The 55144-nt window shown below is 71.2% G+C and carries 54 protein-coding genes and 3 pseudogenes (2 of these 57 cut by a window edge); 26 read left to right on the top strand and 31 right to left on the bottom strand.

Annotated features, from left to right (window positions below):
• Nucleotides 1-1540, top strand: the 3' portion of a protein-coding gene (locus AC07EJ_RS37865; RefSeq protein ID WP_478885956.1) for a DUF885 domain-containing protein. The gene continues 164 nt to the left of window position 1, outside the view; only the last 1540 of its 1704 coding nucleotides appear in the window; its start codon lies off the left edge, out of view; it ends in the stop codon at nt 1538-1540.
• 59 nt (nt 1541-1599) lie between these two features.
• Here AC07EJ_RS37865 and AC07EJ_RS37860 read toward each other — a convergent pair whose 3' ends face one another.
• On the bottom strand, nt 1600-2085 hold the full coding sequence (locus tag AC07EJ_RS37860) for a rhodanese-like domain-containing protein (RefSeq protein WP_389476892.1): 486 nt from the start codon (nt 2083-2085) through the stop codon (nt 1600-1602).
• A 146-nt stretch (nt 2086-2231) separates the two neighbouring features.
• Between AC07EJ_RS37860 and AC07EJ_RS37855 the strand changes: the two genes are divergently transcribed.
• A complete protein-coding gene (locus AC07EJ_RS37855; RefSeq protein WP_389476894.1) occupies nt 2232-2687 on the top strand; it encodes an Lrp/AsnC family transcriptional regulator in 456 nt (151 codons plus the stop codon).
• Between the two features lie 19 nt (nt 2688-2706).
• On the opposite strand, the gene AC07EJ_RS37850 is transcribed toward AC07EJ_RS37855, so the two are convergent.
• From AC07EJ_RS37850 to AC07EJ_RS37840, 3 genes are all read right to left on the bottom strand, one after another.
• On the bottom strand, nt 2707-5703 hold the full coding sequence (locus tag AC07EJ_RS37850; RefSeq protein ID WP_478885955.1) for an AAA family ATPase: 2997 nt from the start codon (nt 5701-5703) through the stop codon (nt 2707-2709).
• On the bottom strand, nt 5700-6863 hold the full coding sequence (locus AC07EJ_RS37845; RefSeq protein ID WP_478885954.1) for an exonuclease SbcCD subunit D: 1164 nt from the start codon (nt 6861-6863) through the stop codon (nt 5700-5702). The genes AC07EJ_RS37850 and AC07EJ_RS37845 overlap by 4 nt, the downstream gene beginning before the upstream one ends.
• 95 nt (nt 6864-6958) lie before the next feature.
• Nucleotides 6959-7585 carry a YigZ family protein gene (locus tag AC07EJ_RS37840; protein WP_478885953.1) on the bottom strand — a complete coding sequence of 209 codons (627 nt, stop codon included), beginning with the start codon at nt 7583-7585 and terminating at the stop codon, nt 6959-6961.
• Nucleotides 7586-7757: 172 nt separating this feature from the next.
• Here AC07EJ_RS37840 and AC07EJ_RS37835 point away from each other — a divergent pair, with 172 nt between their 5' ends.
• The 3 genes from AC07EJ_RS37835 (at nt 7758) to AC07EJ_RS37825 (ending at nt 10726) form a co-directional block, all read left to right on the top strand.
• Nucleotides 7758-9734, top strand: coding sequence for an APC family permease (locus AC07EJ_RS37835; protein ID WP_478885952.1), 1977 nt, complete (start codon nt 7758-7760; stop codon nt 9732-9734).
• A 75-nt stretch (nt 9735-9809) separates the two neighbouring features.
• Entirely contained in the window at nt 9810-10238 is a 429-nt protein-coding gene (locus AC07EJ_RS37830) for a BlaI/MecI/CopY family transcriptional regulator (RefSeq protein WP_478885951.1), read from the top strand.
• Nucleotides 10239-10318: 80 nt separating this feature from the next.
• The gene (locus AC07EJ_RS37825) at nt 10319-10726 is read left to right on the top strand and encodes a CoA-binding protein (protein WP_389476906.1); all 408 of its coding nucleotides are present in this window, start codon (nt 10319-10321) and stop codon (nt 10724-10726) included.
• A 38-nt stretch (nt 10727-10764) separates the two neighbouring features.
• On the opposite strand, the gene AC07EJ_RS37820 is transcribed toward AC07EJ_RS37825, so the two are convergent.
• From AC07EJ_RS37820 to AC07EJ_RS37805, 4 genes are all read right to left on the bottom strand, one after another.
• Nucleotides 10765-11535, bottom strand: a complete 771-nt coding sequence (locus AC07EJ_RS37820; protein ID WP_389476908.1) for a cupin domain-containing protein — start codon at nt 11533-11535, stop codon at nt 10765-10767.
• 87 nt (nt 11536-11622) lie between these two features.
• Nucleotides 11623-12474 (bottom strand): hypothetical protein, encoded by an 852-nt coding sequence (locus AC07EJ_RS37815; RefSeq protein ID WP_389476910.1) that lies wholly within the window; start codon nt 12472-12474, stop codon nt 11623-11625.
• A gap of 99 nt (nt 12475-12573) precedes the next feature.
• Nucleotides 12574-13131 carry a YbaK/EbsC family protein gene (locus AC07EJ_RS37810; RefSeq protein WP_478885950.1) on the bottom strand — a complete coding sequence of 186 codons (558 nt, stop codon included), beginning with the start codon at nt 13129-13131 and terminating at the stop codon, nt 12574-12576.
• A 43-nt stretch (nt 13132-13174) separates the two neighbouring features.
• Nucleotides 13175-13747, bottom strand: a complete 573-nt coding sequence (locus AC07EJ_RS37805; protein ID WP_389476914.1) for a helix-turn-helix domain-containing protein — start codon at nt 13745-13747, stop codon at nt 13175-13177.
• Nucleotides 13748-13850: 103 nt separating this feature from the next.
• Here AC07EJ_RS37805 and AC07EJ_RS37800 point away from each other — a divergent pair, with 103 nt between their 5' ends.
• Nucleotides 13851-14717, top strand: a complete 867-nt coding sequence (locus tag AC07EJ_RS37800) for an EamA family transporter (protein WP_393584356.1) — start codon at nt 13851-13853, stop codon at nt 14715-14717.
• A gap of 72 nt (nt 14718-14789) precedes the next feature.
• Here the strand turns inward: AC07EJ_RS37800 and AC07EJ_RS37795 are convergent, their stop codons facing one another.
• Nucleotides 14790-15602: an acyltransferase gene (locus tag AC07EJ_RS37795; RefSeq protein ID WP_389476918.1), complete on the bottom strand. Its 813-nt coding sequence runs from the start codon at nt 15600-15602 to the stop codon at nt 14790-14792.
• 144 nt (nt 15603-15746) lie between these two features.
• Between AC07EJ_RS37795 and AC07EJ_RS37790 the strand changes: the two genes are divergently transcribed.
• Nucleotides 15747-16280 carry a gamma carbonic anhydrase family protein gene (locus AC07EJ_RS37790; protein WP_389476920.1) on the top strand — a complete coding sequence of 178 codons (534 nt, stop codon included), beginning with the start codon at nt 15747-15749 and terminating at the stop codon, nt 16278-16280.
• Between the two features lie 44 nt (nt 16281-16324).
• Here AC07EJ_RS37790 and AC07EJ_RS37785 read toward each other — a convergent pair whose 3' ends face one another.
• The 3 genes from AC07EJ_RS37785 to AC07EJ_RS37775 form a co-directional block, all read right to left on the bottom strand.
• Nucleotides 16325-16960, bottom strand: coding sequence for a DedA family protein (locus AC07EJ_RS37785; RefSeq protein WP_389476922.1), 636 nt, complete (start codon nt 16958-16960; stop codon nt 16325-16327).
• Between the two features lie 439 nt (nt 16961-17399).
• Nucleotides 17400-17843, bottom strand: a complete 444-nt coding sequence (locus AC07EJ_RS37780; RefSeq protein ID WP_478885949.1) for a VOC family protein — start codon at nt 17841-17843, stop codon at nt 17400-17402.
• A gap of 100 nt (nt 17844-17943) precedes the next feature.
• Nucleotides 17944-18639: an NAD(P)H-dependent flavin oxidoreductase gene (locus AC07EJ_RS37775; RefSeq protein WP_478885960.1), complete on the bottom strand. Its 696-nt coding sequence runs from the start codon at nt 18637-18639 to the stop codon at nt 17944-17946.
• A gap of 560 nt (nt 18640-19199) precedes the next feature.
• Here AC07EJ_RS37775 and AC07EJ_RS37770 point away from each other — a divergent pair.
• Nucleotides 19200-19412: a hypothetical protein gene (locus tag AC07EJ_RS37770; RefSeq protein ID WP_389476926.1), complete on the top strand. Its 213-nt coding sequence runs from the start codon at nt 19200-19202 to the stop codon at nt 19410-19412.
• Nucleotides 19413-19931: 519 nt separating this feature from the next.
• Here AC07EJ_RS37770 and AC07EJ_RS37765 read toward each other — a convergent pair.
• A pseudogene (locus AC07EJ_RS37765) lies at nt 19932-20065 on the bottom strand (IS5/IS1182 family transposase); the annotation flags it as partial.
• A gap of 276 nt (nt 20066-20341) precedes the next feature.
• On the bottom strand, nt 20342-20779 hold the full coding sequence (locus AC07EJ_RS37760) for a DUF4442 domain-containing protein (protein WP_116500096.1): 438 nt from the start codon (nt 20777-20779) through the stop codon (nt 20342-20344).
• 87 nt (nt 20780-20866) lie between these two features.
• On the opposite strand from AC07EJ_RS37760, the gene AC07EJ_RS37755 reads away from it, so the two are divergent.
• The 3 genes from AC07EJ_RS37755 (at nt 20867) to AC07EJ_RS37745 (ending at nt 24424) form a co-directional block, all read left to right on the top strand.
• On the top strand, nt 20867-21823 hold the full coding sequence (locus AC07EJ_RS37755; RefSeq protein ID WP_389476928.1) for a DUF8017 domain-containing protein: 957 nt from the start codon (nt 20867-20869) through the stop codon (nt 21821-21823).
• A gap of 95 nt (nt 21824-21918) precedes the next feature.
• On the top strand, nt 21919-22956 hold the full coding sequence (locus AC07EJ_RS37750; protein WP_389476930.1) for a DUF8017 domain-containing protein: 1038 nt from the start codon (nt 21919-21921) through the stop codon (nt 22954-22956).
• Between the two features lie 163 nt (nt 22957-23119).
• A complete protein-coding gene (locus AC07EJ_RS37745) occupies nt 23120-24424 on the top strand; it encodes an MFS transporter (protein ID WP_478885948.1) in 1305 nt (434 codons plus the stop codon).
• On the opposite strand, the gene AC07EJ_RS37740 is transcribed toward AC07EJ_RS37745, so the two are convergent.
• The 4 genes from AC07EJ_RS37740 to AC07EJ_RS37725 form a co-directional block, all read right to left on the bottom strand.
• Nucleotides 24386-25231 carry a spermidine synthase gene (locus AC07EJ_RS37740; protein ID WP_389486755.1) on the bottom strand — a complete coding sequence of 282 codons (846 nt, stop codon included), beginning with the start codon at nt 25229-25231 and terminating at the stop codon, nt 24386-24388. The genes AC07EJ_RS37745 and AC07EJ_RS37740 overlap by 39 nt on opposite strands.
• Nucleotides 25232-25315: 84 nt before the next feature.
• The gene (locus tag AC07EJ_RS37735) at nt 25316-26155 is read right to left on the bottom strand and encodes a patatin-like phospholipase family protein (protein ID WP_478885947.1); all 840 of its coding nucleotides are present in this window, start codon (nt 26153-26155) and stop codon (nt 25316-25318) included.
• 88 nt (nt 26156-26243) lie between these two features.
• Nucleotides 26244-27422 (bottom strand): elongation factor Tu, encoded by a 1179-nt coding sequence (gene tuf, locus AC07EJ_RS37730; protein ID WP_389486751.1) that lies wholly within the window; start codon nt 27420-27422, stop codon nt 26244-26246.
• Nucleotides 27423-27737: 315 nt separating this feature from the next.
• Complete coding sequence (locus AC07EJ_RS37725; protein ID WP_478885946.1) at nt 27738-28442, bottom strand: DNA alkylation repair protein; 705 nt, start codon at nt 28440-28442, stop codon at nt 27738-27740.
• 50 nt (nt 28443-28492) lie between these two features.
• Between AC07EJ_RS37725 and AC07EJ_RS37720 the strand changes: the two genes are divergently transcribed.
• Nucleotides 28493-29218 carry a TVP38/TMEM64 family protein gene (locus AC07EJ_RS37720; protein WP_389486747.1) on the top strand — a complete coding sequence of 242 codons (726 nt, stop codon included), beginning with the start codon at nt 28493-28495 and terminating at the stop codon, nt 29216-29218.
• A 49-nt stretch (nt 29219-29267) separates the two neighbouring features.
• Here AC07EJ_RS37720 and AC07EJ_RS37715 read toward each other — a convergent pair whose 3' ends face one another.
• Nucleotides 29268-30437: a thiolase family protein gene (locus AC07EJ_RS37715; RefSeq protein ID WP_389486745.1), complete on the bottom strand. Its 1170-nt coding sequence runs from the start codon at nt 30435-30437 to the stop codon at nt 29268-29270.
• A gap of 119 nt (nt 30438-30556) precedes the next feature.
• On the opposite strand from AC07EJ_RS37715, the gene AC07EJ_RS37710 reads away from it, so the two are divergent.
• Together AC07EJ_RS37710 and AC07EJ_RS37705 are read left to right on the top strand one after the other, a co-directional pair.
• Nucleotides 30557-31027: a winged helix-turn-helix transcriptional regulator gene (locus tag AC07EJ_RS37710; RefSeq protein ID WP_389486743.1), complete on the top strand. Its 471-nt coding sequence runs from the start codon at nt 30557-30559 to the stop codon at nt 31025-31027.
• A 195-nt stretch (nt 31028-31222) separates the two neighbouring features.
• On the top strand, nt 31223-32098 hold the full coding sequence (locus tag AC07EJ_RS37705; RefSeq protein ID WP_389486741.1) for an undecaprenyl-diphosphate phosphatase: 876 nt from the start codon (nt 31223-31225) through the stop codon (nt 32096-32098).
• Between the two features lie 37 nt (nt 32099-32135).
• Here the strand turns inward: AC07EJ_RS37705 and AC07EJ_RS37700 are convergent, their stop codons facing one another.
• The gene (locus tag AC07EJ_RS37700; protein WP_478885945.1) at nt 32136-33764 is read right to left on the bottom strand and encodes a TROVE domain-containing protein; all 1629 of its coding nucleotides are present in this window, start codon (nt 33762-33764) and stop codon (nt 32136-32138) included.
• A gap of 483 nt (nt 33765-34247) precedes the next feature.
• Here AC07EJ_RS37700 and AC07EJ_RS37695 point away from each other — a divergent pair, with 483 nt between their 5' ends.
• On the top strand, nt 34248-34424 hold the full coding sequence (locus AC07EJ_RS37695; RefSeq protein WP_389486739.1) for a hypothetical protein: 177 nt from the start codon (nt 34248-34250) through the stop codon (nt 34422-34424).
• Nucleotides 34425-34474: 50 nt separating this feature from the next.
• Here the strand turns inward: AC07EJ_RS37695 and AC07EJ_RS37690 are convergent, their stop codons facing one another.
• Nucleotides 34475-35113, bottom strand: a complete 639-nt coding sequence (locus AC07EJ_RS37690; RefSeq protein ID WP_389486737.1) for a maleylpyruvate isomerase N-terminal domain-containing protein — start codon at nt 35111-35113, stop codon at nt 34475-34477.
• Nucleotides 35114-35198: 85 nt separating this feature from the next.
• Between AC07EJ_RS37690 and AC07EJ_RS37685 the strand changes: the two genes are divergently transcribed.
• Both AC07EJ_RS37685 and lnt read left to right on the top strand, forming a co-directional pair.
• Complete coding sequence (locus AC07EJ_RS37685) at nt 35199-35696, top strand: nuclear transport factor 2 family protein (protein ID WP_389486735.1); 498 nt, start codon at nt 35199-35201, stop codon at nt 35694-35696.
• 245 nt (nt 35697-35941) lie between these two features.
• Nucleotides 35942-37525: an apolipoprotein N-acyltransferase gene (gene lnt / locus AC07EJ_RS37680; RefSeq protein ID WP_389486767.1), complete on the top strand. Its 1584-nt coding sequence runs from the start codon at nt 35942-35944 to the stop codon at nt 37523-37525.
• On the opposite strand, the gene AC07EJ_RS37675 is transcribed toward lnt, so the two are convergent.
• Nucleotides 37449-38354, bottom strand: coding sequence for a Gfo/Idh/MocA family protein (locus AC07EJ_RS37675; protein ID WP_393584334.1), 906 nt, complete (start codon nt 38352-38354; stop codon nt 37449-37451). The genes lnt and AC07EJ_RS37675 overlap by 77 nt on opposite strands.
• Nucleotides 38355-38391: 37 nt before the next feature.
• On the bottom strand, nt 38392-39654 hold the full coding sequence (locus AC07EJ_RS37670) for an FAD-dependent monooxygenase (protein WP_478885959.1): 1263 nt from the start codon (nt 39652-39654) through the stop codon (nt 38392-38394).
• Nucleotides 39655-39814: 160 nt separating this feature from the next.
• Between AC07EJ_RS37670 and AC07EJ_RS37665 the strand changes: the two genes are divergently transcribed.
• Nucleotides 39815-40456: a TetR/AcrR family transcriptional regulator gene (locus AC07EJ_RS37665; RefSeq protein ID WP_478885944.1), complete on the top strand. Its 642-nt coding sequence runs from the start codon at nt 39815-39817 to the stop codon at nt 40454-40456.
• A gap of 684 nt (nt 40457-41140) precedes the next feature.
• Here the strand turns inward: AC07EJ_RS37665 and AC07EJ_RS37660 are convergent.
• From AC07EJ_RS37660 to AC07EJ_RS37630, 7 genes are all read right to left on the bottom strand, one after another.
• The gene (locus AC07EJ_RS37660) at nt 41141-41692 is read right to left on the bottom strand and encodes a hypothetical protein (protein ID WP_389486729.1); all 552 of its coding nucleotides are present in this window, start codon (nt 41690-41692) and stop codon (nt 41141-41143) included.
• Nucleotides 41693-41917: 225 nt separating this feature from the next.
• Nucleotides 41918-42601: a uracil-DNA glycosylase gene (gene ung / locus AC07EJ_RS37655; RefSeq protein ID WP_389486727.1), complete on the bottom strand. Its 684-nt coding sequence runs from the start codon at nt 42599-42601 to the stop codon at nt 41918-41920.
• A 105-nt stretch (nt 42602-42706) separates the two neighbouring features.
• Nucleotides 42707-44287 (bottom strand): ABC transporter substrate-binding protein, encoded by a 1581-nt coding sequence (locus AC07EJ_RS37650; RefSeq protein ID WP_389486725.1) that lies wholly within the window; start codon nt 44285-44287, stop codon nt 42707-42709.
• Nucleotides 44288-44474: 187 nt separating this feature from the next.
• Nucleotides 44475-45242, bottom strand: coding sequence for an SDR family oxidoreductase (locus tag AC07EJ_RS37645; RefSeq protein WP_100597615.1), 768 nt, complete (start codon nt 45240-45242; stop codon nt 44475-44477).
• Nucleotides 45243-45259: 17 nt separating this feature from the next.
• A complete protein-coding gene (gene fabG, locus AC07EJ_RS37640) occupies nt 45260-46021 on the bottom strand; it encodes a 3-oxoacyl-ACP reductase FabG (RefSeq protein WP_356286572.1) in 762 nt (253 codons plus the stop codon).
• A 159-nt stretch (nt 46022-46180) separates the two neighbouring features.
• Nucleotides 46181-46570 (bottom strand): DUF3037 domain-containing protein, encoded by a 390-nt coding sequence (locus tag AC07EJ_RS37635; RefSeq protein WP_389486722.1) that lies wholly within the window; start codon nt 46568-46570, stop codon nt 46181-46183.
• The gene (locus AC07EJ_RS37630) at nt 46567-47394 is read right to left on the bottom strand and encodes a HipA family kinase (protein ID WP_478885943.1); all 828 of its coding nucleotides are present in this window, start codon (nt 47392-47394) and stop codon (nt 46567-46569) included. Before AC07EJ_RS37630 ends, AC07EJ_RS37635 begins: the two co-directional genes overlap by 4 nt.
• Nucleotides 47395-47509: 115 nt before the next feature.
• On the opposite strand from AC07EJ_RS37630, the pseudogene AC07EJ_RS37625 reads away from it, so the two are divergent.
• The 5 genes and pseudogenes from AC07EJ_RS37625 to AC07EJ_RS37605 form a co-directional block, all read left to right on the top strand.
• Nucleotides 47510-47662 (top strand): annotated as a pseudogene (locus AC07EJ_RS37625) (IS701 family transposase); the annotation flags it as partial.
• 768 nt (nt 47663-48430) lie between these two features.
• A complete protein-coding gene (locus AC07EJ_RS37620; protein ID WP_030647895.1) occupies nt 48431-48634 on the top strand; it encodes a cold-shock protein in 204 nt (67 codons plus the stop codon).
• A 324-nt stretch (nt 48635-48958) separates the two neighbouring features.
• Nucleotides 48959-50470, top strand: a complete 1512-nt coding sequence (locus tag AC07EJ_RS37615) for a DEAD/DEAH box helicase (RefSeq protein WP_478885942.1) — start codon at nt 48959-48961, stop codon at nt 50468-50470.
• A gap of 46 nt (nt 50471-50516) precedes the next feature.
• The gene (locus tag AC07EJ_RS37610; protein WP_478885941.1) at nt 50517-50921 is read left to right on the top strand and encodes a CBS domain-containing protein; all 405 of its coding nucleotides are present in this window, start codon (nt 50517-50519) and stop codon (nt 50919-50921) included.
• 53 nt (nt 50922-50974) lie between these two features.
• Nucleotides 50975-51286 (top strand): SCO5918 family protein, encoded by a 312-nt coding sequence (locus AC07EJ_RS37605; protein ID WP_389486714.1) that lies wholly within the window; start codon nt 50975-50977, stop codon nt 51284-51286.
• Between the two features lie 585 nt (nt 51287-51871).
• Here AC07EJ_RS37605 and AC07EJ_RS37600 read toward each other — a convergent pair.
• Nucleotides 51872-52092 (bottom strand): annotated as a pseudogene (locus AC07EJ_RS37600) (IS110 family transposase); the annotation flags it as partial.
• Nucleotides 52093-52115: 23 nt separating this feature from the next.
• Between AC07EJ_RS37600 and AC07EJ_RS37595 the strand changes: the two are divergent.
• From AC07EJ_RS37595 to AC07EJ_RS37585, 3 genes are all read left to right on the top strand, one after another.
• On the top strand, nt 52116-52721 hold the full coding sequence (locus tag AC07EJ_RS37595; RefSeq protein ID WP_389486712.1) for an Asp23/Gls24 family envelope stress response protein: 606 nt from the start codon (nt 52116-52118) through the stop codon (nt 52719-52721).
• Nucleotides 52722-53043: 322 nt separating this feature from the next.
• Nucleotides 53044-53637, top strand: a complete 594-nt coding sequence (locus tag AC07EJ_RS37590; RefSeq protein ID WP_389486710.1) for a PadR family transcriptional regulator — start codon at nt 53044-53046, stop codon at nt 53635-53637.
• Nucleotides 53634-55144 carry the 5' portion of a sulfatase gene (locus tag AC07EJ_RS37585; protein ID WP_478885940.1) on the top strand. The gene runs 256 nt beyond the window's last position, so only the first 1511 of its 1767 coding nucleotides appear in the window; it begins with the start codon at nt 53634-53636; the stop codon falls past the right edge of the window. Before AC07EJ_RS37590 ends, AC07EJ_RS37585 begins: the two co-directional genes overlap by 4 nt.

The following is a 55144-nucleotide window of genomic DNA, read 5'->3' as shown; positions in this document are numbered from 1 at the left end:
GCAGGCGACGGCCGATCTCGCGCGGGCGACCCTCGCGCGACTCGACGAGGCGGAGCGCAGGCCCGGCGCCGACAGCGCGATCGAGCGCCGCTGCGGCCGGCTCCTGCGGGAGCGCCTCACGGCCGAACTCGCCGTGCACGACGCGGAGGAGAACCTGCGGGCCGTCACCAACCTGGGCGGGCCCGTCCACAACGTGCGGGAGGTGTTCACCCTCACGCCGACCGCGACGGACGCGGACTGGGCGGCCGTCGCCGAGCGGCTGCGCGCCGTGCCGGGGGCACTCGCCGGATACCGCGAGACGCTCTCGCTGGGCCTGGACAAGAAGCTCCACGGGGGACCGCGCCCCACCGCCACGTTCATCGGCCAGCTCACCGAGTGGGCGGGCGAAGGACGCGGCTGGTTCGAGGACTTCACCGCGGACGGGCCCGAGGCGCTGCGCGCCGAGCTGGACGCGGCGGGCAGCGCCGCGACGGCCGCGGTGGTCGAGCTGCGCGACTGGATGCGCGACGTGTACGCGCCCGCGATCGAGGGCTCGCCCGACACGGTGGGCCGCGAGCGGTACGCCCGCTGGTCGCGCTACTACAACGGCACGGACCTCGACCTGGACGAGGCGTACGCGTACGGCTGGGCGGAGTACCACCGCCTGCTCGCCGAGATGAGGACCGAGGCGGAGAAGATCCTGCCCGGCGCCGCGACACCGTGGGTGGCGCTCGCGCACCTCGACGAGCACGGCACGCACATCGAGGGCGTGGAGGAGGTGCAGCGCTGGCTCCAGGGCGTGATGGACGAGGCGATCGAGGCCCTGGACGGCGTGCACTTCGAACTCGCCGAGCGGGTCCGGAAGGTGGAGTCCCGGATCGCCCCGGCCGGCAGCGCCGCGGCCCCCTACTACACGGCGCCGTCCGAGGACTTCACACGGCCGGGGCGCACCTGGCTGCCGACGATGGGCCAGACCCGGTTCCCCGTCTACGACCTGGTCTCCACCTGGTACCACGAGGGCGTGCCCGGTCACCATCTCCAGCTCGCGCAGTGGACGCACGTCGCGGACAGCCTGTCGCGCTACCAGGCGAGCGTCGGCATGGTGAGCGCCAACGCCGAGGGCTGGGCGCTGTACGCGGAGCGCCTGATGGACGAGCTGGGCTTCCTCACGGACGCCGAGCGGCGGCTCGGGTATCTGGACGCGCAGATGATGCGCGCGGCCCGCGTCATCGTCGACATCGGTATGCATCTGGAGCTGGAGATCCCTGCGGACTCGCCGTTCCACCCGGGCGAGCGGTGGACGCCCGACCTCGCGCAGGAGTTCTTCGGGGCGCACAGCAGCCGGCCCGCGGACTTCGTGGAGAGCGAGCTGACCCGCTATCTGTCCATCCCCGGGCAGGCGATCGGCTACAAGCTGGGCGAGCGCGCGTGGCTGCTCGGCCGGGCCAACGCGCAGGCCAGGCACGGGGACGCGTTCGACGCGAAGGCCTGGCACATGGCGGCGCTCTCGCAGGGGTCGCTCGGCCTCGACGACCTGGTCGACGAGCTGTCTCAGCTGTAACTCGGCTCCGGGCGGCGGCACTTGGGGCTGCCGCCCGCGCCGCGTACGTACGGTCGCGCTCAGCAGCCGCAGTCGTCCGAGTCGACCGGCGCCGTCAGCGGGTCGGCTTCGCGCCGCGCGGGCCCCTCCCACGTCTCGTACGCGAAGCCCTCCCGGGCCCAGTATTCGAAGCCGCCGAGCATCTCCTTGACCTGGAACCCGAGTTCGGCGAGGGCGAGGGCCGCGCGCGTGGCGCCGTTGCAGCCCGGGCCCCAGCAGTACGTGACGACGGGCACCGTCTTGGCGAGGAGCTGTTCGGCCTGCTCGGCGATGAGCGCGGTGGGCAGGTGGACGGCGCCGGGTACGTGTCCCTGGTCCCACGACGCGGTGGAGCGGGTGTCGATGACGACGAAGCCCGGGTCGCCGCCGGCCGCGAGCGCCGAGGCCACGTCGGACACGTCGGCGTGGAAGGCGAGGCTCGCGCCGAAGTAGGCGGCGGCCGCGGAGGGGGACGCCGGGGGCACGCGGAGCACGGCGTTGGGGTTGACGGTGGTGGTCGCGGTCATGATGTCGGCCTCCCGGGCGGATCGCTGCGGGCCGCACGACCGTGCCGCCCTCGACCAGAAATCTACGGTCCCTGACGATCTTCCTGAAGTGACGATCCCCGGCATCCCCCTTGATCGGCCGGGGATGTCCCTGCTATTGCTGCCTCATGACCGGTGAATCCCCGTACACCCCCGATGCCACCGACTGGCGCATCCTCGACGTCCTCCAGCGCGAGGGCCGGGCGAGCTACGCCGAGCTCGCGCGCGCCGTCTCCATGTCCGCCAGCGCCGTCACCGAGCGGGTGAAGCGCCTGGAGGAGGCCGGGGTGATCGCGGGCTATGCGGCGGTGGTAGTCCCGGAGCGGATCGGCCTGCCCATCCTGGCGTTCGTACGGCTGCGTTATCCGAACGGGCACTACAAGCCGTTCCACGACCTCGTCGAGGTGACGCCGGAGATCCTTGAGGCGCACCACGTCACCGGCGACGACTGCTTCGTCATCAAGGTCGCCGCGCGCTCGATGCAGCACCTGGAGGAGGTCTCCGGCAGGATCGGCGCGCTCGGTTCGGTGACGACCAGCGTGGTCTACTCGTCCCCGCTGCCCCGGCGCCCGCTCGGCCACTGACCCGCCACCGGGCGCGCACTCAGGACCGCTGCCGTACGACGGACCCCGACCGCCCCTTCACGATCTCCAGCTGCGCGTGCACCCGGCGCCGCAGGTCGGCGACGTGGCTGACGATGCCGACGCTGCGGTCCCGCTCGCGCAGGGAGTCCAGGACGTCGAGCACCTCGTCCAGGGTCTGGTCGTCGAGGCTGCCGAAGCCCTCGTCGATGAACAGGGTGTCGAGACGGACCCCGCCCGCCTCGTCCGTGACGACGTCCGCGAGGCCGAGGGCGAGAGCGAGCGACGCGAAGAACGTCTCCCCGCCGGAGAGCGTCGCGGTGTCCCGCTCGCGCCCCGTCCACGCGTCGACGACGTGCAGGCCGAGGCCCGAACGGCCGCGCCCCGTACGGCCGTCGGAGTGCACCAGCGTGTAGCGGCCGGACGACATGCGGGCCAGTCGCGCGGTCGCGGCGGCCGCGACCTGTTCGAGCCGGGCCGCGAGGACATAGGACTCCAGGCGCATCTTGCGCTCGTTGTCCGCGGACGTGCCGGCGGCGAGCCCTGCCATGCGCGCCACCCGGTCGTACGCGGCGCGCAGCGGAGCGAGCCCCCGGACGGCCGTGGCACAGCGGGCGGAGAGCCGGTCGATCTCGGTGCAGCGGCGGGCCGCGTCGTCGCGCGCGGACGCCGTCTCGCGCACCCGCCGGTCGGCCGCCTCGGCGGCGTGCCGCGCCGCGGCCACATCGGCGGGCGCCTGCCGGGCCGCTGCCGCGGTGTCCCCCTCGGCGAGCACGGCGCGCACCGCGGCCTCCTCGGACTGGCGGGCGTCGAGCCGGTGTTGGAGCTCCCGGTGCCGGTCGTCGTCCAGGAGGGCGGCGCCGGCGGCCTGCGGCGTGTCGAACCCGGCGCGGAACGCCGCGTCGGCGAGTCGCGCGTCGGCGTCCTTGAGCCGCTTGGCACAGTCGTCGGCGCCGCGCGCGGCGTCCGCGGCGGCCGTGAGCTGCGCCGCGAGCCGCTCCAGCTGCGCGGCGCGCGCGCCGACACTGGCCTCCGTCCCCCGCGCCTGTGCCAAGTCGCCCTCCAGGGCGCCCTGTTCACGGTCGAAGCTCTCGCGCAGGGTGGCTCGGGCGACCGCGCGACGTGCGGCTTCCTGCTGTGCGGCGAGTCTGCGGTCGTGCTCGCCCTCGGCCTGACCGAGGGCCTCACGCGCGGCGTGCAGTCCGGAGGCGAGTCCGCGCGCCTCGGCGTGTCGTGCGCGCAACTCGTCGGCGGCCTCGGCGAGTTCCAGGGCGGATGTCTCCCCGGCGGCGGCCGTGGCGGCGGCGAGGGACTCGCGCACCGCGGCGAGACGGCCCTCCTGCGCGGTGCGCGCGTCGTCCGCGCGGCGGTACGCGGCGAGGGCGGACTCCTCGGCGTCGCGGCCGACGTGCTCCGCGGTCTTGCGCATGGGGTCGGGGTGGTCGGTGGATCCGCACACCGCGCAGCTCTCGCCGGGGACGAGCTGCGCGGCCAGCTCGGCCGCGATCCCGTTCAGCCGCTGTTCCTTGAGGCCGAGCCAGTGCTCATGGGCGGCCGCGGCGTCCTCGCGGGCACGCAGTGCGCCGGCCTGGGCCTCGGCGACTTCGCCGGTGAGCTGGTCGCGACGCCGGGAGGCCTCCAACCTCTGCTGTGCAGGCTCCAGTTGACCCGCCAGGTGCTCGGTGCGCGTCGCGGCGTCCTGCGCGGACTCGACGGCTTCCTGGAGCGCGGCCCGGGTGCTCTCCCAGCCGTCGAGCCAGCTCGCCGCTTCCTGGAGCAGTTCGTCGTCGGCCCGCTCCTCGCGGTCGAGTCCTTGCCGCTGCCCGGCGAGTTCTGTCAGGCGCAGCTCGGCGCGCCGGGCGGACTCCAGTCCGCCGAGCTCCTCGGCCGCCTTCCGCGCGGCGGAGGCGAGGCCCGCCGCGCCGGCGCCGTCGAACGACTCGGGCAGCGCGGCACGCGCGCGTGCGTCCTCGCTCGCGGCCCTGGCGTTCTCCCTCTCCGCGGCCTCGCGCAGCTCGAGGGCGGGCGCGACGGCCTCGGCCTTGCGGCCCCGCTCCATGCGCTCCTGGACCCGCCGGTACTCATCGGCCCGCTCGTCGAGCCGGGCGGCCCGCTCCCGGGCCTCCTCGAACCGCCGCTGCAGCCGGTGCACTTCTTCCACGCCGGCCAGCTCGCGCTGCGCCTCGGTGCGGGCCGCATCGGCGGCGGTCAGCGCGAGGTGGGCGACGGTGAGCCGCTCGCGGGCTGTGGAGCGGGCGACGGCGGCCCAGGTGAGGACGGAGTCGGCGAGCCCGGGGTCGCCGGGCGCGGCGTCGGTGGCGGGCAGTTCGACGATGTTCCCGGCGGCCTGCTGCATGCGGTGGGCGTCGGCGAGCAGCTCGGCGTCGGCCGCGCGTACTTCGCTCTCGGCGGCGCGGCGCTGCTCGGCGAGGCGCTGCTCGGCCGCGGCGAAGCGGCGGGTGTCGAAGAGCCGTCCGAGGAGTTTTCCGCGGGCTTCGGCGTCGGCCCGCAGGAACCGCGCGAAGTCCCCCTGCGGCAACAGGACGACCTGGCAGAACTGCTCCTTGCTCATGCCGAGGAGCTGGCTGATCTCTTCGCCGATCTCCTGGTGGGAGCGGCTGAGGTCCTTCCAGGTGCCCGCCGTGGCGTCGTACTCGCGCAGCCAGCTCTGGGCCTTGTCCGTGGTGGTGCCCGTGCCGCGCTTCTTGGGGCGCTCCCACGGGGGCTGCCGGGTCAGCTCCAGGCGGCGCCCCGCGACGGTGAGGTCGAGGGTGACCTCGGTGCGCGTGCCGGGCGCGGCGTGGTCGCTGCGCAGGGACGTGCCCTGGCCGCTGCCCTGCCGGGCGCCGGGTACCGAGCCGTACAGGGCGTAGCAGACCGCGTCGAGGACGGAGGTCTTGCCGGCACCCGTGGGGCCGTGGAGCAGGAAGAGGCCCGCCGAGGACAGGTCGTCGAAGTCGACTTCCTGGCTTTCCCCGAAGGGTCCGAAGGCGGTGATCCGCAGCCGGTGGAGCCTCATCGCGCGACCTCGCGCCGGGTGTCGTCGATCCGTACGGCGTCGAGGGCCTCACACAGGACGGCGCGCTCGGCCTCGTCGGGTCCGGTGCCGCGCACGTGGGTCACGAAGTCCTCCGCGATCTGCTGGTCGTCGCGCCCCTTGAGCCGCTGCGCGTACGAGACGTCGGGGTCCTCGGGGGCACGCTGCGGGTCGAAGGCGAGGCTGAGGGTGTGCGGGAACCGCTCGGTGAGGCGGGCCATGGGGTCGTCGGGCCTGACCGGGTCGGTGAGGGTGGCCTCGACCCACGCCTCCTCGTGCGCGGCGAGGTCCGGGCGCGCGAGGAGATCCGCGAGGTCCCCACGGATCCGCGCGAGCGGCCTGGGCACCGGGCAGTCGACGCGCTCGGCGCCGGCGAACCCGTCCGCGTCCAGGTCGACGAGCCACATGCTCTTTTGGTGGTCGGCCTCGGAGAAGGAGTACGGGAGCGGCGAGCCGGAGTAGCGCACGCGCTCCGAGATGACCTGGCTGCCGTGCAGATGGCCGAGCGCCACGTAGTCGACGCCGTCGAAGACGCCACAGGGGACGGCGGCGACTCCGCCGACGGTGATGTCGCGCTCGCTGTCGCTGGCCTCGCCGCCGGTGACGAAGGCGTGTGCGAGGACGACGGACCGGGTGCCGGGCGGGCGCTCGGCCAGATCGGCCCGCACTCGGTCCATGGCTGCGGCCAGGACGGCCTCGTGGCCCGGCTTCGACACGGCGAACTCGTCCTTCACCAGCGCCGGTTCGAGATAGGGAAGGCCGTAGAAGGCGACGTCACCGGCGGCGTCCGGGATCAGGACGGGGGTCGCGCAGGCGCCGGGGTCGGTGCGCAGGTGGATGCCGGCGCGGCCGATGAGCCCCGCGCCGACGCCGAGGCGGCGCGCCGAGTCGTGGTTCCCGGAGATCATCACCGTGGGGATGCCCTCGTCGGCGAGGCGGTGCAGGGCGTCGTCGAACAGCTCGACCGCGGCGAGAGGCGGCACCGCGCGGTCGTACACGTCACCCGACACGACCACCGCGTCGACGTCCCGCTCACGGACGGTCGCGACGAGGTGACCGATGAACTCGGCCTGGGCGCCGAGCATGTTCACCCGGTGGAACGCCCGGCCGAGATGCCAGTCGGAAGTGTGCAGCAGCCTCATGATCCCCGAGACTAACGGGCGGGTCGGACATCACGGGCGGCTACCGGCGTATCGGTACCCGCTCCGGCGCCGCGTGGCCCGCCCGCCGGTGCTGCTCACGCGTCCCCGTACGCCTCTCCCCCGAGCTCGAACTCCGCGGTGCCGGCGGTGACATCGGCCAGCCACGCACGGAAGGCGTCCACGTCGGCGTCCGGCAGGCCGATCTCGATCACGACCGCCTCCCCGTAATGGACGTCACGCACCTCACGTCCCGTGGACCGCAGATCGTTCTGCACCTTGCCGGCGCGCTGGTGGTCGACGGTGATGGTGGCGAGCCGGAAGCGGCGCCGGGTGAGGGTGCCCAGCGCGTCGAGCGCTTCGCCGACCGCTCCCCCGTAGGCACGGATCAGGCCGCCCGCGCCGAGCTTCACGCCTCCGTAGTAGCGGGTCACGACGGCGACGACGTAGCGCATCTCGCGGCGCGTGAGCATCTGGAGCATGGGGACGCCCGCCGTGCCGCCCGGTTCGCCGTCGTCGCTCGCCTTCTGCACGGAGGCGTCGGCGCCGATGACGTACGCATAGCAGTTGTGGGACGCGGTGGGGTGCTCCTTGCGGATGCGCGCCACGAAGTCCTGGGCCTCGCGCTCGGTGGCCGCGGGCGCGAGCGCGCACAGGAACCGGGAGCGGTTGATCTCGGTCTCGTGCACGCCCTCACGGGCCACGGTGCGGTACTCGTCCTGCATCCGGCCAGCGTATGCCGCGTGCCGGGGTTCGCTCGCCCCCGCCCGTCGCCCGGGTCACGCGGTGGTGAATACTCGCTCGTCGTCGCGGGAAGCCGCGGGGCGTTCGTCCCGCGGCTTCCCGCGCGGATGTACCCCCGGGTCCGTACCGGCACGACAGAAAGCAGTTCCGCCCATGACCGGCACGCAGGCCGAACGCGTCGAAAGCACGGCCGTCCGGCCACCTTCCCCGCGATGGCGGTCCTGGCTCCTCGAAGGTCTGAGCGAGACGACGGCCCGGCATCCGGGACCGCACGGCACGCCACCGGCCGAGCACAAGGGCCACACGTGGTGGCGGGTGATGTGCCTGACGGGCGTGGACTACTTCTCGACCCTCGGCTACCAGCCGGGCATCGCCGCGCTCGCCGCGGGACTTCTTTCCCCGTTGGCCACCCTTGTCCTGATCGCGCTCACGCTCGGCGGCGCGCTGCCGGTCTACCGCCGCGTCGCCAAGGAGTCCCCGCACGGCGAGGGGTCCATCGCGATGCTGGAGCGGCTCCTTCCGTGGTGGGCGGGGAAGCTGTTCGTCCTGGTGCTGCTCGGGTTCGCCGCCACGGACTTCATGATCACGATCACGCTGTCGGCGGCGGACGCCGCGGCGCACGTCGTCGAGAACCCCTTCGCGCCCGCCTCGCTCGACGGCGCGAACACCTGGATCACGCTGTTCCTGGTGGCGGGCCTCGGCGCGGTGTTCCTCAAGGGATTCCGTGAGGCGATACGGGTGGCGGTCGTGCTCGTCGCCCTCTATCTCGTACTGAACGTGGTCGTCCTCATCACCGCCGCGTGGCACGTCCTGACCGAGCCGGTGAAGATCGGCAACTGGTGGGACGCCATGACCGCCGCGCACTCCTCGCCCCTCGCGATGATCGGCGTGGCACTCCTCGTCTTCCCGAAGCTGGCGCTCGGCATGTCCGGCTTCGAGACGGGCGTCGCCGTGATGCCGCAGGTGCGGGGCGACGCCACGGACACGTACGAGCGGCCCGAGGGCCGGGTGCGCGACACCCGCAAGCTGCTCACGACGGCCGCGCTGATCATGAGCGGTTTCCTGCTGCTCTCCAGCCTCGCGACGACGATCCTGATCCCCCAGTCCGCGTTCGAGAGCGGCGGCCCGGCCAACGGGCGAGCCCTCGCGTTCCTCGCGCACCAGTACCTGGGCGAGGGCTTCGGCACGGTGTACGACGTCTCGACCATCGCGATCCTGTGGTTCGCCGGAGCCTCCGCGCTCGCCGGGCTCCTCAACCTCGTGCCGCGCTATCTGCCGCGCTACGGCATGGCCCCGGAGTGGACGCGCGCCGTCCGCCCGCTGGTACTCCTCTTCATGACGATCGCCGTCTTCATCACGCTCTGGTTCAACGCGAACGTGGACGACCAGAGCGGCGCGTACGCGACCGGCGTCCTGGTCCTGATGCTGTCGGCGTCGTTCGCCTCGACGGTCGCGGTGCGCTCGCGCGGGCGCCGGGCCGCGACCGTCGGCTTCGGGGTGATCACCGCCGTGTTCGGGTACACGCTCGTCACGAACGTCATCGAGCGGCCCGACGGCATCAAGATCGCCCTCCTGTTCATCGTCGGGATCCTCCTCACCTCGTTCGCGTCGCGCGTGCACCGCGCGTTCGAACTGCGGGCGGTCGACGTCACGTTCGACGAGACGGCGGCGCGGATCATCGACGAGGCCGCGGGCCACGGTCCGCTGCGCATCATCGCGAACGAGCCCGACGAGCACTCCACGGCCGAGTACCGCGCCAAGGAGTACAGCCAGCGCGAGCAGACCCACATCCCGGACGGGCGGCCCGTCCTGTTCCTGGAGGTCTTCGTCCACGACTCGTCGGACTTCACCGCGCCGGTGGAGGTCCACGGCGACGAGAAGCACGGCGTACGCCGCCTGCGCGTCCAGGGCGCGGGCGTCCCGAACACCATCGCGGCCGTCCTGATGAGCCTGCGGGCCCGCACGGGCGAGCTGCCGCACGCGTATTTCAACTGGACCGAGGGGCACCCCGTCAGCCATCTGCTGCGCTTCCTGGTGTTCGGCGACGGCGAGGTCGCGCCGGTCACCCGCGAGGTGCTGCGCCGCGCCGAGCGCGACCCCGCCCTGCGGCCCCGCGTCCACGTGGGCTGACCTGCGCGCGCATCGCTCCGGACTAGGATGTGGCGCCCACGCGTGGGCTACGGCCGGGACGGAGGGCGACGGGACATGACGCGGGACGGACACGACGGCCGGCGGCCGCGGCGCCGGGGGCAGGGCGAGCTGGAGGCCCAGGTCCTCGCGGCGCTGCGCGAAGCGCCGGGTCCCGTGACGGCGGCCTGGGTCCAGGAGCGGGTCGGCGGCGGCCTCGCCTACACGACCGTGGTGACGATCCTGACGCGGCTCCTCGCGAAGAGCGCGGTGACCCGCGCCCGGGACGGCCGCTCCTTCCTGTGGACACCGGCCGCCGACGGGGCGGCGCTCGCCGCCCTGCGGATGCGCAAGGTGCTCGACGGCGAGACGGACCGCGGGGCGGTCCTCGCCCGGTTCGTCTCCGCCCTGCCGCCGGACGACGGACAGCTGCTGCGGGACCTCCTCGGACAGGCCGACCGACGGGACGCCCGGTCGGACGAAGCCCCGGGCCCACGCGAGGTCTGAAGCGCCACCGACCCGGGGAATCCCGCAGGGCACCGCCCTGTTGACCACGGAGAACGCCCGTCGACCCCAGGAGGCAGCGCATGTACGGCGATCAGGAGACGGTCCGCAGGATCCTCACGGAGCTCGGTGACACCTGGGCGGTCGTGGGCCTCTCCTCGAACAGGGCGCGCGCCGCGTACGGCGTCGCCGAGGTCCTCCAGCGCTTCGGCAAGCGCGTCGTCCCGGTCCACCCGAAGGCCGAGACGGTCCACGGCGAGCAGGGCTACGCGTCCCTCGACGAGATCCCGTTCAAGGTCGACGTGGTCGACGTCTTCGTCAACTCCCACCTCGCGGGCCAGGTCGCGGACGAGGCCCGCGCGATCGGCGCGGAAGCGGTCTGGTTCCAGCTCGGCGTGATCGACGAGGCGGCGTACGACAGCACGCGCGAGGCGGGGCTTGCGATGGTCATGGACAAGTGCCCGGCGATCGAGATTCCCCGCCTGGGCTGACCGCCTCATCCCATCAACTGCCGTGCCAGAAGCGCCAGTTACGGGTCGCACCGCGGCACCGTGGCCCCTGGTAGCTCGTACTCGTCGCGGCGGCCGCACATGCCGTAGCCGCCGCGCCGGGTGGGACCCGTGTCGTACGAGGCCGATCCCGTGAGGTAGGCGGGGTCGCCGGATTCGAGGGCCGCGAGCTGGGCGCCGGTGCGTTCGGCGGTGGCCAGTGCACCGGCCCGCCACAGCTCGCGCCAGGCGGGCACCTTGTCCCGGACGAGGCGGGCGGCGGCGCGCTGGAATTCCAGGTAGGGGCCTGAGCGCCCGGCCAACAGCGCCTCACGCAGGGGCAGATAGCCCTCGACGGCGAGGTCGCGCCGCCGCCGGGCCGCCGCCTCCGCCAGGGGTCCCGTCCGCGCCGGAAGTGTCGCCGCGGCGGCGTACCGCTGCGGGTCGGCGAGCACGTCGGGCGGAAAGGTGAAGACCGCGTCCCCGGCCTCCGGCAGACCGGTGTTCTGCATCAGCACGGTGATGCGCAGGTCGCCGCCCTGCACCATCCGGTGCACGGTGCCCGGCGTGAACCACGCCACCGAGCCTGCCTCCAGAGGGACTTCGCGGTAGCCGCCGGGGCTGAGCGTCTGGACGGCGCCGCGGCCGCCGGTGACGACGTAGGCCTCCGTGCACACGAGGTGCAGATGCGGGGTGCCGCCGCACACGCCGTCCGCGGCCTCCCACTCGTAGGCGTTCAGGTGGGAGAGGCCGACGGCTCCGGGCAGCGGATGCGGGAGGCCGGTCGACGGGAGGGCGGGTTCGGAGAGCATCTGGGGCTCCTCATCCAGGCCGGTCGGTGCGGTGTGACAGGGCGGGGAAAGCGCTTGCTCCGAGGAGGAGCCTAAGCGCACCGGTCCTCACATGCACGCGATCGGCTCGATCGCCCCCGGCCACCGCTCCACACCGTCCCCGGTCCGCACATACGCGTCGGACTTGTCGACGGAGAGCCACAGTTGGCGCCGCCCGTCGCGGTAGCCGGTGTCCGTGGCCCCCTCGGGCAGCCGCGTCCTCGGCGCGTACGAGGAGTGCAGGAGTTCGCGGGGCAGCGCGTGTCCGGGGTCCCGGAGGTACTGGCGGTCCCCGAGGTGGAGGAACTCCGCGGACTGCCAGTCGCAGTGCTCGGGTCCGGTCGCGCTGAAGATCTCGGAGGCGGGGACGGCGCGCCCGTTGCGGTCCGCCCACACCCGGATGTCGAGGTGGGCGCGGTCCCGGCGGGCGAACTCGGACGGATCGCACTGGGCGTACGTCTCCAGACCCCAGCCCGGCCTGCGGGGCAGGTCCTTGGCGACGATCACGGCCACGCGGGTGCGGCCGGCCACGTCGTACGAGTACAGGACGCGGCGGCCCGCCTCGCGCTCGACGCGATAGCCGCGCCGCGGCAGGGACCGGGAGAACTGGTCGGACACCAGCGCGCTCAGGGCCTGGTCGGGCGAGTCCGCGCCGTCCGACGTGCCCCAGCCGTCGTCCCCGGCGCCGCCCTGGTAGGGCCGGCCCGCGCATTCGAGGGCGAGGACGGCGGCGCCCCCGCCCTGGACATTGTCCTCGTCACCGTCGACGTCGGGTGCCTTCGCCTTTAGAGGACCGCGGTAGGGGGCGGCCGGCGAGGAGCCGGTCACCACCAGGCCCTCGGGAACTGCCGTGCTGCAGGCCGCAGTTGACACCAGCGACACCGACGCCGCGGCCAGCACGGCCACCGTCCGGATTCTCATAATTCGCCCCACCCGATTCCCCGACCCGATTCCCGCGCCGCTGCGCGGAGCCGCTCCTCGGACGCGGCGGCCTCCGGGTTCGTTCACCGGCCGGCGGGATCAGTTCACGCCGAGCCCTTCGAGGACCACCGCGCCGGGCAGCTCGAGGAACGCCTTGCCGGGCACGATGAGCTTGCCGCGGCGCGTTCCGCTGCCGATCAGGACGTGCGGCCGGTCGACGACGGCCGCGTCCACGAGGAGCGGCCAGTCGGCGGGCAGCCCGATCGGGGTGATGCCGCCGTACTCCATGCCGGTGGCTCCGGTGGCCGTCTCCATGGGGGCGAACGACGCCTTTCGGGCGCCCAGTTGACGGCGTACGGCTCCGTTGACGTCGACCTTGGCCCCGGAGAGGACCAGGCAGGCGGCGAGTGCCGTCTCGCCGCCGCGCTTTCCGGCGACGACGACGCAGTTCGCCGAGTCCGCGAGCAGCTCGGGGCCGTAGCGCTCGACGAACGTGGCGGTGTCCGCCCACTCGGGCTCGGTGTCGACGTGGATCAGCTGTTCCGCCGGGACCGTGCCGTGCCAGTTGCGTACGGCGTCGGCCACCGGGCCTGTCAGCAGGTCGAGCGCCTCGACAGCGGGGCGGACGTGGTCGAAATCTCCGATGGGTGCGCGCATGGCCGCACGCTAACAGCCGTCCGAGACGGGTGAGCCGGGCGTCTCAGCGTACGGGCGGCACCGACACGGCCATGGTCATCTCCATCGCCTCGGTGCCGTCGTTGCGATAGAAGTGCGAGGCGTCGGCCTCGAACGAGACGCTGGATCCCGCCGGCACGCGGTACTCGGCGCCGTCCACGACCAGGGTCAGCTCCCCGGCCGTCACATGGAGCAGCTCCACGGTCCCCGCGGGGTGCGGGTCGGAGCCACTGCCGTCACCCGGTTCGAGGTGCCAGTCCCACATCTCCAGGGGGCCGGGCGCCTCCGTCCCGGCGAGCAGGCGGTTGTAGCTGCCGCCGTCCGTGCTCCACAGGCGTACGGCCTGCTCGGGCGGGACGATGCGGACCTTCGGGCCCTGTTCGTAGTCGAGCAGGGTGGTGATGCTGATGCCGAGCGCGTCACCGATCTTGACGACGGTGCCGATGCTCGGGTTGGTGCGGGCCTGCTCGATCTGGATGAGCATGCCGCGGCTGACTCCGGCGCGGGTGGCGAGACCGTCGAGGGTGAAGCCCCGCTCGGTGCGCCAGCGCTTGACGTTGCGGCCGAGAGACTGGGTCAGCAGATCGAGGTCCGACACATTCCGTCCAATATTATGGATGACAGCGTTCAATTGATTGAACTAACGTGTGGTGCAACAAAGCATTCACCGATGTTCACCACACTGTACTGCGAGGCCGACCATGACAGCACTCTTCGCCCTGGCCACGAGCCTCATGTGGGGCCTGGCCGACTTCGGCGGAGGGCTCCTCACGCGACGAACGCCCGCGCTCACGGTCGTGGTGGTCTCGCAGGGCATCGCCGTCACCGTGCTCGGCGCGATCGTGGCCGCGACCGGCGCCTGGAGCGAGGCGGGACCGCAGCTGTGGTTCGCCGTCGCGGCGGGTCTCGTCGGGCCGGTCGCCATGCTCGCCTTCTACAAGGCGCTCGCCCTCGGCCCGATGGGCGTCGTCTCGCCCCTCGGCTCGCTCGGCGTCACCGTCCCCGTGGCCGTCGGCCTGGTGCTCGGCGAGCGTCCCGGGCTGCTCCAGTTCGCGGGCATCGGCGTGGCCGTCGCAGGGGTGATCCTGGCCGGCGGGCCGCAGTTCAGGGGCGCGCCCGTGCAGCGCCAGGCGGTCCTGCTCACGCTGCTCGCGGCGTTCGGCTTCGGCGCGGTGATGGCCCTGATCGCGGAGGCCTCGACGACCGTGACGGGGCTGTTCCTGGCGCTCTTCGTGCAGCGGGTGACCAACGTGGCTGCGGGCGGCACGGCCCTGTACGTGTCCGTGCGGCGCGGCGGCCGGGCCCTTCCCGAGGACGGCGGGATGGCGGTGGTCCGGTCGGCGCTCCCGGCACTGGCGTTCGTGGGCCTCGCCGACGTGGCGGCCAACGGTACGTACGCGATGGCCGCGCACCAGGGCCCGGTCACCGTGGCCGCCGTGCTCGCCTCGCTCTACCCCGTCGTCACAGCGCTGGCCGCGCGCGGCTTCCTCGGCGAGCGGCTGCGCGGGGTGCAGGCCGCGGGGGCAGGCCTCGCACTGGTGGGCACGGTGCTGCTGGCGACGGGTTAGGGGGTGTCCGGCGGATCAGGGCCGCGACCCCGGCCATGATCCGCCGGACACCCCTAGGGCCTCTCGTATGGATCAGGCCGGGCTCGCGCCCGGCTGGGCGCCCTCTTCGATCCCTTCGATCCCGGCGCCCCCTTCGATCCCTTCGACGTCTTCGACCCCGTCCAGGTCCGCGAGCGCGAGGAGTTGCTCGGGGGTGATCCCTTCGGGGATCGGGGCGGGGGCCGGCGTGCGCAGCGGCGGCTGCCACCCTTTCTCCTCGTCCCAGCTCCGCACGACCCTGGCGGGGGCGCCGGCCACCACCGCGTGGTCCGGCACCTCGCCGCGCACGACGGCACCGGCGGCCACCACGACGTTCCGGCCGAGCCGCGCCCCCGGCAGGATCACCGCGCCGGTGCCGATCCAGCAGCCGGGCCCGATCTCCACCGGCTCCATCCGCGGCCACTGCTTGCCGATGGGCTGATGCGGGTCGTCGTACGAGTGGTTGGTCGAGGTCACGTAGACGTACGGCCCGAAGTAGCAGTCGCTGCCGATCGTGACCGTCGTGTCGGCGATGACGTGGCTGCCGCGGCCGAGGACGACGCCGTCCCCGATGCGCAGGATCGGCTCGGCCCCGAGGTCGAGGTCGGGCATCAGGCCGGCGGTGAGAGTGACCTGTTCGGCGATGATGCAGTGCGCGCCGAGATGGATCCACGGCTCGCCGAAGACCGTGCCCTGCGGGAAGGCCAGCTTGGTGCCGTGGCCGAGGGACCCGAATCGGTAGCGGCCGGGATGCGCCGCGGTCACCGCGCCCGCGCGCTGCGCCAGGCGCCAGCCCGCCTGCACCGCGCGATGGGCCAGGCGTCCGGTGAAGTCGCGGGATGAGAACGCGTTCCAGTTCTTCGGCACAGCCTCACGTTACTCAGCCGTACGCCACCGTGCAGAGCCCTGGCCTGTGATCTTCGCCCCACGCAGCACCTGCTCAGGGCCGTCCCGTACGGTTCGCTCTGGCGCGACACAGTCGGTGCGGAAGACGGAAGAGGAGACACAGCGATGGGCCAGCAGGCACTCATCACCGGGATCGGCGGCAAGGATCCGGAGCTTGACGATGAGGCGTTCGCCGCGCCGACCTCCGTCGTGATCGGCGAGGTCACCCTGCACGCCGGGGCGAGTGTCTGGTACGGCGCGGTGCTGCGCGCGGACTGCGGCCCGATCGTGCTCGGCGCCGACAGCAACATCCAGGACAACTGCACGGTGCACGTCGACCCCGGCTTCCCGGTGACGGTCGGCGAGCGGGTCTCGGTGGGACACAACGCGGTCCTGCACGGCTGCACCGTCGAGGACGACTGCCTCGTCGGCATGGGCGCCACGGTCCTCAACGGCGCGGTGATCGGCGCAGGTTCCCTGGTCGCCGCGCAGGCCCTCGTCCCGCAGGGGATGCAGGTCCCGCCGGGCTCACTGGTGGCCGGCGTGCCCGCCAAGGTGAAGCGGCCGCTGACCGAGGAGGAGCGGGCCGGCATCACCCTGAACGGCACGCTCTACGTGGAACTGGCGAAGGCCCACCGCGCGGCGCACGCGGACGACTGACAGTTGAGGAGTGTCGCCTGACAGTGACCGTCAGGCGACAACGGTCACTCGGCGGCCGGGACCGGCTGCGCCTCGGCCGCCGCCTTCTTCGCCTTGCGCCTGACGATCAGCATGGAGGCCAGGCCGATCAGCACGGCCGCGCCGAGCCCGTAGTACGAGAACCGCTTGAGCCAGTCCTCTGCGACCACGCCGATGTAGTAGATGACGGCGGTCGTGCCGCCGGCCCAGATGACACCGCCGAGGAAGTTCGCGGTGAGGAACTTCCAGTACGGCATGTGCAGCACGCCCGCGAGCGGGCCCGCGAAGATGCGCAGCAGGGCGACGAAGCGGCCGAAGAAGACCGCCCACATGCCCCACTTCTCGAAGGAGCGCTCGGCGGTCGCGACGTGCGCCTCGCCGAAGTGGCGCGGGAACTTGTTGCCCAGCCAGGCCAGCAGGGGGCGTCCGCCCTTGCGGCCGATGGCGTAGCCGATGGAGTCGCCGATGACGGCTCCCGCGCTGGCGCAGGCGCCCAGGACGATCGGGTTGATGTCACCGTTCTGGGAGGACAGCAGGGCCGCCGAGACGAGGACGATCTCGCCCGGCAGCGGGATGCCCAGGCTCTCGAGGCCGATGACCCCGGCCACCAGTGCGTAGACGGCGACCGCCGGTACCGTGTCGAGCCACTCCTGGACGTGCAACGCCGATTCCTCCCGTGTTGGTGGGCGTGTGCCCGGCGTGCGCTCCTCCGGGTGCCCACGCCGGGCAGCCTACCCGTTCAGGGGAAACGGAGATGTCCGGCTCAGTCGTTGGGGCGCAGGGTCCAGACGACGGTCTTTTGAACTCCAGAGTTCGCGGACCAGCAGCAACGCCGGCTTCCCGGCGTGCCTGCCCCAGCATCTCGACGGCACGCCCTGGCTCGTACTCAATGTTCGCCCCCTCGGCTGCCGCGCGTTGGCCGGCTTCCATGGCGAGGATGCATGCGCGGCAGGCGCGGATCGGTTCGCGCGGAGCGGGCGCGTCGCGGGCTTCCGAGGCGACCGCCCCCCGTGAGCCGAAGAACGATGGTTGACACCTGCGGTCCTTGGTTGCCTGGCCTGTGTGGGATGGCACAGCACGTTGGTTGTCGCCGAGCTCTGGTCAGTTGATGTCGAACTCGTTCCCTTCGGGGTCCCGCATTCCGACCGCGTAGTGATTGATTCCTTCCTTGTGCATGACAACCGTGATGAGGGCGCCCAAGCCCGTCAGGCGGTCGGCTTCGGCATCCACTCGCTTCTTCCGCGTCTCGATCGGGTCTGTCCGGTCGCCGCTGGCGTGGATGTCGATGTGCAGCCGGTTCTTCACGGCCTTCGCGTCCGGGACCACATGGAACCAGATGGCCGGCCCACCGCCCTGCGGGTCGCTGATCCGGTCCGCGCCGCCGGTCAACGCTTCTTCGGGCAGCCCCAGGTCACGGTAGTAGTCGTCCCATGTGGCGAAACCGGATGGGGGCGGTGCGAGTTCATAGCCCAGTGCGGCGGCCCAGAAGTGGGCCTGGCGGTCAGGGTCGGCGCAGTCGATCACCAGCTGGTAGTGAACGGACATCGGGATTCCTTTCTCAGCCGCACAACTCAACCCGCCATCCTGCCCGTTACGAGACAAGAGCCGCGGCCCTGGAGAGCCGCCCTCGCGTTCACACTCTCAGTCAGCGCAGCAGGGACCGAGGCCGCGAGGCCAGGATTGCCTTGGCCTCGTCACTGATCGTCCGAACCACGTCCGCAGCGGGGCGGACGGCGTCGACGAAGGTCGCCGACTGGCCGTAGAGGATCTCGCTCGTGTCGAGGTCGGGTGGGGCCTCGAAGGGGTTGGCGTCCTCCGCGGGCGCTAACTCCTCTTTGCGGTCCTGCAGCGTGGCCTCACGTCCTGACCACTCGTCGGTGAACCGATTGCGGCGGACGCGTGTGCCGATGGTCGCCGGCCAGGGCAGCCCCGACGCGATGTCGTAGGCCCGCGTCCATACGGTGTCGCCGCCATCGCTCTCGACGATCAGGCGCTTGTGGACGTCGTGTACCTCGACCGCCTCCGGCGTGGCGAGAAATGCCGTCCCCAGCCAGGCGCCGTCCGCACCGACGGTGAGGACCGCCGCGAGTGTTCGGCCGTCGGCAACGCCTCCTGCGGCCAGTACCGGTACATCGGGATAACGCCTTACGATCCCGGCCAGGAACGGCAGCAGGCCCATCGTCCCGGTGTGGCCGCCAGCCTCGTTGCCCTGCGCCACGAGGACATCGGTGCCCGCGGCGACGGCCGTCTCCGCGTCATCGTAGGTCTGGACTTGGCACATCACCCGGGCTCCCGCGTCCTTGGCTCGAGCAAGCCACGGCTGGGGGTTGGCGAACGACAGCGCGATGATCTCTGGCCGCTCCTCCAGTGCGGCGTCGAAATGCGGCTCACTGAAGGGGAGGAACGGCGTGATGAAGCCGACCCCGAACGGTCGGTCCGTCGTGGCGCGAATGGTCGCGATCTGCGCGCGGATCCAGTCAGGTCCCTTCCAGGGATGCGTACCCCCGAAGGAGCCGAGCCCGCGGCGGCGGAAACAGCGGCGGCGAGTGTCCAGCCGCTGTGCAAGCTCATAGGAGCCGCCATCACCGGGTAATTGATTCCGAACATTTCGGTGAATCTCGTACGCAGCACGGGATTACGTTAACGAAAGTAGCGAACCCGACCAACTAGCAATACAGCGGGCGGCCCGCCGGCTTCGCCCGCAGGGCTCACTGAAACTCCCCACTCCCTTGAAAACCAGACCGATTGCGGCGGCGAGTAGACATGGTCAATCTCAAGAATCGCCATCAATCGAGCCCGGCCGGAAGGACGGAAGGGAGACGGGCGGGGCTCTGCGGAAATCCTCCGAGTCCGACGCCCGTACCGCATGCACGCTCCGGCCATTCGGGTGACCATGGACATATGGCCATGGCGCCGATCATCGTGCACCCGCCGCTCGGCACGGGCGGCCGGCGGGTAACCGCGCGCGGACAGATCCTCGGCCTCGCCTACTCGGATGGGGACGTCATCGAGTTCCTGCGCCGCGCCGGCCTGCCGGACGCGGAGGACCTGCTCGAGGATCCGTCGTGGGTGAAGTGGCACGGCGGCCGGGCGCACCACTACGAAGCGGCGTGAACCACCTTCGCCGCCGGCCACCCATCGGGGGTACTGACGATGGGCGGTCGCGATCCCTTGATCGGCTCGCGCAAGTTCGGCGGAAAGGTCTTCGGTTTGCCGGCCTCCCTGGTAGCGACAGGCATCGACTTCTACTACACCCCGCCAGGTACGAACAAGGAGCCGGGTGATACCGATGTGGAGGCCCCCGCAGAACCCGCAAAGGTGAGGTACCAGTGACGCACTCCGCCGGGCCGCCTCCGCGCGGTCGACGCCGCCCGGACCTGCGGCATTGGTTGAAACCCAGGAGCTCACGGACGCTCGTCCTCGGAGCGTGCATGGCCGTCGGCGGACTCGCCGGCGGGGTGCGTTCTGCGACCGGTGGGAAAGGGCTGGGGACAGCCGCGGTCATATTCGGCGTGGGGGTTCTCGGTGTCGCCATCGTCGTGAGCTACTTCGCCAACCGCCAGGACCGCTGAGGCACCCAGCAGGACATGTGGACCTGCCTTCCAGGCAGACAGATGCGCCCCACTCCCCCGCGTGCATCTTGGAACCCGGCTTGCCCCGGTCCACGAGGCTCGGACCTGTGTGTCGGCCCCCTTTGTTGCCCGCACGTGCGCGGAGTCCAGCACGGCACGGGAGACATCGACGAGGCCGGCATCGTCCAGCCGGGGCACCGTCGGCTTCGACACCCCAGAACAGGGCGGCAACGCCCGCCAGGCGCAACCGCTGACCAGTACGTAGATGATCGCGGCGGTGTCGAAGTGGCTTGGGCATGCAGATCCGTCGGTCACGCTGAAGATCTACGCGCACATAATGCCCGAGGCGGACGGCCGGGGCAGGGCTGCGATGAATGCTCGATTCGCGGGAGACTCGTAAAAGATCTCCCTGGCGGCTCCCTGGCTGCAAAATACTTGCGCCAGAGAGCAGCGTTCACCCAGGTAGTTCCGTCAGCCGTTGGGGCGCAGGGTCCAGACGACGGTCATTTCGCCCGTCACCGCACCGTCGGCGCGCTGGATCGCGACCGTCACCGGGAACTCGGGGCGCTCCCCCGCGTCGAGCTCGGCGACCACGTCGGCGGCCGGACGGCCGAGCGTGGCCGTCGCCGTGACGGGGCCCATGGCGAGCTTCTTGTACGCGATGTCGGCGCGTACCGCGAGCGGCACCGCCCGCGACAGCTGGTCCCCGAAGGCGGCGAGGACGATCGCGCCGCTCGCGGACTCGCCGAGCGTGAACATCGCTCCGGCGTGCGGTCCGCCGACGTGGTTGTGGTACTCACTCTGGTCCGGCAGGGCCACTACGGCCTTCTCCGGCGTGGTCTCGAGGAATTCGATGTTCAGGGTCCGGGCCATCGGCACGGTGGCGGCGAGCATCTCGCCGATCGACATCTGGTCAGCGCTCATGGTCCGAGATGTTACCCACGAGTAGCGACCTTGGCCATCCTCGGCCCGGAGGTGGCTCTATCGTTGCTCGCCATGTGGCCAGGAGAGCAGGGTCCCGGGGGCGAGCAGAACCCGCAGGGCCGCCAACCGAATCCGTACCAGCAGCCGAACCCGTATCCGCAGCAGTCCGGACAGCAGGTCTGGAACGCGCCGACGATTCCCGCCGGTTCACCGCAGCCGTCGCCCGAACCGCCGAAGCGGGGACGGACGGCTCTCATCGCCGTCGTGGCCGCGGCCGTGGTCGTCGTCGCGTCCGTGGTGACCGGGGTGGTCGTCCTCGGCGGCGACAAGGACAAGAAGGACGACAAGGCCGGACCCGGCCCCACCAATCCCTCGGCAGCCGCGTCGAGCGCGACCGGCAACCCGCGCGCGGGCGGCGCGGTGGAGCCCACCGTGCACGGCTGGAAGACCGTGGTGAACAGCGACCACGGTCTGGCGTTCGACGTTCCCGCCACGTGGCTGGTGAAGTCGAACGGCTGGGTCAACTGGGTCTCCAAGGACGGCGACCCGGCGGAGAAGCCTCTCATCGCCATGAGGAACCCGGCGTTCCTCAACGAGAAGTGGTGCGTGTCCGACGACGACAAGGACGGCAACGAGGAGGAGAGCTCCCTCGGCGCGACCGGGTCGCGGGGCAACAACGGGGCCAAGAGCACGCAGGACGCCGCCACCGCGGACGCCACGATGTGGGTCTACGGCGCGTACGCGCAGCCCGACAAGAAGAGCATCACCACGAAGCCGGCGGAGCCGTACACCACTGCGTCCGGTCTCACCGGCAGTCTGGTGACCGCCTCTTCGACGGGCGTGACGCAGAAGAAGCACGGCAAGTGCTCCTCCGACGGCAAGGCCGCCGTGTTCGCCTTCAAGGACGCCGACGGCGACTTCGCGTCCTGGTCGTTCGTCGGGCCCACGGGCGTCAAGGACGAGGTGCCCGACGCAACGGTCAGGAAGATCGTCAGCACGGTGCGGCTCGTGGACGTCAGCGACTCCTGACACGCGGCGCGGTGTCGAGGCCGCCGGCGAACCGTTGCACGTCCGGTACAGGGCGACGGTGCCGACGGCTGCCGGGACCTCTATTGTTGTGCGCCATGTGGCCAGGACAGCAGCCGCCCGGGGGCGAGCAGAACCCGCAGGACCAGAATCCGTACCAGCAGCCGGGGTACCAGCAACAGCCCAACCCCTATCAGCAGCCGGGCTACCAGCAGCAGCCCAACCCGTACCAGCAGCAGCCCGGGCAGCAGCCTCCCGGGCAGTGGGGCGCCCCGACGGTCCCGCTCGGCGCTCCCCAGCCGCCGAGCGGCAACGGCGGCGGCAACAAGACGAAGATCACCGCGATCGTCGCGGCCGCGGCCGTCGTGGTCGCCGCCGGCGTGACCGCGTTCCTCGTGATCGGGGGCGACAAGGAGGACAAGGCGGACTCGAAGCCGTCCAAGCCCCCCAAGAAGTCCGCCTCCCAGGACCCCAGCGCCGACGCGAGCGAAACCGTGAACCCGCGCGACCCGTCGAACGCGCCGAAGGCGACCATTCCGGGCTGGCAGGTCGTCGTGAACCCCAAGTACGGGACCGCGTTCGACGTACCGGCGGACTGGGTCGTCAAGTCGGACGGCGTGATCACCGGCTTCGAGGACGCGAAGGACGAGACCGGCAAGCCCCTCATCACGATGTCCGCACCCGCCTTCCTCAAGGAGAAGTGGTGCACGTCCGACGACGACAAGGACGGCAACGTGGATGACAGCGCCCTGGCAGGTGCGGGCACCAAGGGGCAGAACGGCGCCAAGAACACCCAGGACGTCGCGCGCAACGACTCGGCGTGGTGGGTGTTCGGCGGCTACACCGACCAGAAGAACTCCTCGAAGAAGCTCCTGACGATCGGTAAGCCGAAGGACTTCACGACCGCCTCCGGCGTCAAGGGCAGCGTGGCGACGACCAAGTCGTCCGGCGTGCCGAAGACGGGCAAGTGCGACACGGACGGCAAGGCCACCGTGTTCGCCTTCAAGAACTCCCAGGGCGACTTCGTCTCCTGGACGTTCTACGGCGCCACGGGCGTGAAGGACGAGGTCCCGGAGGCCACGGTGCAGAAGATCCTCAGCACCGTCCGCCTCCAGGGCGAGCCCAGCGTGGACTGAGCCGTACCGCTGCACAGCGTCCGGCCTGCCCTTCACCGGGCAGGCCGGACGCTGTGCAGCGGCGTCGGTAGTTGTGGACGTGGTCGGCCGCGCCCCCTGCCGCCGGGCCACTCAGGTAACAATCGGTTTGGCAAGTCGCGTCAGCTGCGGCGATAGTCCCTCAGTGACCTCTCCTGCCGCCTCCCCGCTCAGACCCCGCCGACCCGCGTGGGCGGGCCGCAACTACAGCCTGCTGGCGTTGGCGGCGTTCGTGACGACCCTCGGCAGCAACGGCGCGCTGATCGCGTCCGCGTTCGCGGTGCTCGAGACGGGGGGCGACGGCGGGGACGTCGGCCTCGTCGCCGCGTCACGCACCCTGACGCTCGTGCTGTTCCTGCTCGTCGGCGGAGCCGTCGCCGACCGGCTGCCGCGCCACCACGTGATGGTCGCGGCCAACGCGCTCAACTTCCTCTCCCAGGGCGCCTTCGCGCTGCTCGTCCTGACGGGCAGGCCAGAGCTGTGGCAGATGATGCTGCTCAGCGCGCTGGGCGGCACCGGGCAGGCCTTCTTCAACCCCGCGGCCGAAGGCATGCTGATGTCGTCGGTCACCAAGGATCAGGCCGGCCGCGCCTTCGCCCTCTTCCGCATGGCGATGTCGGGCGCGGCCGTGGGCGGCGCGGCGCTCGGCGGTGCGATGGTCGCGGCCGTCGGACCCGGCTGGGTGCTCGCCGTGGACGCGGTCGCGTTCGCGGTGGCGGGGGCCCTGCGCTCGTTCCTCGACGTCAGCCACATCGCGCCGCGTGAGCCCGGCGGCGGCCTCCTCGCCGATATGCGGGACGGCTGGCAGGAGTTCGTCAGCCGGCCGTGGCTGTGGGGGATCGTGGCCCAGTTCTCCGTCGTGGTCGCGGTGGTCGGCGCCGCCGACGCGGTCTTCGGCCCGCTCGTCGCGCGCGACTCCCTCGGCGGACCCGGACCCTGGGGCCTGGCCCTCGGCGCCTTCGGCGTCGGGACCGTCTCCGGGGCGTTCCTGATGATGCGGTGGAGGCCACGGCGGCTGCTGCTCGCCGGGACCCTGTGCGTGTTCCCGCTGGCACTGCCCTCGGCGGCGCTCGCGGTTCCTGTACCGCTCGGCGTGCTGATCTGCGTGATGTTCGTGAGCGGCGTGACGATCGAGGTGTTCAGCGTCTCCTGGATGACGGCGCTGCACCAGGAGATCCCGGAGGACAAGCTCTCCCGGGTCTCCGCGTACGACTGGTTCGGCTCCGTCGCGATGGTGCCGGTCGCCACGGCACTCGCGGGCCCCGCGGAGGCGGCCTTCGGCCTGGCGCCCGCTCTGTGGGGCTGCGCGGCGCTCGTCGTCGTGGCCACGGGCGCGGTCCTGTTCGTGCCGGAGGTACGCCGGCTGACGCGCCGCCCCGACGCCGCCGAACAGCTCGCGCCGGAACTCGTCTCAGCCGATGCCGAAGGAGCCGCCGGGCGGCTGGGGTGACGGCACCGCGTCCTCGTCCCGTACGGGCTTCGCGCCGCCGGTGAAGCGGCGCAGCTGAGCGCCGTGCTCGACGCGGGCCGGGAACACGTCGGCAGCGGCGCGCCGGGCGAGCGCCTCGATGTCGAGCTCTTCGTGGGAGGCCACGAGGACCGTGTTCCCGAAGCGCCTGCCGCGCAGCACGGCGGGCTCAGCGATCAGCGCGAGATGCTCGAACACCGCGGAGAACGTGGCGAGTTGGGAGCGGAGGAAGTGGAAAGGCGCGCCGTCCGCGAGGTTCGCCGCGTAGACGCCCGTGGGGCGCAGGACCCGCTCGGCGGCCTCGGCGTAGGCCACGGTGGTCAGGTGGGCCGGGACGCGGGAGCCGCCGAAGACGTCCGCCACCAGCACGTCGGCGCTGTCCGCGTCGGCCGACTCGAGCCAGGCGCGGGCGTCGGCCCCGTGGACGGTGATCCCGGCGCCGTCGGGGACGGGCAGGTGTTCGGCGACCAGGGCGAGCAGCCCGCTGTCGGCCTCGATCACGTCCTGACGTGAGCCCGGCCGCGTCGCCGCCGCATAGCGCGGCAGGGTGAGCGCGCCACCGCCCAGGTGCAGCACGTCGAGCGGCTTCCCGGCTTCGGCCACGCAGTCGAGGACGTGGCCGAGCCGACGCGCGTACTCGAATTCGAGGTGCTCGGGCGCGTCCAGATCAACGTACGACTGCGGAGCCCCGTCGACCGTGAGCAGCCAGGCCCTGCGCCGGTCCACGTCGGGCATCAACTTGGCGGTGCCGTGATCGACGGTCCTGGTCACGGGTATCGGCTCGTCCACGCGTCCATTGTGCCGGGTGGTGGGGGTGGGGAGTGCCGGGCAGCGAGGACATCCGGTGCCGTGCGGCAGTCGGCGGAGCGTTTCTCAGCCCCACACCTCCGCCACACCCTCCACGTGTGCCGCCGCCTGTTCCCGGCCCGCGCGGGCCGACGGTGCGCGGTGGGACGGGTCGAGGCTGTTGTGGCCCATCGCCTTCCTCGTGGTGCGGTTCGGGGTAATGAGGGTGACCCTCGCCCCGCCCGCGCTGAGGCGTTCCGCCTGGGCGCGGGCCGATTCGAGGGTGCCGCCACCCGTGCCGATCGGGGCGATGATCACGATGCGGTCGTGGCCTTCGGCAAGGTGCGCGTTGGCCGGGGAGCGGACGCCGCCGTCGATCCAGCGGCCATCCTCGATCGTGACCGGCGGCCAGACGCCCGGCACGGCGCAGCTGGCCGCGACGGCGTCGACCAGGCCGATGCCGCTGGCTCGGTCGAGGACGCGGAACTCGCCGGTCGTCGCCCGTACCGCCGTCACCAGGAGCGGCCGCTCGGGCCAGCTGTGGGAGACGAGCCGCCCCGCGATGACCTCGCGGCGCGTCGCCTCGTCCGGGGTGTCGGCGGCCAGCGCGATGTGCCCCACCTTGCGGCCGAAGTCCTCCGGCGTACGGGAGGAGAGCGCCGCGCGGGCGTGACGGAGGGTGGCGGCGGGACCCAGGTGCCCGGCGATCTCCCCTACGGGCGCGGCGAGTTGGCGTTCGTACAGCTCGGCGGGGGTCAGGCGGCCGGAGGTGAGCTGGGCGCCGACGACGGAGCCCGCGGAGGTGCCGATCACGGTGTCGGCGTCCCACAGATCGGCGCCGGCCTCGGCGAGTCCGTACAGGATTCCGGAGATCCAGCCGATGCCCGAGAGGCCGCCACCCCCGAGTACGAGTGCCCTGCACGCCACTTGAGACCTCCTTGCCGACCCCGGCGTCCAGTGTGGCCGACATGCGACCGCCCGCCTCCCGCGGGGTGCGGGAGGCGGGCGGTGCGGCTCAGCCGACGGAGCTGACGGTGCCCGCGCCGACCGTGCGCCCGCCCTCGCGGATCGCGAAGCCGAGGCCCGCCTCCAGGGGCATGTCACGGCCGAGCTCGACCGTCATCGTGACGGTGTCCCCGGGCCGGGCTACGGCGCTCTCGCCGAGGTCGACGTCACCGACGACGTCCGCGGTCCGCAGGTAGAACTGCGGGCGGTAGCCGGTGGCGACCGGTGTCGTACGGCCGCCCTCGGCCGCCGAGAGGACGTACACCTGGGCCGTGAAGCGGCGGGTTGGGACGACGCTGCCCGGCGCCGCGACGACGTCGCCGCGGCGGACCGCGTCGCGGGGCACTCCGCGCAGCAGCAGCGCCACGTTGTCCCCGGCCTGCGCCTCCTCCATGGGCTTGCCGAAGGTCTCCAGACCGGTGACCACGGTCGCCGTCGCGTCGGTGTCCGCCCCGAAGATCTCGACGCGGTCGCCGACCCGCACGCTGCCGCGCTCGACGGCCCCGGTGACGACCGTGCCGCGCCCGGTGATGGTGAGCACGTTCTCCACCGGCAACAGGAACGGCGCGTCCACGTACCGCTCGGGCATGGGCACATACGTGTCCACGGCGTCGAGCAGCGCGTCGATCGCCCCGGTCCAACGGGGGTCGCCCTCAAGGGCCTTGAGCCCGGAGACCCGCACCACGGGGACGGAGTCGCCGCCGTACCCGTGCGCGGAGAGCAGTTCGCGGACCTCGAGCTCGACGAGGTCGGTGAGCTCCTCGTCGCCCGCGTCCGCCTTGTTGAGCGCGACGACGATGTGGTCGACGCCGACCTGGCGGGCGAGCAGGACGTGCTCGGCGGTCTGCGGCATGATCCCGTCGAGCGCGGAGACGACGAGGATCGCCCCGTCGAGCTGCGCGGCCCCGGTGACCATGTTCTTGACGTAGTCGGCGTGGCCGGGCATGTCGACGTGCGCGTAGTGGCGGGTGTCGGTCTCGTACTCGACGTGCGCGATGTTGATGGTGATGCCGCGGGCGGCCTCCTCCGGGGCGCGGTCGATGCGGTCGAAGGGCACGAACGTGCCGGCGCCGCGCTCGGCGAGGACCTTGGTGATGGCAGCGGTGAGGGTCGTCTTGCCGTGGTCGACGTGACCCATGGTGCCGATGTTGAGGTGCGGCTTGGTGCGCACGTATGCCGTCTTGGGCATGACTGGGCGGTTCCTCCCGGAACGTGTTCCTCAGCGGAACAGGGTGTGATGGCCTCCTTGATGAGGCGGGGACCCCGGAGTCCTGCCGACCCTCCCCCTGCGGGGTCCGCCGGAATGTCCGGAGAGGGTCAGCTTCGGGCGCCGTCTGCTGCGGCGGCCAGGAAGACGGCAGCCTTCGCAGCGTCCGCGACTGCGGACGTGGCTGCGGGGAAGGCGTACCGGAACATGACGCCGATCATGGCCTACGGAACGGCGCAGGTCGAATGGTTTTCCGGCGGGCGGCGCGGCCCGGTCTCCCGTGGGGCGTAAGGGAGTTCAGGGGCCGATGCTCTTCAGGGCCTCGCGCACCGACAGAGGCGCGAGGCGGCCCCTATGGGCGGCGACGAAGGAACGTACAGCATCGGGGTCGGTCTTCGCGTACTCACGCAGGCACCAGCCGATGGCCTTGCGGATGAAGAAGTCGGGGTGCGGCGCCTGGCGCAGGCAGTAGCCGAAGAGTCTGTCCGTGTCGGTCGTCTCCTTGCGGCGGAGCTGGTGCAGGAGCGCGGTGCGGGCGATCCACAGGTCGTCGTCCTCGATCCACGCGTCCATGTCCTTCGCCAGGTGCGGGTCGGCCGCGACGAGCGCGCCGACGACGTGCGCGGCGAACAGGTCGACGGTGTCCCACCACGGGACCGTCGACACGAGGTGCCGGGCGACAGGCAGGAAGCCGGATGAGCAGCGGCCCGCGTACCGGCGCAGGTAGTCGGCCGCGAAGTACGCGTACTCGCGCTCGGGCAGCTCCCAGCAGCGCAGCGCGAGCGCGACGCAGTCGCTCTCGTCGGGGCGCGGGGTCCCCTCGAGGACGGTGCGCGAGAGGGCGCGGCGGACGGGGGTGGTGAGACCGAGGAAGGGGGCCACGTCCTTCATGTACGCGCGCATCTGCCCGGCCCGCTCGGGGTCGGCCGCCGTGGGGTACACGGCGGTGAGCCGCTCCAGCAGGGTGTCGGCCAGCGCGCTGCGCGGGACTGTGACGGTCATGCGACACAACCCTACGGCGAACATACATATGGGTCGGTTAGTCTCCCCGGATGCCCGACACCGTCGCGACCCGTCCCGAGGGACTCGCCGCCGCCCGGCCGGCGGGCCTTGCCCTGCGCTGCACCAGAGTCCTGCTCTCGCCCTGGTCGCGGCTGTCGCTCCTGGTGGCGCTGCTCGCCGCGGGCGGGGCCATGGTGTTGCTCCTCCAGCCGCAGAAACTGCTGGCGGACGGCTGGCCGCCCCAGATGAGCGGCGCCACCGCGGTCGTCCTGTTCGGTGTCGCCTACGGGCTGTGCACGGTGGCCTTCGTGCCGCGGCCGCTGCTGAATCTCGCGGCGGGCGCACTGTTCGGTTCGCAGCTCGGCACCCTGTCGGCGCTCGGCGGGACGGTGCTCGGCGCCGGCATGGCGTTCGGGCTCGGCCGGGTGCTCGGCCAGGAGGCGCTGCGCCCTCTCGTACGCGGCCGCTGGCTGAAGGCGGCGGACGGGCAGCTCAGCCGGCACGGCTTCCGGTCGATGCTGGCGGCGCGGCTCTTCCCGGGGGTGCCGTTCTGGGCGGCCAACTACTGCGCCGCGGTCTCGCGCATGCGGTGGGCACCGTTCCTGCTCGCCACGGCGCTCGGCTCGGTCCCCAATACGGCGGCGTACGTCGTCGCCGGGGCCAGGGCCTCGACGCCGACGTCGCCCGTGTTCCTGATCGCGATGGGTTTCATCGCACTGACCGGGCTCGCGGCCGCGGTGGTCGCGTGGTGCAAGCGCCACAGCCTCCGCGGCTGACGTACCCCTGAAAACTCAGAAGGCTGGATAACTCAGAGCGCCGGAAAGCTCAGAGCGCTTCCAGGACGGTCGCGTTGGCGAGTCCGCCGGCCTCGCACATCGTCTGGAGTGCGTAGCGTGCGCCGCGGGCGCGCATCGCGTGGACGAGGGTCGTCATCAGACGGGTGCCGCTCGCACCGAGCGGGTGGCCGAGCGCGATGGCGCCGCCGTGCACGTTCAGCTTCGCCGGGTCGGCGCCGGTCTCCTGGAGCCAGGCGAGGACGACGGCCGCGAACGCCTCGTTGACCTCGAACAGGTCGATGTCGCCCAGGTCGAGACCCGCCTTGCGCAGCACCTTCTCGGTGGCGGGGATGACGCCGGTCAGCATCAGGAGCGGGTCCGAGCCCGTGACGGCGAAGCTGTGGAGGCGGGCGAGCGGGCGCAGGCCGAGCCGGGCCGCGTTCTCGCTCGTGGTGATGAGGACGGCGGAGGCGCCGTCGTTGATGGGGCTCGCGTTGCCCGCGGTCACCGACCAGTCGATCTGCGGGAAGCGCTCGCCGAAGTGCGGGTCGTAGTAGGCGGGCTTGAGCCCGGCGAGGATCTCGGCGGTGGTGCCGGGGCGCACGGACTCGTCGCGGGTGACGCCTTCGAGGGGGGCGACCTCGGCGTCGAAGAGCCCGTTCGCCCAGGCCTCGGCGGCCTTGCGGTGCGACGCGACGGCGTAGGCATCCATCGCCTCGCGGGACAGCGACCACTTGGCGGCGATCAGCTCGGCGCTGACGCCCTGCGGGACCAGCCCTTCCGGGTAGCGCTCGGCGACGCCGGGGCCGAACGGGTCGGCGCCCTCGGGCACGTTCGACCACATCGGTACGCGGCTCATGGACTCCACACCGCCGGCGATCACCATGTCGTAGGCGCCGGAGATGACGCCCTGCGCGGCGAAGTGCACGGCCTGCTGGGACGAGCCGCACTGACGGTCGACGGTCGTGGCGGGGACGGACTCCGGGAAGCCCGCCGACAGGACGGCGTACCGGGTGGTGTTCATGGCCTGCTCGGCGACCTGGTCCACCGTGCCGCCGATGACGTCGTCGATCTGGGCGGGGTCGATACCCGCACGGTGGACGAGGGTGCGCAGGGTGTGGGCGAGGAGTTCGACGGGGTGGACGTGAGCCAGCGACCCGTTCGGCTTGCCCTTGCCGACGGGGGTGCGTACGGCTTCGACGATGACTGCGTCACGCATGGTGCGGGCCTCCTTGGCCGACGGGTCGGCGCCCGGCGCCGATTACCAGTGAGTAGGAAAACTGAACTCACCATAACCCCGTAGGTTGGAAAAGCAAACCCTCCCTTACACTGATGCGCATGCCAGCTGCCAAGGACCCGCGCCCCTGCTCGATCGCCGACACGCTGGCCGTGGTCGGCGAGAAGCACTCCTTCCTGGTCCTGCGCGAGGTCTGCCTCGGCAACGGGCGCTTCGACCAGCTGGTGCGCAATATCGGGGCGCCGCGCGACATCCTGGCGACGCGCCTGCGCCGCCTCGTCGACGCGGGCATCCTCAAGAAGGTCGCCTATCAGGAGCGCCCGCAGCGCTTCGAGTACCGGCCCACCACGGCGGGGCTCGAACTGGAGCCGGTCCTCATGACCCTCATGGCGTGGGGCGACCGTCATCTGCGCGACGACGGCGACCGCCCCATGGTGATCGAGCACACCTGCGGCAACGAACTGGTCCCCGTCGTGACGTGCTCCGCGTGCGGCGACCCCGTCCGCCACGAGGACCTGAGCGCCCATCCGCAGGCCCCGGGCTGGACCACGGCGGGCCCGGCCGCGGCGTAGCCGCCTCCCGAGCGGAGAGGCCCTCTCGTCATCTCTTCACACAAGGGCGCTACGCTGCCCCACGGCGGGCGCCCTTCCACTCCCGTACCTCTTTGACCCGTACGGCCTCGCCCGCCCGCCCGTCCTTCCTCCGTGTCCGCCTCTGGCCTGCGCGTCTGCGGTCAGCTCACGTCAGCACTTGGATCGCGTAACTTCATGTCTTGGTTCGAATCATTCATCCTCGGACTCGTCCAGGGGCTGACCGAGTTCCTGCCCATCTCGTCGAGCGCGCATCTGCGGCTGACCGCGGCGTTCGCGGGCTGGCACGACCCGGGAGCCGCGTTCACGGCGATCACCCAGCTCGGCACGGAGACGGCGGTGGTGATCTACTTCCGCAAGGACATCGCGCGCATCATCTCCGCGTGGTTCCGCTCCCTCACGAACAAGGCACTGCGCAGCGATCACGACGCGCAGATGGGCTGGCTCGTGATCGTGGGCTCGATTCCGATCGGCGTCCTCGGTGTCACGTTCAAGGACCAGATCGAGGGCCCGTTCCGCGATCTGCGCCTGACCGCGACGACCCTCATCGTGATGGGCGTCATCCTCGGAATCGCGGACCGTCGTGCCGCCCGCGACGAGGTCGGCGGCAAGCACCGCGCGGTGCGGGAGCGCAAGGGCCTCAAGGACCTGAGCGTCAAGGACGGTCTGATCTACGGCGCCTGCCAGGCCCTGGCCCTGATCCCCGGAGTCTCGCGCTCCGGAGCGACCATCAGCGGCGGCCTCCTCATGGGGTACACCCGTGAGGCCGCGGCCCGATACTCGTTCCTCCTCGCGATCCCCGCGGTCCTCGCCTCCGGACTCTTCGAGGTGAAGGACGCCGGGGCGGACGGTTCCGTCTCCTGGGGCCCGACCATCTTCGCGACGATCATCGCTTTCGGGGTCGGGTACGCCGTCATCGCGTGGTTCATGAAGTTCATCTCGAGCAAGAGCTTCATGCCGTTCGTCTACTACCGGATCCTGCTCGGGATCGTGCTGATCGCGCTGGTGACAGCGGGCGTCCTGAGCCCGCACGCCGGGGAGTCGGCGGGCTGACCCCGCCCGGCCGGAGCCGGACGGGACCATCCCTCACTCACCTCTCCCGCGCCTTCTCCCACGGCCAGCGCGCGTCGCCGCCCCGCTCGATGAGCGGAATCAGGCGGAACGCCTGGTCGGTGAGGCCGCCGAACGCGTGCCGGTGCGCGCCGCCCGAAGGGGTCGCGCCCACCTTGTATCCGGCCATGTTCCACATGTAGACGGGCACATCCCTCGGGACGAGCGCGTCGATCTCGGTCTCGGCCATGCCGCCGTAGTCCTGGGCGTTCGACGGGAACCAGCCCGGCCGGGTCTGCTCGTCGGTGACGACGACCACCCGGTCGTGCCCGCCGTAGTGCTTCTTCACCGCGGTCGGGATGTCCGTGCCGGAGATCTGTCCGAACTTCTCGACGAGCCGCAGCACACTGCCGCCGCTCGGGTGGGTGAGGCGCCGGCTCTCCATCCCGAACTCGACGAGCGTCGGCGCCTCCGCGCGCAGGGCGAGCGCGGCGCCGAACACAGCCGCCTGCTCGGCGAGCGGGATGTCCGAGCGGTGCGGCGTCGAGTATCCGTAGCCGGGGAACATCGACGGCGACCGGTCCACCAGGATCAGCGAGCGGCCGGGCAGCGCGGGCACACCGGCCAGCGAGTGAGCGAGCGCCCGCTCCAGAGCGTGCCCCCAGCGCAGCGACGGGGCGTGCTTGTACGCGGCCCAGAAGCGGAAGGGGAACATGCGCGAGCGGCGCACCTCCTCCAGGTCGGCGAACCGCGCCGCCACTCGCTGCGCGACCTCGTCCGAGACACCGGCCTCGTCGAAGTTGCGCAGGTTCCGCGCGAGAGCCATCAGCCCCATGGACGGGATGATCGCCTCCCACGCCGCCGCGTCCATCGGCCGCTGCAGCCAGCCCGCGAGCGACTCCCACGTCATGGCCGCCTCGGCGAGCCGGCCGGTGTCCGTGGTGATCAGCGCGTGGCGCTCCTCCACCGGTACGCGCATGAGCCGCTCGCGGGCGCGCAGGGTGCGCAGCCGCTCCGGGGTCTCCTCGGCGTTGCCGTGCCGGCGGTCGAGGGCGTGCTGGAACAGTTCGCCCTGCCAAGGCTTGTCGGCGGCGGGCGCCGGGTGCGTGAGGTTGAGGACGTCACCGAACCGGTAACCCTTGGAGTCGGTGTCGTACTTGAGGAGGGAGCGCTCGTTGTAGAGCCGCCGGACGGCGTCGGCGATGCCGCGCTTCACCGGCTTCGGCAGGCGCCGACCGTACCGCGCGGTCCAGTAGCCGAGCAGCTCGCCCGGCTCGTCGGCGCGCTGGAGGACGGCGTCGACGACCTGCCGGGAGTGGCCGGGCTCGCCCGCGTCGATGCGGGCCCTGACGAACTCGGCGGCGCCGACGAGCGCGGCGGTCCGCATGTTTCCCTCGCCGCGCAGCCAGCCGAGCAGGCCCGCGGTCCACTCGGGGTCCTCCACGGCGAGCTGCCGTACGAGGGTGCTGTACCGGTCGTCGCGGTCGTCCGCGGGCTCGTAGAAGGCGTCGGTGGTGACGAGGTTCGAGACGGCGAGCAGGAACAGTTCGCTGCGCGCGTCGCGCAGGTATCCGCTCGCGCCCTCGTGCGTGCGCGCCCGCTCGCCCGTCACGGTGGCGATCGGCGACCGGCCCACCGGGCGGGTGCCGCGGGTGTTGAAGCGTGCCATGAGGCGGCCCCTCTCTGTGGAGGGGAGGCACCGCGCGCGGGCACGGCGAGCCGGGTCGCGGCGCTGCTGGGTGCCTCCCGAGATCAGATCGGTCCGCGGCGTGCGTTCACCACAAGAAGTAGCCGCGGACCTGCGCACCGGGAGGTGCGTGACGTGTGCTGCCCAGAGATCCAGATCGGTGCAGGTACAAGGTGCTCTACCGACTGAGCTACGCCGGCCCGAAGCCGACGACGGGACTCGAACCCGCGACCACCCCATTGACAGTGGAAGTAACCCGCTCCTTCGCACCTGGGCATGCTGCAACTGTAGTGACGGGACGCGACGCCGCCACCTGGTTTTTCGCGGGCCGGTCCGAACACGAGCCCTCCCCCGACGGCCCTTGCCGGGGGCTGACGGCCAACTGATCGATGTTTACGATCACTTGGCGAATATGTTCCGTCGCTTAGGGTTCCCAGTGGGCGGCATGCACCCTAGCCTTACCGCATGCCGCTTAAGTGTTCGGATTCCGTGCGGTCTGCCGAGGAAGTCAACGAGCAGATCCGCGGGTTGTGGTTGCGCGCGGGTGGCCGGCTCTCCACCGAGCAGCGCGCACAGTACGCACGACTCGTCACCGAGTGGGCGGTCGCGGTCCGTACGGAGGTCGTCGAGGCCGCGGCCTGACGACCCGTCAATCCCCCTGCCCTACCGACTCGCCGGTCCGTGTCGGCCCGTCAGCGGACTTCGGCGTTCCAGCGCCAGGACGTGAGCCGCTCCCTGCCGGGCAGTTCACCGCGCCCCGTCGCCCACAGCAACGTGGGCCAGGGATCGTCGCCCTGTGGCGCGTCGGGGAACAGCCGGGCGAGCGCCCGGGCGCAGAGGCTGTCGGGCGGGGTCCAGTCGAGGCCGAGGCCCTCGGCGATGTCCTGCGCGTGGACGAGTGTCTCCACGACGCCCATCGCGCCGAAGCCCGCGGGGTCCGAGAGACCGAAGGCATGGTGGGAGCGCGTCTCGGGCTCAGCCGTCCGCACCATCGCGACCAGCAGGGCGCCGCTCGCGTCGAGCACCTGGAGCAGTCCCGCCGGGCCCGCGTCGCGGTTCGCGAAGATGACGTTCGCGGGGCCGCCCGGCCTGCGGCGCGTCCAGTCGAACGGCACCTCGGTGTCCAACGGCGGCTTCGACGGGCCGAGTTGGGCGGCGTACGCGAACAGGTCGTCGGCCAGGTGCTCGGCCGTCTCCCAGCAGTCCCACTCCAGCGAGCCGGCCTTGGCGCTCCAGTCGGCGGCCGGGGCCCGGCCGAAGGTGTCGACCACGAGCCGCACGGAGTGCGCGAGGTCGTCGGCGGCGGTCTGTGAGGTGCTCTCCGGGGACATGCCGAGAAGGTACCAATGATCACTGTCGCGGCTCTCCCCCGTCGCGCCCCTTGGATCTGCGGTTCCGGTACCCAAGACTGACTCAATGACACAGCGCGTAGAACTCGCCACCGTGATGGACCGACTCGCCATCGAGGAGCTGATCACCGACTACGCGGTGTCCGTGGACGACGGGGACTGGACGGCGTACCGCGGACTCTTCAGTCCGGACGGGCGCGCCGACTACCGGCGGGCCGGCGGCATCGAGGGCAGTGCGGCCGAGATCACCGAGTGGCTGACCCGGACGATGGCGCTGTTCCCGATGCGCCAGCATCTGATCGTCAACCGGCGCCTGCGCTTCGGCCGCCTCGACAACGACACCGGCGACACGGCCGAAGTGCAGGCGGACTACATCAATCCGATGCGGTTCGCCGGAGACGGCACAGCTTCCGCATCGGATGCGCCCTCCGGAGCACCCGACTTCGTGTGCGGCGGCCGCTACGCCTTCGCGCTGGTGCGCACGCACACGGGCTGGCGGCTGCGCGGGGTGACGGTGCACGAGAAGTGGCGCCGCACGGAGGGCGCCGCGGCCGGCGCGTCCTGACGCGCGTGCCGCTCCGACGCCCGCAGTCCACCGAGCCGTGCACCGTGCGCCCGCCGACGCCCACTGTCAAAGATCGTCCCCGGCGCGCACACTGAAAGTACGTACCGGGCGTCGGACGACGAGGGAGGCGGCGCATGGACGGGTCGGGCGGGAAGGGTCGGTCGTGCTCGTCGAGTACGACGCAGGCGGTGCCGGCGTCGGCGGTGCCGGCGTCGTGGGTGGCGCCCGCCGTGTCGTGGAAAGCCATCGCTCCCCGTCTCTCGGCGTCCCCTTGGTGGCGCGGTGTCGCCGCCGTGTCCGCGGGCGCCCTGCCCGCCCTCGCTTTCCCCGCGCCGTCGCTGTGGTGGCTGGCGTACGTCGCGCTGGTGCCGTGGATGCTGCTGGCCCGCTCGGCCCCTACACCGCGCCGGGCGGCCCTCGACGGCTGGCTCGGCGGGCTCGGGTTCATGCTGTCGGTGCACCACTGGCTGCTGCCTAGCCTGCATGTGTTCACCGTCGTGATCGCGGCACTGCTCGGCGCGCTGTGGGCGCCCTGGGGCCGGCTCCTGCGGCGGCTGCTCGGCGGCACGCCCACGCGTGGGCAGGCGGCGGCAGCCATGGTCGCGGTGCCGTCGGCGTGGCTGATGGTCGAACTGGTCAGGTCCTGGCAGGGGTTGGGCGGCCCGTGGGGGCTCATCGGGTCGAGTCAGTGGCAGGTGCAGCCCGCCCTGCGCGTCGCGTCGGTGGGCGGGGTGTGGCTGGTCAGCCTGCTCGTCGTGGGGGTGAACACCGCGGTCACGGTCCTTCTCGTGGCACGCGGTGCCCGTACGCCCGCCGTGGCGGGGCTTTTGGTGACGGCGACGGTGACGACGGTCTCCTGGGCCTGGGCCCCGCGCCCCGAACCGGCGGGCCGGGTCAGCGTCGCCGTCGTCCAGCCGGGCCCCATAGGCGGCGCCGACAGCAGCGAGAAGCGCTTCGACCGGGAGGAACAGCTGACCCGCGGTCTGGCCGGGCAGGGCGTCGACCTGGTGGTCTGGGGCGAGAGCAGCGTCGGCTTCGACTTCACGCAGCGGCCGGACCTGGCGCGCCGGATCGCGGTGCTCTCCCGCGAGGTGGGCGCGGACATCCTGGTGAACGTGGACGCGCGGCGCGTCTCCTCCAGCGGCGCCCCCGGCATCTTCAAGAGCTCGGTCCTGGTGGGCCCGGACGGCCTCACGGGGCAGCGCTACGACAAGATGCGGCTCGTCCCCTTCGGCGAGTACATCCCGGCGCGCGCCCTGCTCGGCTGGGCCACGTCGGTCGGCAAGGCGGCGGGCGAGGACCGGGTGAGCGGGACCCGGCAGGTCGTGATGGACGCGCGGTCCGCGCGGGACAGCGACCTGCGGATCGGCCCGCTCGTGTGCTTCGAGTCGGCGTTCCCCGACATGACGCGGCACCTCACGCGCGACGGGGCGCAGGTGCTGCTCGCGCAGTCCTCCACGTCCACGTTCCAGCACAGCTGGGCGCCCGAGCAGCACGCGTCCCTCGCGGCCGTCCGCGCCGCGGAGACGGGCCGTCCGATGGTGCACGCGACGCTGACCGGGGTGTCCGCCGTGTACGGCCCGGACGGTTCACGCGTCGGCCCGTGGCTCGGCACGTCGGCGAGCGCGGCCCGGGTCTACGAGGTGCCGACGGCGCACGGGACGACGTTGTACGTGCGGTTCGGGGACTGGCCGGTGCACGCGGCCGTCACCGTGCTCGCCCTGCTGGGCGCGTCCGAGGCCGTCCGCCAGTTCAGGCGGCGAACCGCTGCACCTCACGTACGACCTGCTCGCACAGCACATGCGTCTCCAGCGCGTCCTTGGCGCTGAGGACCTTGCCCGCGCGCACGTCGTCGAGGAAGCCGAGGACCACCTGCTCGATGCCGCGCTGGCGGGCCACCGGCACCCAGTCGCCGCGGCGGCGCACCGTGGGCTGGCCCTTGTGGTCGATGACTTCGGAGAGGTTGACGACCTGCCGCTTGGTGTCCTGACCCGAGACCTCGAGGATCTCCTCGGTCGAGCCGCTGAGCCGGTTCATCACGCCGATCGCCGTGAAGCCGTCCCCACCGAGCTGGAGCACCACGTGGTGCAGCAGGCCGTCCTCGACCCGGGCGCGCACGGACACGTCGTCGATCGGTCCGGGCACGAGGTAGCGCAGGGTGTCGACGACATGGATGAAGTCGTCGAGGACGAGCGTGCGCGGCTCCTCGGGCAGCCCGATCCGGTTCTTCTGCATCAGGATCAGCTCGCGCGGGTGCTCGGCGCACTGCGTGTAGCCGGGCGCGTGACGGCGGTTGAAGCCGACGGTGAGGCTGACCCCGCGCTCCTCGGCGAGCTGCACGAGGCGCTGCGAGTCGGCGAGTTCGTACGCGAGCGGCTTGTCGACATAGGTGGCGACGCCCGCTTCGAGCAGTCGCGTCACGATCTCGGGGTGGACGGCGGTCGGCGCGTGCACGAACGCCGCGTCGAGCCCCTGCGCGAGCAGCGCGTCCAGGTCGGTGTGCCGGTGCCCGGCAGGGATGTGGTGGGTGTCCCCGACCCGCTGGAGCGTCGCGGGTGTGCGGGTCTGCAGGTGCAGCTCGACCCCCGGCAAAGTGGTGAGCACCGGCAGATACGCCTTCTGCGCGATGTCTCCGAGTCCGATGCAGCCGACCTTCACGTCCGTCTTCTCCTCGCCCCGGGCCGCCTGTGTCCGGCTAGGCCCTCTGTGTCTGGGCAGCATACGGCCGCTGCGGGGGCCGCCAGTCCGCGATCTCGTCGAATCCGCGCAGCATGACGGCGGGTCCGGTCCTGTCGAGGGCGGCGATGAGCGTGTTGCGCAGCGCCATCGCGGGCCGGTTCCTGAGCATGTTCACCCGGCCGACGCCGACGGCCTTGCGGGCGATCGCGGTCGTACGCGGCCTGCGTGCGGCGGTGTACGCGGCCAGGCCGAGGGCGTCGGGGTGTGCGGGGTCGGCGTGGTGGGCGAGGACGACGGCGTCCTCGATGGCCTGGTTGCCGCCCTGGCCGAGGGTCGGGGGCATGGCGTGGGCCGCGTCGCCGAGGAGCGCGACCCGGCCGCGGTGGAAGGCCGGCAGGGGTCCGGTGATGTGGTGGACGTCGTGGCGCAGGATCTCGTCCGGGGCGGCCGCGTCGATGATCGCGGGGATCGGGTCGTGCCAGTCGCCGAAGCGGCGCAGGAGTTCGGCCTTCTCACCGTCGGGGGCGGATTCGCCGGCAGGTTCGACGGCGGCGCCGTATGCGTAGACGGTGCCGTCCGCGAAGGGGTGCGTGCCCCAGATCCGGCCGCGTCCCCAGGTCTCGTGCTGGGCGAAGGGCCTGTCGAGGGGCGGGACGAGGAGGCGCCAGGTGGTGAACCCGGCGTAGACCGCGCCCGGGTGGGCGGGGAAGAGGGCCGTGCGCACGGCGGACCTGATGCCGTCCGCGCCGACGACGAGTTCCGCTTCGCATTCGCCTTCCGCAGTGGTCACCCGGGCGGGGCGGCCCGGGTCGCCCTCGACGCCGGGGTCGGCGAGGGCCGCCGCGGACGCGGTGCGTACGACTCCGTCGGGGAGACGGGACGCCAGCTTGTCGATCAGGGTCGCGCGGTGCAGGAGCACGAGGGAGCCGCCGAAGCGCTCGGCGGCGGCCTTCGCGTCGGAGCGCGAGAGCCAGCGCCCGCTCGGGGTGCGCAGGCCGCCCTCGCCCTCCCAGGCGGCGAGGGACCGGATCTCCTCGCCGAGGCCGATGACGTCGAGGGCCCGTTGCGCGTTGGGGGCGAGGGAGATCCCTGATCCGACGGGCTTCAGCTCGGCGGCCCGCTCCAGGACGGTGACGTGCCAGCCGCGCAGGTGGAGCGCGACGGCCGCGGTGAGACCGCCGATGCCGCCGCCCACGACGACAGCGCGGGGCCGCCGCCCGCGGCCGGCGGCGCTCTGTGCTTCCGGTCGCGCCGGCGTCTTGCCCGTCGAATCGGTCAGTTCGGCGGGAACCGTCGATTCCGTCGGTTCGGCAGTCATGCTTCGCACCCCTTACGTCACGTCTCACCACGCCCGGCTCGGCCCGCCCGCGCTCACTACACCTGTAGTGCGCTTGGTCTCGACCGTACTACACCTGTAGTTGCGGCGGTAGGTTGTGACCATGTCCGCACGCACCAGCACCACCAGCACCACTGGCGCCACCAGCGCCGTTGGCACCACCGGCGCACCTCGCTCCGAAGTCATCGCCGACGCGGCACTCGATCTGCTCGCCGAGCGCGGGATGCGGGGCCTGACGCACCGCGCGGTCGACGAGGCGGCGGGCCTGCCGCAGGGGTCGACGTCGAACCACGCCCGGACCAGGCTCGCCCTCCTGGAGGCGACGGTTCGGCGCCTCGCCGTGCGCGAGTCACGGGTGCTCGCCGTGGACGAACTGCCGGATCCGGCCGGCGGGATCGACTCGCTCGTCGACGGCATGGCGCTCGCACTGCACCGCTATCTGACGAACCACCCTCAACTGCTCATCTGTCGTTACGAGTTGGCGCTGGAGGCGACGCGGCGGCCGGAGCTGCGGGCGTTCTTCGACGCGACGGGAGCGCAGTTCCACGAACCACTGACCGCGCTGCTGCGGGCCGCGGGGTCCCGGGATCCGGAGCGGCACACGCTGTCCCTGGTGGCCTGGTCCGAGGGGATCATGTTCTCGTGCGTGGCCGGGGCGTTCCACGCGTCGGCCCCGGACCTGGCGGGACTGCGGGAGGGGTTCGGGGAGCTGCTGCGCGGGATGCTCGACTCGTCCCCGTCCTGACCTGCGCGTCACCCGTGCGGGGCATCATCGGCCGACGGGCCCGCCAGGGGGCTCCGTAGCCGCCAGAGTGGCGCGGGTGCATCGATCGACCACCTCAGCAGCGCTTCTGCTCACGGTTGCGGCCACGGCCGCCGCGGTGTCCGGTTGCGTGAGCGTACGGCAGCCGGAGCCTCCGGCCGCGTCCTCCGGCCCGTCGGCCGTTCCGGCGGCGCCTCGCCCCGACGGCCGGGCGAAGCCCCAGGTCGTGCAGGCGCCGGCTCGGGAGGCGCTGGACAGGATGGGCCGGACGCCACCGCCCCACTCGCCCTCGCCCGAACCCACGCGTCCGCCACGCCCGCCCCAGCCGCCACGCCATGAGGCACCCCAACGGTCCGGCCCCGACCACGCGGCCCGCCCCGCGGCACCTCCGCCGCGCCACCCGCGCACGGCGGCCCCCGCGGCACCGGGCGTCCCGGGCGATGTGTGCGCACTGGGCAACCAGTACGGCAAGTGGAACCCGGACAGCCCCGAGGCCCGCATCTGCCGGGAGACGTATGGAGGGTGAGTCGGGCGGAGGGCAGAGGGCCTAAGGCGTAAGGCGTAAGGCGTAAGGCGGGGCGGAGCATGACACGGGAGGCGAATTAGGCCTGGCGACGAATCAAAGGGGCCGACGGACCGAGCGGGGACCGATGAGGAGCCGGCCGCCTACGAACTTCGTCTCGGCGGCCCCAGCGGCTCGCCCCCCGCGGAACCGCGCCCCGGGCCCTCGCCGCCTCCGGGCGGCATCGCCGCGACCCGCTGTTCCAGCCGGGCGATGGCCGCCCGTACGCCGTCCCCGTAACCGTCGTCCCCGAGCGCGCCCACCACCGCGCGCGCCTGCGTCAGATGGCTGCGGGCCGCATCGCCGCGGCCCAGCTTCACGTAGTCCGCCGCCAGATTGAGATGCAGTGAGGGGTAGAGCGCGCGGACCGCGAGCGACTGCTCGTGGCGTGCGAGCCGGGCCTCGCTCAGGCCCTCGGCAGCGGACAGGGCCCGCAGGTCCCACGCCAGCTCGTCGTCCGGGTCGTCCTGGGCGTCCGCCATGTAGTGCGCGAGCGTGCACCGGTGGAGGGCGTCGCCGTCCTCTCCGATCTCCGCCCACAGGCCCAGGTACCGGTCCCTGGCCTCCTCGCGGTCACCGGCGTGATGGAGCATGATCACCTGCCCGATCCGGGTCATCATGGCGTCGTCCGCCGCCTGCTCCCGCTGCTCCGCCACAGGTCCTCCACGCTCGTATGCCGATCGTCCAAGCTGATAACGATTCCGACGCTATAGGCAGCCGCTGACAAACCAGGTCAGGCGCGGGCGGGCGTCCCTCCGGGGCCGGGCGCTCACAGCACCCGGAGGCACAGGCATCCGGAGGCACCAGAACCCGGAGGGACGACAGGCACCCTGAGGGGCACGCACTCGGAGAGGCGTGCCCCCCGCGTGCCCCCAGGAACGTCAGCCCAGGTTCGGAATGCGCCAGTCGATCGGCGTGTGACCCTGCGCGGCCACCGCCTTGTCGATCTGCGTGAAGGGGTGCGAACCGAAGAACTTCTTCGCGGAGAGCGGCGAGGGGTGTGCGCCCTTCACGACGACGTGGCGCTCCTCATCGATCAGGGGGAGCTTCTTCTGTGCGTAGTTCCCCCACAGGACGAACACGGCCGGGTCCGGCCGGTCGGCCACCGCGCGGATCACGGCGTCGGTGAACTTCTCCCAGCCCTTGCCCTTGTGCGAGTTGGCCTCGCCGGCCCGCACCGTGAGCACCGCGTTCAGCAGGAGGACGCCCTGCTCGGCCCACGGCATCAGATACCCGTTGTCCGGGACCGGGTGGCCGAGTTCCTCCTTCATCTCCTTGTAGATGTTCCGCAGGGAGGGCGGCGTCTTCACGCCGGGCCGCACGGAGAAGCACAGACCGTGCCCCTGGCCCTCCCCGTGGTACGGGTCCTGGCCGAGGACAAGGACCTTGACCTGGTCGTACGGGGTCGCTTCGAGCGCCGCGAAGACCTCCTCGCGCGGCGGGTAGACGGGACCCTTCGCGCGCTCCTCCTCGACGAACTCGGTGAGCTCCTTGAAGTAGGGCTTCTGCAGCTCCTCGCCGAGGACGCCGCGCCAGGACTCGGGCAGCATCGCGGTGTCGGTCACGTCAACAACCTCCGGGGTACGGTCACTTCACGGCCGTACGAGGCACGGCCGTTGCACACCCCAGAACCTACCCGCGGCCACTGACAACGGGCCCCGGCGGCCCGTCTACCAGCTGGTCTTGCGGTGCAGCTCCCACATCATCATGATCGTCGACGGGTCGAGTGCCCGCTCGCCGCCCGCGATCTCCTCGCTGGCCGCGACGTACTGCTTGCCCTGCCAGAGCGGCAGCAGCCGCGCGTCGTCGACGAGGATCTGCTGGGCGCGCCTGAACTGGCTCACCACGGCGCCGCGGTCGGTCTCACGGCGTGACTGCGGCAGCAGGTCGTCGGTGATCTCCTTGGACTCGTAGGGCGTTCCGAGCGCGTTCTGCCGGCCGACGAAGGGCGCGATGAAGTTCTCCGCGTCCGGGAAGTCGGGGAACCAGCCGCGTCCGAAGACGGGGTACTCGCCCTTGCGGTATCCGGCCTCGAAGGTCTTCCAGGGACGTCCCTTGACCGTGACCTCGAAGAGCCCCGAGGCGTCCAGCTGCCGCTTGAGCTCGGTGAACTCGGCGCCGGTCGCGGACCCGTAGCGGTCGGTGGCGTACCAGAGGGTGAGCGGGACCGGGTCGGTGATGCCAGCCCTGGTGAGGATGTCCTTGGCCTTGGCCGCGTCCGGGTCACCGAAGTTGTCGAAGAAGCCGGTGGTGTGCCCGGTCAGGCCCTTCGGGACCATCGAGTAGAGCGGTTCGACGGTGTCCTGGTAGACCTTGTGGGCGATCGCGCCGCGGTCGACGACTTGGGCGACGGCCTTGCGTACTGCGGACTTCCGGGCCCAGGGGTCCTTGGGGTTGAAGACCAGGTAGCTGATCTCCATGCCCGCGCCCTCGACGAGCTGGATGCCGTCCCCGGCCTGCTTGCCCTGGAGCCCCACGACGTCCGACGCGGCCAGCCCGCGGAACGTGGCGTCGATCTTCTTGGCGCGCAGGGCGCCGACCATCGAGGCCGAGTCCTTGAAGTAGCGGATGGTGACGGCGCTGTTCTTACGCTCGGCGAACCCGTCGTAGTGGTCGTTCCTGACGAGTTCCGCCCTGTTGCCGTCGGTGTACGCGTCGAGTGCGTACGGCCCCGAGCCGGTGATCTTGCCGTCGTCGCGGACCGCGTCGGCCGGGTACTCGGCCGGGTCCACGATCGACATCGCCGGTGTCGCGAGCACGAAGGGGAAGGTCGCGTCGGGCTTGTTCAGGTTGAAGGTGACGTCCCGGTCGCCCTCGACCTCGACCGACTTCAGGCTGCCGAGGAGCCCCTTGGGGCCGCCCTTGACGTTGATCCTGCTGATGCGGTCGATGGAGAACTTGACGGCCGCCGCGTCGAGCTTGTCGCCGTTCGAGAACTTCATGCCCTCGCGCAGCCTGCAGTGGTAGACGCGGTTGGAGGGATCGGTGAACTCGCAGCGCTCGGCGGCGTCGGGCTTCGGCTCAAAGGCACCGGAGGGGAAGCTGACGAGGGTCTGGTAGACGTTCCTGAACAGCTCCCAGGAACCGTCCCAGGACGCGGCCGGGTCGAGGGTGCTCGGGGCACTGGTGGTCCCGACGACGATGGGATCAGTGTCGTCGGACTCTCCGGAGGACATCAGTCCACATCCGGCAAGAAGCGATATGCACGTTATCGCCGCCAGTTGACGGGGGCCCAGGATCCGGTTGAACACGTGCGCGCTCCTCGATCGGCCATGCCACGGGTCGGCAGACCATACCGCAGTGCCCCGCCGGGCCATCGAGGCACTCCGGCGGGGCACTTGATGCGTACGTACGCGCTGTACGCGGGGAACTTCGGTGAGGCGAACCTGGTCCGACAAGGTCTCGTGGAGGCTTTGTCAGCTGACGCCCGTATTTTTGTCAGCTGACGCCCGCGTTGAGGAAGATCCCGCCGTCCACGACGAGGGTCTGCCCGGTGATCCAGTCGGACTGCTGCGAGGTCAGGAAGGCGGCGGCACCGCCGATGTCCTCGGGCACACCGAGCCGGGCCAGCGGGTAGGCGGCCGCGGCCTCCTCCTCGCGCCCCTCGTAGAGGGCCTGCGCGAACTTCGTCTTGACGACCGCCGGGGCGATCGCGTTGACCCGCACCTTGGGCGCGAATTCGTGCGCGAGCTGGACGGTCAGGTTGATCATCGCCGCCTTGCTGATGCCGTACGCGCCGATGAACGGGGACGGAGCGAGGCCCGCGACGGAGGCGATGTTGACGATCGCGCCGCCGTTCTCGCCCTGCCAGGCCTTCCACGTCTGCTGGGCGAAGCCGAGCGCGGAGACGACGTTGGTCTCGAAGACCTTGCGCGCCACGTTCAGGTCGAGCTCGGCGATGGGGCCGAACACCGGGTTCGTACCGGCGTTGTTGACCAGGAAGTCGACGCGGCCGAAGGCCTCCATGGTGCGCTCGACGGCGGCGGCCTGGTGCGCCTCGTCGTGGGCCTTGCCGGCGACGTACATGGCCCGGTCGGCGCCGAGCTTCTCGACGGCCTCCTTGAGGGCGTCCTCGCCGCGTCCGGTGATGCATACGCGGTCACCGCGGGCCACGAGCGCCTCGGCGACGCCGTAGCCGATGCCGCGGCTCCCGCCGGTGACGAGGGCGACCTTGCCGGAGAGCTCCGGGAGCTGGGATGAAGTCATGTCCGTTTCCCCCGGCCCTAGTTGAGCGGTCCGCCGGCGACGTACATGACCTGGCCGGAGACGAAGCCGGCCGCCTCGCCGGTGAAGAAGGCGATGGCGTTGGCGATGTCGTCGGGCTTGCCCACGCGCTGGACGGGGATCTGCGTGGCGGCGGCGGCCTGGAACTCCTCGAAGCCCATGCCGACGCGGGCGGCGGTGGCGGCCGTCATCTCGGTGACGATGAAGCCGGGGGCGACGGCGTTCGCGGTGACGCCGAACTTGCCGAGCTCCTTGGCGAGGGTCTTGGTGAAGCCCTGGAGGCCGGCCTTGGCCGCCGAGTAGTTGACCTGGCCGCGATTGCCGAGCGCCGAGGACGAGGACAGGTTGACGATGCGGCCGAACTTGGCGTCCACCATGTGCTTCTGGACGGCCTTCGACATCAGGAACGCGCCGCGCAGGTGCACGTTCATGACGGTGTCCCAGTCCAGGGCGCTCATCTTGAACAGCAGGTTGTCGCGGAGCACGCCCGCGTTGTTGACGAGGATCGTCGGCGCGCCGAGCTCCTCGGCGATGCGCGCGACCGCGGCCTCGACCTGCGCCTCGTCGGCGACGTCGCAGCCGACCGCGAGGGCCTTGCCACCGGCGCTGGTGATCTTCTCGACGGTGTCCTTGCAGGCGGCCTCGTCGAGGTCGATCACGGCGACGGCGCGACCTTCGGCGGCCAGACGTACGGCGGTAGCGGCGCCGATGCCACGTGCGGCACCGGTGACGATCGCGACGCGCTGCTCAGTGGTGGACATGCTCTTCGGTCTCCTCGCCCTAGAGTGCGGCCCTCACGTCCCAACTCGGTGAGCGACCGCTTAGTACCCTGTGGACGTGACGCTAGAAGTCCTGGCACCCGGTGTCAACGTACCCACCGGGTGCCACTGATCACTCACCGCGAAGAGGCCACCGCCGGGTCACCTCACGAGGAGGTCGAGAAGCCTGTTGACCTCGGCCTCGGGGTCCTCGGTGAGACCGGTGTGCACGGGTCCGGGCTGCACGACCGTGGAGCGCGGTGCGACCAGCCAGCGGAAGCGCCGGCCCGCGTCGTCCTCCGCTGCCTGGCCCGCGTCGCCACCCCCTCGACAGTGGCTCTCGACGGCGGCGAGCGCGGCGCGGACGCCGGTCACGTCCACGTCGGGGTCGAGGGCGCGCAGCTTCGCCTCGTCCAGGTGAGTGAGCGCGCGGACGAAGGACTTGGCCCGGCAGTAGACGACCACACCGGCGTTGATCTGTTCCCCGCGCTCGACGCGCGGGACGACGCGCAGCAGCGCGTACTCGAAGACGTCTCGGGTGGTCGTGGTCACCGGGTGCCGCCCTTCACGGTCGCCGTGCCGGTCAGCCAGCCCGGGGTGCGCGGGACACGGCCGGGATCCGGCGCCGGCAGACCGATCCGCTCGTGGATGGTCGCCGCGCGGGGCAGCAGGACTTCGGCGTACGCGCGCCGTACCGCGTCCGGGTCGTCGAAGCCCGGCTCGTCGGCGAGCCAGGCGTCGGGGACGTCGGCGGTGACCTCGGCGAGCAGCTCCTCGGTGAGCCGTGGCGCGAACTCCGCCGCGGCCGTCGCGACGTCGGGCGCGAAAGGGGCGAGGGCGTGGTCGGAGGCGTCGTAGGGGCGGGCCGCCGCGGCCGCGGCCCCGCGCCAATTGTGGTGCCAGATCATGCTCGCGCCGTGGTCGATGAGCCACAGGTCGCCGTGCCAGACCAGCATGTTGGGGTTGCGCCAGGACCGGTCGACGTTGTTGATCAGGGCGTCGAACCAGACGACCCGTCCCGCCTCCGTGGGGTCTACCTCGTAGGCGAGCGGGTCGAAGCCGAGCGCGCCGGAGAGGTAGCGCATCCCGAGGTTCACGCCGCCGCTCGATTTGAGGAGGCCCTGCACCTCCTGGTCGGGCTCGCCGAGGCCGATCACGGGATCGAGTCCGATCCGTACGAGCCCGGGCACCCGGAATCCGAGCCGCCGCGCGAGCCCCCCGCAGATCACCTCCGCGACGAGCGTCTTGCGGCCCTGTCCCGCACCGGTGAACTTCATGACATAAATACCCAAGTCATCCGCCTCGACCAAACCAGGCAGAGACCCGCCCTCCCGAAGGGGCATGACATAGCGGGTCGCAGTTACTTCCGTGAGCATTTTCCCAGGCTATACGGCCGACAGGGCCCGGTAACCCGAGGTACGCCCCGGGAGTTGCCTGCTACCTCACAAGTGGCCAACCGTTGACGCTGGGGAGTATCTGGGGAGTATCAGGCCCGAACTCCTGCGACTGCTACGGACCTTCACCCTGCCGACACCGGTCACCGCCCCGGAGCACGTCCTGCACTGGTCCCACTGGCGCCGCCGCCATCAACACCGAGCCGCCGTCTGCCACCACCGCTGGAACGAAGCCACCGCAACCGCATGATCACGAACTACGGCTGCCGTATCAGACGAGCGGCCACACGAGGATTTCGCCACAGACATACTGCGGCTTGCGCTCCGGAGCCGGAGCCGCTTACCGCGCAGGCTCCCCCTCGGTCGCGGTCGTGTCGGGAGACTTCGAGTGAGCGGTCGTCCGGGGAATGAGGAAGGCGACCACGCTGGCAAGCGCGAATACGGATGCCGCGATATTCATGGTCGGCGCTCGGAGCCGTACGCCCCCCCGGCAGGCCCCCGACAGGCCCCCGCTGTCCGACTGGTTCACCCGACACCGAGCGCCGGCCTTCAGGCGACATGGCGGGATCTGGGGCGCACGTGATCAGGGCCGCGCAGCAAAGCTGCGCGGCCCTGATCTGCGTCAAGGTCGGCGTACAGCCGATGATGTGCCGGGCAGAAGTTCCACCGGAGCGGTTGTCCCCTCGAGCCGTGAACAGAGACCGCTCATACTGAAACGCTGCGTTCCGGGTGGATCAATATCTGTGACGGCGAGGTGAGGGTTTAACGCGCCATGCGGGGAGTGTTTTTGCCGCATCAAACAGAGTGGAATTAATTACCGTACGCGGGCTGCTACCGCATGCTACTGTCGCTCTCAGTTGCAGTCGTGGTTCCCAAAACTTCAAGCGCCTTCGCCGGGTATTTTCCGCCGCTGGAAGCGTTTTTGTATCTCCGGTCACTCTCCGGGCAGGGCATCATCGCGGCGACCCGGCATCCGTGCATTGCGGGTCCCGGCGTACTGCCCCAAAGGAGATATGACATGGCGTCTGGCACCGTGAAGTGGTTCAACGCAGCCAAGGGTTTCGGCTTCATCGAGCAGGACGGTGGCGGCGATGACGTGTTCGCCCACTTCTCGAACATTGCCGCCCAGGGCTTCCGCGAGCTGCTCGAAGGCCAGAAGGTCACCTTCGATATCGCGCAGGGCCAGAAGGGCCCGACGGCCGAAAACATCGTTCCCGCCTGACGCTGACGCGCACTTCGTAGCTGGGGCCCGCATCCCTCGGGGTGCGGGCCCCAGCTACGGGCATTCCCCGCAGTGGGTTCACCTCCGGGAAAACCAGCGCCGAAGGCCCTTCTCCAGGGATTCGGGCCTCTTGAAACGTGCACCCGCTGACGTTCTGGATTTCACCTCCACGTGACGTCACCGATTTCATCGCCTGCACCCGCTTCGTGTTTACCGCAGGCCAGATTTACTTTCGCATTCCATTCGGCCCGTTCTTGCGATTCCCCGCGCTGCACTTCCGCTGCGGGAATTCCTTGATACGTGCCGTATCAAGGAAGGTTCTGAATGAACCCCACACGTACGAACGGCCGCTCCTCCCGTACTCGCCGGGCCGACGGCCCCGCTTTCGGCTCCAGTGCTGGTTCGAGGCGGGGCGGCCGTTTCGCCTCGCCCGCCCCGGCCCGTTCAGGGGGCCCGAGGCGCTCGGGCGGCCCGGCCCGACGGTCCGCAGCCGTCCAGGGCGAGTTCGCCCTGCCGGAGACGATCACTCCCGCGCTGCCCGCCGTCGAGGCGTTCGCCGACCTCGACATGCCCGAGCAACTGCTGGCAGCGCTGACTGCGCAAGGCGTGAGTGTCCCGTTCCCGATCCAGGGCGCGACCCTGCCGAACACCCTCGCGGGACGCGATGCCCTGGGCCGCGGGCGCACCGGCTCCGGCAAGACCCTCGCCTTCGGCCTGGCCCTGCTGGCCCGCACCGCCGGGCAGCGCGCCGAGCCGCGTCAGCCGCTGGCTCTGATCCTCGTGCCGACGCGTGAACTGGCGCAGCAGGTGACCGACGCGCTCACCCCCTACGCCCGCTCGGTGAAGCTGCGCCTGGCCACCGTCGTCGGCGGAATGCCGATCGGCAGGCAGGTCAGTGCGCTGCGCGGTGGCGCCGAGGTCGTCGTCGCGACGCCTGGCCGCCTCAAGGACCTCATCGACCGGGGTGACTGCCGACTGAACCAGGTCGCGATCACCGTCCTGGACGAGGCCGACCAGATGGCCGACATGGGTTTCATGCCCCAGGTCACCGCTCTCCTGAACCAGGTCCGCCCAGAGGGCCAGCGGATGCTGTTCTCCGCCACCCTCGACCGCAACGTCGACCTCCTGGTCCGCCACTACCTCACCGACCCGGTCGTCCACTCCGTCGACCCGTCCGCAGGCGCCGTCACCACGATGGAACATCACGTACTGCACGTCCACGGCGCCGACAAGCACCGCACGACGACGCAGATCGCCGCGCGCGAGGGCCGGGTGATCATGTTCCTGGACACCAAGCACGCTGTCGACCGGCTCACCCAGGACCTGCTGAACAGCGGTGTCCGGGCCGCCGCCCTGCACGGCGGGAAGTCGCAGCCGCAGCGCACCCGCACCCTCGCCCAGTTCAAGACCGGACACGTCACCGTGCTCGTCGCAACGAACGTCGCCGCCCGCGGCATCCACGTCGACAACCTCGACCTCGTCGTCAACGTCGACCCGCCGACCGACCACAAGGACTACCTCCACCGCGGCGGCCGTACCGCGCGGGCCGGCGAATCCGGCAGCGTCGTCACCCTCGTTACCCCCAACCAGCGCCGCGACATGACCCGCCTCATGGCAGCCGCCGGCATCGTGCCCCAGACCACCCAGGTCCGCTCCGGCGAAGAGGCACTCAGCCGGATCACCGGAGCCCAGCCTCCCTCCGGCATCCCCGTGACGATCACCGCGCCGGTGGCCGAGCGACGTAAGCGCGCCGCGGCCTCACGCGGCCGGCGCAGCCCCGCTTCGGCTGCCCGGCGCGTGAGCGTGCGGCAGTCCTCCTTCGATGCGGCGGCCTAGAACCTTCGTGATCAGGAAACTGACCCATCTCTGCAGGAGGTACCTTTTGACGCTGGTTCAGATGCAGCCCCGCTCGGCGCATGCCACCCCCGTACACAGGACGGCGGCCAACGCCATGGACACAGCCGGACCGCAGGTCTGTGACGACATGACCGTCGAGGTGGCCCTGTCGGTCATGGCCAGCGCCCGCACCGGGCACCTGCTCGTCTGCGACGACGACGGCCTGTGCACCCAACTGATCACCTACGCCCAGCTCGCCGCACTCCGTGACAGCTCCGCCTACACGGACCGGGTCCAGCTGCGCGACATCCTCGGCGACCGCGGGCCGTTCACCTCGCCCGCGTCCACGATGACCGAAGCCGAGCACGCGATGCGCTCCCGCCGGCTCGATGCCCTGCCGGCGGTCGACGCACAAGGCAGCGCTCCGGGCGCCCTCGCCCTTGCCCACTGACCGCCTCAATCGCGGCAGAACCACCCCCGTCGTTCTTCTCCTTGTGAGGCGTCATGCGCTGCGTCATCGCCCGTTTCCCGTTCGACCTCACCAAAAGCGGCGTCCTGGAATCGATGAAGGGCATCAAGCCCGAGCAGGTCATCGGCGAGTCCGTGATCATCGGCCGCCGCACCTACCCCGTCAAGCAGGTCGGCCAGGTCATCACACGCCAGGACCGCCGCGACTTCAGCGCCGGCGAAGTCCTTCGGGCCATGACCCAGCTCGGCTTCACCTGCCGCGGCCTTCCCCAGGCCGCCGCGCCCAAGAGCGTCCTCAGCCCGTTCCAACAGGCTTCCGTGATGCTCGGCGTCCCCGCGGCTGCCTGACCGACGGGCAGACGCAAGCCGCTACCAAAACAGCACTGCCGACCGGGATACGCCCGACGACGCGGACCACTCCTGGCGGTTCGTTAGCGGGTCGCGAAGGCCACGCACTCCGTTCCGGGGCTGCGGCGACCGCTGGAGTTCAAGGCCCCGAGGTGGGGGGCTTTGAGCATCTGCCGCTAGAGCGCGGTGAAGGTGAAGACAGCGGCCCTTGCCGGGATCGTGCCGTGGGTCCGGCCAGGGAATGAAAAAGGAAGGCCACGGTCTGCGTTGCAATTGCTGACGCCCCAAGCGGCAGCAGCGGCGATGCGCAAGTGAGTAAATTTGCTCTTGGGCACGAGGGAAGAGCGCGGAATATGGAACGCTCGGGTTATGTCAGTGCTGTGATATCCGCAGTAATATAGACGCGGGTAGGTTCACTCTCACGTGCAACCGCCCGGAAGGGCGACTCCGGCGTGTTCGCGCCGGAGTCGTTGTCACCCTCCCCATTGGTGGTACAGCCCAGGAAATGTCGGCGCTGGGATAAGGAACAGATCCCCAGGTTAGAAGAGCACTCCGAGGGGATAGGTACACCGCCCAGAGGGAGTCTCAATAAGCCGCTTGCGCGACCGGCAGTGCGGGGGTGAAGACCCGGTGTCGCGCAGGAGAGCCCACAGCACGCTCGCTCGCCGGCGGGCCAGGGCGATGACGGCTTGGACGGGCTTGCGGCCCTCGCCCCGCTTCTTGAGGTAGAAGTCCCGGTTCGGCCCCTCGCGGATCCGCGTGCGGCAGCGCCGCAACTGACCCCTCCTGGGGCGCTCCAACCGGCCACAAGTAGGCAGGAGACGAAGCCATGATGAGGCAATCGGCGGTCACCCGGATCCTGCTGGCTCTGGTCGGCATCGTCCTGCCTGGAGGGGGCCTCCTCGTCCTGGTCGGTGGCCTCGATCTCTACCGGCGCCGGCACCTGACGCCACCCGACGGCTGGCCCCTGACCACCCCGCACACCGTCCTGCTCAGCACTGCGGACCGCACCCGCTGGACCGACGAGGGCTGGTGGTGGCCGGTGATCACCGCCGCCTTGGCCGTCATCGTCCTGCTCACCCTGTGGTGGCTACTGTCACAACTGCGCCGAACCCGCCCAGGCCGCATGCCCGTTGGAGGAACACCCCCGACAGACGGTGTGGAACTGTACGACCACGCCCTCAGCGACGTCATCGCAGCCGACGCCCGCCAACTGCCCGGCGTCCAGCAAGTGAAGGTGCAGATGACCGGCCGGGCCAACCATCCAAAGGTCCGCATCACCCTCACGCTCACCCCCGACAGCGAGCCCGGCCCCGTCCTGCAGGCCCTGTGCCACGGCCCCCTGGGACGCGCCCGCCAGTCCACCGGCTGGACCCAACTCCCCACCCAGGCACGGCTGCAGGTCACCCCACACAAACCCCACCGCGCCGAGTAACAGCCTGAGATCCCCACGCGCCCACACCACGCCCGGCACAACCAGACCCTGACGGCAAAGACGGTGAACCAGCCAGCTAGGACTACGTATGCCGTGCAGCCAGGGCCGGGGCGCTGCAGCGGTCCGGGGTCACGTCCGCTTCGCCCCTCCCGTCACGCGACGCCACCGGCTGTAGGGGCCGCCCACGCCCCACTGACCACGGCTGAGCATGAATGGCGTGATACAGGATTGATAAGCGCGTGCCGGATCCATTGACGCCCCTCCGCGCAGCGCCTACAACACTCATCACATAGATGACTGTGCACATAGGGGCGGTGGGGCGGTGAAGTTCGAGTACGTGCTGCTCTCGTTGATCGCGGGGCGGCCGCGGAGTGGCTTCGACTTGGGCCGATGGGTCGAGACAGAGGGGCAGTTCCTGCGGTCGCGGACGCATCACAGCCAGATCTACCGGCTGCTCGGGCGGATGACGGCCGACGGCTGGGTGGCATTCGAAGTCGATCCGCGGGAGGGACGGCCGGATGCGAAGGTGTACCGGCTCACCGCTCGAGGGCGTGAGGTCCTGTGGGAGTGGGTGCGTTCGCCGTACGAGCCGACCAGCCGGTTCCAGGATCCTGACTTCCTGGCCCGGTTCGCCTTTACCGTCCAGCTGGACCGGCAGGCCGCGATCGGTCTGATCGAGACCGAACTCGACTACCGGCGCACCCAGATCGCCCGCAACCGCGACCGCGACCGCACCCTGCGCTTCGAGGACCCGCTGCCCGAGCTGGACCGGGAGCTGGCCCAGGAGGTCTTCGACGAACTGCACGCGTACGGAGCGTCGGCGGTCGACACCTGGGTGGCCTGGCTGGAGGGCATGCGGCACCGCCTCGAACAACACCGCACGCCGGACGCCAAGAGAGGGGACTCCTCCGTATGAAGGCCATCATGGTCATGTTCGACAGTCTCAACCGGCGCATGCTGCCGCCCTACGGATCCGACTGGACGCACGCGCCGAACTTCGCGCGCCTCGCCGGGCGGGCGGTCACCTTCGACAACGCGTACGCCGGCTCGCTGCCGTGCATGCCGGCCCGCCGTGAACTGCACACCGGCCGGTACAACTTCCTGCACCGCAGCTGGGGGCCGCTGGAGCCGTTCGACGACTCGATGCCGGAGCTGCTCAAGCAGAACGGCGTCTACACGCACCTGGCCAGCGACCATCCGCACTACTGGGAGGACGGTGGCGCGACCTACCACGGCCGGTACAACACCTGGGAGTTCTTCCGTGGGCAGGAGGGCGACCCGTGGAAGGGACACGTCGCGGACCCCGAGATGCCCGAGGGTCTGAAGCGGATGCGCACCCCCGCGTACCGGCAGGACGGGGTCAACCGCTCCTACATGGCGACGGAGGACCGGCATCCGCAGACGCTGACCTTCGACGCCGGCCTGGAGTTCGTCCGTACGAACAAGGACGCGGACCGGTGGTTCGTACAGATCGAGACCTTCGACCCGCACGAGCCGTTCTTCTCCCACCAGCGCTACAAGGACCTCTACCCGCACGAGTACGACGGGCCGCACTTCGACTGGCCCGACTACAAGCGGGTGACCGAGACCGACGGTCAGGTGGCGCACGCCCGCTACGAGTACGCGGCCCTGCTGTCCATGTGCGACCGCTCTCTCGGTCGCGTCCTGGACACCATGGACGAGCTGGACCTGTGGGACGACACCCTGCTGATCGTCAACACCGACCACGGTTTCCTGCTCGGCGAGAAGGGCTGGTGGGCCAAGTGGGTACAGCCCTGGTACAACGAGCTCGTCCATCTCCCGCTGTTCGTATGGGATCCGCGCCACCCTGTAACGGCCGGAGAGCGGCGTGAGGCACTCGTGCAGACGATCGACCTGGCGCCGACGATCCTGGACTACTTCGGCGTCGAGCGGCCGGCCGACATCCAGGGCGTACCGCTTCCCGTCGACGAGGACATGCCCGTCCGCGAGGCGGGGCTGTTCGGGGCGCACGGCGGTCACGTGAACATCACCGACGGCCGGTACGTGTACATGAGGGCCCCCGTCTCCCCGGACAACACCCCTCTGTACGAGCACACGCTGATGCCCACCCACATGCGCGGCCTGTTCAGCCCGGCCGAACTCGTCGACGCGGAGCTGGCCGAGCCGTTCGCCTTCACCAAGGGGGTGCCGACCCTGCGCACCCCCGGGCGCAGTCTCCTCAACCCCTTTCTCCACGGCACGCTCCTGTTCGACCTGGAGAGCGATCCGGAGCAGCTGGCCCCACTCGTCGACGACGAGGCCGAGCTGCGGATGGCGAGCCTGCTGGTGGAGCTGTTGCGGGCGAGCGAGGCGCCCCCGAGCCAGTACGAGCGGCTCGGCCTGCCCGCCGACGGGCCGGTCACCGAGAAGCACCTGCTGGTACGTGCCCAGCGGGAGCAGGC

The sequence above is a fragment of the Streptomyces sp. NPDC045026 genome, assembly GCF_056432625.1.
Note: the sequence above shows the minus strand (reverse complement) of the source record. Positions and strands in the feature narration are given on the sequence as shown.

Coding starts and splice junctions, on each gene's coding strand:
- AC07EJ_RS37860 (WP_389476892.1), bottom strand. CDS start 2,085: ATGACCGCGACCACCACCGTCAACCCCAACGCCGTGCTCCGCGTGCCC.
- AC07EJ_RS37855 (WP_389476894.1), top strand. CDS start 2,232: ATGACCGGTGAATCCCCGTACACCCCCGATGCCACCGACTGGCGCATC.
- AC07EJ_RS37850 (WP_478885955.1), bottom strand. CDS start 5,703: ATGAGGCTCCACCGGCTGCGGATCACCGCCTTCGGACCCTTCGGGGAA.
- AC07EJ_RS37845 (WP_478885954.1), bottom strand. CDS start 6,863: ATGAGGCTGCTGCACACTTCCGACTGGCATCTCGGCCGGGCGTTCCAC.
- AC07EJ_RS37840 (WP_478885953.1), bottom strand. CDS start 7,585: ATGCAGGACGAGTACCGCACCGTGGCCCGTGAGGGCGTGCACGAGACC.
- AC07EJ_RS37835 (WP_478885952.1), top strand. CDS start 7,758: ATGACCGGCACGCAGGCCGAACGCGTCGAAAGCACGGCCGTCCGGCCA.
- AC07EJ_RS37830 (WP_478885951.1), top strand. CDS start 9,810: ATGACGCGGGACGGACACGACGGCCGGCGGCCGCGGCGCCGGGGGCAG.
- AC07EJ_RS37825 (WP_389476906.1), top strand. CDS start 10,319: ATGTACGGCGATCAGGAGACGGTCCGCAGGATCCTCACGGAGCTCGGT.
- AC07EJ_RS37820 (WP_389476908.1), bottom strand. CDS start 11,535: ATGCTCTCCGAACCCGCCCTCCCGTCGACCGGCCTCCCGCATCCGCTG.
- AC07EJ_RS37815 (WP_389476910.1), bottom strand. CDS start 12,474: ATGAGAATCCGGACGGTGGCCGTGCTGGCCGCGGCGTCGGTGTCGCTG.
- AC07EJ_RS37810 (WP_478885950.1), bottom strand. CDS start 13,131: ATGCGCGCACCCATCGGAGATTTCGACCACGTCCGCCCCGCTGTCGAG.
- AC07EJ_RS37800 (WP_393584356.1), top strand. CDS start 13,851: ATGACAGCACTCTTCGCCCTGGCCACGAGCCTCATGTGGGGCCTGGCC.
- AC07EJ_RS37790 (WP_389476920.1), top strand. CDS start 15,747: ATGGGCCAGCAGGCACTCATCACCGGGATCGGCGGCAAGGATCCGGAG.
- AC07EJ_RS37780 (WP_478885949.1), bottom strand. CDS start 17,843: ATGTCCGTTCACTACCAGCTGGTGATCGACTGCGCCGACCCTGACCGC.
- AC07EJ_RS37770 (WP_389476926.1), top strand. CDS start 19,200: ATGGCCATGGCGCCGATCATCGTGCACCCGCCGCTCGGCACGGGCGGC.
- AC07EJ_RS37760 (WP_116500096.1), bottom strand. CDS start 20,779: ATGTCGATCGGCGAGATGCTCGCCGCCACCGTGCCGATGGCCCGGACC.
- AC07EJ_RS37755 (WP_389476928.1), top strand. CDS start 20,867: ATGTGGCCAGGAGAGCAGGGTCCCGGGGGCGAGCAGAACCCGCAGGGC.
- AC07EJ_RS37750 (WP_389476930.1), top strand. CDS start 21,919: ATGTGGCCAGGACAGCAGCCGCCCGGGGGCGAGCAGAACCCGCAGGAC.
- tuf (WP_389486751.1), bottom strand. CDS start 27,422: ATGCCCAAGACGGCATACGTGCGCACCAAGCCGCACCTCAACATCGGC.
- AC07EJ_RS37725 (WP_478885946.1), bottom strand. CDS start 28,442: ATGACCGTCACAGTCCCGCGCAGCGCGCTGGCCGACACCCTGCTGGAG.
- AC07EJ_RS37720 (WP_389486747.1), top strand. CDS start 28,493: ATGCCCGACACCGTCGCGACCCGTCCCGAGGGACTCGCCGCCGCCCGG.
- AC07EJ_RS37715 (WP_389486745.1), bottom strand. CDS start 30,437: ATGCGTGACGCAGTCATCGTCGAAGCCGTACGCACCCCCGTCGGCAAG.
- AC07EJ_RS37710 (WP_389486743.1), top strand. CDS start 30,557: ATGCCAGCTGCCAAGGACCCGCGCCCCTGCTCGATCGCCGACACGCTG.
- AC07EJ_RS37705 (WP_389486741.1), top strand. CDS start 31,223: ATGTCTTGGTTCGAATCATTCATCCTCGGACTCGTCCAGGGGCTGACC.
- AC07EJ_RS37700 (WP_478885945.1), bottom strand. CDS start 33,764: ATGGCACGCTTCAACACCCGCGGCACCCGCCCGGTGGGCCGGTCGCCG.
- AC07EJ_RS37695 (WP_389486739.1), top strand. CDS start 34,248: ATGCCGCTTAAGTGTTCGGATTCCGTGCGGTCTGCCGAGGAAGTCAAC.
- AC07EJ_RS37690 (WP_389486737.1), bottom strand. CDS start 35,113: ATGTCCCCGGAGAGCACCTCACAGACCGCCGCCGACGACCTCGCGCAC.
- AC07EJ_RS37685 (WP_389486735.1), top strand. CDS start 35,199: ATGACACAGCGCGTAGAACTCGCCACCGTGATGGACCGACTCGCCATC.
- AC07EJ_RS37665 (WP_478885944.1), top strand. CDS start 39,815: ATGTCCGCACGCACCAGCACCACCAGCACCACTGGCGCCACCAGCGCC.
- AC07EJ_RS37645 (WP_100597615.1), bottom strand. CDS start 45,242: ATGACTTCATCCCAGCTCCCGGAGCTCTCCGGCAAGGTCGCCCTCGTC.
- fabG (WP_356286572.1), bottom strand. CDS start 46,021: ATGTCCACCACTGAGCAGCGCGTCGCGATCGTCACCGGTGCCGCACGT.
- AC07EJ_RS37630 (WP_478885943.1), bottom strand. CDS start 47,394: ATGCTCACGGAAGTAACTGCGACCCGCTATGTCATGCCCCTTCGGGAG.
- AC07EJ_RS37620 (WP_030647895.1), top strand. CDS start 48,431: ATGGCGTCTGGCACCGTGAAGTGGTTCAACGCAGCCAAGGGTTTCGGC.
- AC07EJ_RS37615 (WP_478885942.1), top strand. CDS start 48,959: ATGAACCCCACACGTACGAACGGCCGCTCCTCCCGTACTCGCCGGGCC.
- AC07EJ_RS37605 (WP_389486714.1), top strand. CDS start 50,975: ATGCGCTGCGTCATCGCCCGTTTCCCGTTCGACCTCACCAAAAGCGGC.
- AC07EJ_RS37595 (WP_389486712.1), top strand. CDS start 52,116: ATGATGAGGCAATCGGCGGTCACCCGGATCCTGCTGGCTCTGGTCGGC.